The organism is Micromonospora vinacea (genome assembly GCF_015751785.1).
Classification (GTDB): Bacteria; Actinomycetota; Actinomycetes; order Mycobacteriales; family Micromonosporaceae; genus Micromonospora; species Micromonospora vinacea.
Genome location: NZ_JADOTY010000001.1, coordinates 6,269,227 through 6,325,540, shown reverse-complemented (window position 1 = coordinate 6,325,540; position 56,314 = coordinate 6,269,227). Strand labels below are relative to the sequence as shown.

Annotated in this window: 56 protein-coding genes (1 of these 56 cut by a window edge); 37 read left to right on the top strand and 19 right to left on the bottom strand. The window is 70.9% G+C overall.

The features are described from left to right. On the top strand, positions 1–427 hold the 3' end of the coding sequence (locus IW249_RS29575; protein ID WP_196923784.1) for an LLM class flavin-dependent oxidoreductase. 1,853 nt of this gene lie to the left of the window's left edge; the window shows 427 of its 2,280 coding nt (coding positions 1,854–2,280); the start codon falls outside the window, past its left edge; its stop codon occupies positions 425–427. Here IW249_RS29575 and IW249_RS29570 read toward each other — a convergent pair. Then, positions 424–1,134: a DNA alkylation repair protein gene (locus tag IW249_RS29570; RefSeq protein ID WP_196923783.1), complete on the bottom strand. Its 711-nt coding sequence runs from the start codon at positions 1,132–1,134 to the stop codon at positions 424–426. The two genes, IW249_RS29575 and IW249_RS29570, sit on opposite strands and share 4 nt — an antisense overlap. Before the next feature lie 263 nt (positions 1,135–1,397). On the opposite strand from IW249_RS29570, the gene IW249_RS29565 reads away from it, so the two are divergent. From IW249_RS29565 to IW249_RS29555, 3 genes are all read left to right on the top strand, one after another. Further along, on the top strand, positions 1,398–2,099 hold the full coding sequence (locus IW249_RS29565; RefSeq protein WP_196923782.1) for a GAF and ANTAR domain-containing protein: 702 nt from the start codon (positions 1,398–1,400) through the stop codon (positions 2,097–2,099). A 68-nt stretch (positions 2,100–2,167) separates the two neighbouring features. Next, on the top strand, positions 2,168–2,701 hold the full coding sequence (locus tag IW249_RS29560) for a hypothetical protein (RefSeq protein WP_196923781.1): 534 nt from the start codon (positions 2,168–2,170) through the stop codon (positions 2,699–2,701). Between the two features lie 64 nt (positions 2,702–2,765). Continuing rightward, the gene (locus IW249_RS29555; protein WP_196923780.1) at positions 2,766–3,650 is read left to right on the top strand and encodes a pyridoxal-phosphate dependent enzyme; all 885 of its coding nucleotides are present in this window, start codon (positions 2,766–2,768) and stop codon (positions 3,648–3,650) included. 78 nt (positions 3,651–3,728) lie between these two features. On the opposite strand, the gene IW249_RS29550 is transcribed toward IW249_RS29555, so the two are convergent. After that, positions 3,729–4,574 carry an NAD(P)H-binding protein gene (locus IW249_RS29550; protein ID WP_196923779.1) on the bottom strand — a complete coding sequence of 282 codons (846 nt, stop codon included), beginning with the start codon at positions 4,572–4,574 and terminating at the stop codon, positions 3,729–3,731. Between the two features lie 97 nt (positions 4,575–4,671). Here IW249_RS29550 and IW249_RS29545 point away from each other — a divergent pair, with 97 nt between their 5' ends. From IW249_RS29545 to IW249_RS29535, 3 genes are all read left to right on the top strand, one after another. Then, positions 4,672–5,139 carry a MarR family winged helix-turn-helix transcriptional regulator gene (locus IW249_RS29545; RefSeq protein WP_196923778.1) on the top strand — a complete coding sequence of 156 codons (468 nt, stop codon included), beginning with the start codon at positions 4,672–4,674 and terminating at the stop codon, positions 5,137–5,139. 99 nt (positions 5,140–5,238) lie between these two features. Next, entirely contained in the window at positions 5,239–6,429 is a 1,191-nt protein-coding gene (locus IW249_RS29540) for an MFS transporter (protein WP_196923777.1), read from the top strand. 64 nt (positions 6,430–6,493) lie between these two features. Next, positions 6,494–7,123, top strand: a complete 630-nt coding sequence (locus IW249_RS29535) for a VOC family protein (RefSeq protein WP_196923776.1) — start codon at positions 6,494–6,496, stop codon at positions 7,121–7,123. A gap of 174 nt (positions 7,124–7,297) precedes the next feature. Here the strand turns inward: IW249_RS29535 and IW249_RS29530 are convergent, their stop codons facing one another. Continuing rightward, complete coding sequence (locus tag IW249_RS29530) at positions 7,298–8,101, bottom strand: SDR family NAD(P)-dependent oxidoreductase (RefSeq protein WP_196923775.1); 804 nt, start codon at positions 8,099–8,101, stop codon at positions 7,298–7,300. A gap of 137 nt (positions 8,102–8,238) precedes the next feature. On the opposite strand from IW249_RS29530, the gene IW249_RS29525 reads away from it, so the two are divergent. Continuing rightward, complete coding sequence (locus IW249_RS29525; protein WP_196923774.1) at positions 8,239–9,165, top strand: LysR family transcriptional regulator; 927 nt, start codon at positions 8,239–8,241, stop codon at positions 9,163–9,165. Between the two features lie 82 nt (positions 9,166–9,247). On the opposite strand, the gene IW249_RS35090 is transcribed toward IW249_RS29525, so the two are convergent. Further along, complete coding sequence (locus tag IW249_RS35090; protein ID WP_307788749.1) at positions 9,248–9,856, bottom strand: TetR/AcrR family transcriptional regulator; 609 nt, start codon at positions 9,854–9,856, stop codon at positions 9,248–9,250. Positions 9,857–9,971: 115 nt separating this feature from the next. Between IW249_RS35090 and IW249_RS29515 the strand changes: the two genes are divergently transcribed. After that, a complete protein-coding gene (locus IW249_RS29515) occupies positions 9,972–10,982 on the top strand; it encodes an aldo/keto reductase (RefSeq protein ID WP_196923773.1) in 1,011 nt (336 codons plus the stop codon). 16 nt (positions 10,983–10,998) lie between these two features. Here the strand turns inward: IW249_RS29515 and IW249_RS29510 are convergent, their stop codons facing one another. Together IW249_RS29510 and IW249_RS29505 are read right to left on the bottom strand one after the other, a co-directional pair. Next, positions 10,999–11,826: a GNAT family N-acetyltransferase gene (locus IW249_RS29510; protein WP_196923772.1), complete on the bottom strand. Its 828-nt coding sequence runs from the start codon at positions 11,824–11,826 to the stop codon at positions 10,999–11,001. Between the two features lie 7 nt (positions 11,827–11,833). Then, the gene (locus IW249_RS29505; protein WP_196923771.1) at positions 11,834–13,405 is read right to left on the bottom strand and encodes a helix-turn-helix domain-containing protein; all 1,572 of its coding nucleotides are present in this window, start codon (positions 13,403–13,405) and stop codon (positions 11,834–11,836) included. Positions 13,406–13,602: 197 nt separating this feature from the next. On the opposite strand from IW249_RS29505, the gene IW249_RS29500 reads away from it, so the two are divergent. Together IW249_RS29500 and IW249_RS29495 are read left to right on the top strand one after the other, a co-directional pair. Then, positions 13,603–13,863 (top strand): hypothetical protein, encoded by a 261-nt coding sequence (locus tag IW249_RS29500; RefSeq protein WP_196923770.1) that lies wholly within the window; start codon positions 13,603–13,605, stop codon positions 13,861–13,863. A 13-nt stretch (positions 13,864–13,876) separates the two neighbouring features. Next, positions 13,877–15,010: a cupin domain-containing protein gene (locus IW249_RS29495; RefSeq protein ID WP_112588791.1), complete on the top strand. Its 1,134-nt coding sequence runs from the start codon at positions 13,877–13,879 to the stop codon at positions 15,008–15,010. A 48-nt stretch (positions 15,011–15,058) separates the two neighbouring features. Here IW249_RS29495 and IW249_RS29490 read toward each other — a convergent pair whose 3' ends face one another. From IW249_RS29490 to IW249_RS29470, 5 genes are all read right to left on the bottom strand, one after another. Further along, complete coding sequence (locus IW249_RS29490; protein WP_196923769.1) at positions 15,059–16,534, bottom strand: PepSY-associated TM helix domain-containing protein; 1,476 nt, start codon at positions 16,532–16,534, stop codon at positions 15,059–15,061. A gap of 146 nt (positions 16,535–16,680) precedes the next feature. Beyond that, a complete protein-coding gene (locus tag IW249_RS29485) occupies positions 16,681–17,271 on the bottom strand; it encodes a copper resistance CopC family protein (protein ID WP_231392699.1) in 591 nt (196 codons plus the stop codon). Further along, a complete protein-coding gene (locus IW249_RS29480) occupies positions 17,268–18,482 on the bottom strand; it encodes a Dyp-type peroxidase (protein WP_196923768.1) in 1,215 nt (404 codons plus the stop codon). Before IW249_RS29480 ends, IW249_RS29485 begins: the two co-directional genes overlap by 4 nt. A 23-nt stretch (positions 18,483–18,505) precedes the next feature. Continuing rightward, positions 18,506–19,108, bottom strand: a complete 603-nt coding sequence (locus tag IW249_RS29475) for a copper chaperone PCu(A)C (protein ID WP_196923767.1) — start codon at positions 19,106–19,108, stop codon at positions 18,506–18,508. Positions 19,109–19,173: 65 nt separating this feature from the next. Further along, complete coding sequence (locus IW249_RS29470) at positions 19,174–21,111, bottom strand: copper resistance CopC family protein (protein ID WP_196923766.1); 1,938 nt, start codon at positions 21,109–21,111, stop codon at positions 19,174–19,176. Between the two features lie 220 nt (positions 21,112–21,331). On the opposite strand from IW249_RS29470, the gene IW249_RS29465 reads away from it, so the two are divergent. After that, complete coding sequence (locus tag IW249_RS29465; RefSeq protein WP_196923765.1) at positions 21,332–22,318, top strand: zinc-dependent alcohol dehydrogenase family protein; 987 nt, start codon at positions 21,332–21,334, stop codon at positions 22,316–22,318. A 171-nt stretch (positions 22,319–22,489) separates the two neighbouring features. Here the strand turns inward: IW249_RS29465 and IW249_RS29460 are convergent, their stop codons facing one another. Continuing rightward, positions 22,490–23,395 (bottom strand): oxidoreductase, encoded by a 906-nt coding sequence (locus IW249_RS29460; RefSeq protein ID WP_196923764.1) that lies wholly within the window; start codon positions 23,393–23,395, stop codon positions 22,490–22,492. A gap of 131 nt (positions 23,396–23,526) precedes the next feature. Here IW249_RS29460 and IW249_RS29455 point away from each other — a divergent pair, with 131 nt between their 5' ends. Together IW249_RS29455 and IW249_RS29450 are read left to right on the top strand one after the other, a co-directional pair. After that, complete coding sequence (locus IW249_RS29455) at positions 23,527–24,453, top strand: helix-turn-helix transcriptional regulator (RefSeq protein ID WP_196923763.1); 927 nt, start codon at positions 23,527–23,529, stop codon at positions 24,451–24,453. A gap of 86 nt (positions 24,454–24,539) precedes the next feature. Beyond that, positions 24,540–25,067: a GNAT family N-acetyltransferase gene (locus tag IW249_RS29450; protein WP_196923762.1), complete on the top strand. Its 528-nt coding sequence runs from the start codon at positions 24,540–24,542 to the stop codon at positions 25,065–25,067. Between the two features lie 155 nt (positions 25,068–25,222). On the opposite strand, the gene IW249_RS29445 is transcribed toward IW249_RS29450, so the two are convergent. After that, positions 25,223–26,137, bottom strand: a complete 915-nt coding sequence (locus IW249_RS29445) for an AEC family transporter (protein ID WP_196923761.1) — start codon at positions 26,135–26,137, stop codon at positions 25,223–25,225. 382 nt (positions 26,138–26,519) lie between these two features. On the opposite strand from IW249_RS29445, the gene IW249_RS29440 reads away from it, so the two are divergent. Both IW249_RS29440 and IW249_RS29435 read left to right on the top strand, forming a co-directional pair. After that, the gene (locus IW249_RS29440) at positions 26,520–27,518 is read left to right on the top strand and encodes a GNAT family N-acetyltransferase (RefSeq protein WP_196923760.1); all 999 of its coding nucleotides are present in this window, start codon (positions 26,520–26,522) and stop codon (positions 27,516–27,518) included. Between the two features lie 109 nt (positions 27,519–27,627). Continuing rightward, positions 27,628–28,137, top strand: coding sequence for a signal peptidase II (locus IW249_RS29435; protein ID WP_231392698.1), 510 nt, complete (start codon positions 27,628–27,630; stop codon positions 28,135–28,137). Here IW249_RS29435 and IW249_RS29430 read toward each other — a convergent pair. The 4 genes from IW249_RS29430 to IW249_RS29415 are packed head-to-tail and all read right to left on the bottom strand — an operon-like array spanning position 28,126 to position 31,625. Next, positions 28,126–28,728, bottom strand: a complete 603-nt coding sequence (locus IW249_RS29430) for a LutC/YkgG family protein (RefSeq protein ID WP_196923759.1) — start codon at positions 28,726–28,728, stop codon at positions 28,126–28,128. The genes IW249_RS29435 and IW249_RS29430 overlap by 12 nt on opposite strands. Further along, positions 28,725–30,170 carry a LutB/LldF family L-lactate oxidation iron-sulfur protein gene (locus IW249_RS29425; protein ID WP_196923758.1) on the bottom strand — a complete coding sequence of 482 codons (1,446 nt, stop codon included), beginning with the start codon at positions 30,168–30,170 and terminating at the stop codon, positions 28,725–28,727. The genes IW249_RS29430 and IW249_RS29425 overlap by 4 nt, the downstream gene beginning before the upstream one ends. Beyond that, positions 30,167–30,877 (bottom strand): (Fe-S)-binding protein, encoded by a 711-nt coding sequence (locus tag IW249_RS29420; RefSeq protein ID WP_196923757.1) that lies wholly within the window; start codon positions 30,875–30,877, stop codon positions 30,167–30,169. Before IW249_RS29420 ends, IW249_RS29425 begins: the two co-directional genes overlap by 4 nt. Positions 30,878–30,905: 28 nt before the next feature. Further along, positions 30,906–31,625 (bottom strand): GntR family transcriptional regulator, encoded by a 720-nt coding sequence (locus IW249_RS29415; RefSeq protein WP_196923756.1) that lies wholly within the window; start codon positions 31,623–31,625, stop codon positions 30,906–30,908. Positions 31,626–31,749: 124 nt separating this feature from the next. Between IW249_RS29415 and IW249_RS29410 the strand changes: the two genes are divergently transcribed. The 11 genes from IW249_RS29410 to IW249_RS29360 all read left to right on the top strand — a co-directional run bounded on the left by IW249_RS29410 (position 31,750) and on the right by IW249_RS29360 (position 43,177). Beyond that, complete coding sequence (locus IW249_RS29410) at positions 31,750–32,799, top strand: sugar ABC transporter substrate-binding protein (protein WP_196923755.1); 1,050 nt, start codon at positions 31,750–31,752, stop codon at positions 32,797–32,799. Continuing rightward, entirely contained in the window at positions 32,799–33,887 is a 1,089-nt protein-coding gene (locus IW249_RS29405; RefSeq protein WP_196923754.1) for a mandelate racemase/muconate lactonizing enzyme family protein, read from the top strand. The genes IW249_RS29410 and IW249_RS29405 overlap by 1 nt, the downstream gene beginning before the upstream one ends. Next, the gene (locus IW249_RS29400; RefSeq protein WP_196923753.1) at positions 33,884–34,957 is read left to right on the top strand and encodes an ABC transporter permease; all 1,074 of its coding nucleotides are present in this window, start codon (positions 33,884–33,886) and stop codon (positions 34,955–34,957) included. Before IW249_RS29405 ends, IW249_RS29400 begins: the two co-directional genes overlap by 4 nt. Before the next feature lie 5 nt (positions 34,958–34,962). Further along, on the top strand, positions 34,963–35,904 hold the full coding sequence (locus IW249_RS29395; RefSeq protein WP_196923752.1) for an ABC transporter permease: 942 nt from the start codon (positions 34,963–34,965) through the stop codon (positions 35,902–35,904). Further along, complete coding sequence (locus IW249_RS29390) at positions 35,901–37,433, top strand: sugar ABC transporter ATP-binding protein (RefSeq protein WP_196923751.1); 1,533 nt, start codon at positions 35,901–35,903, stop codon at positions 37,431–37,433. The genes IW249_RS29395 and IW249_RS29390 overlap by 4 nt, the downstream gene beginning before the upstream one ends. After that, positions 37,430–38,407: an aldo/keto reductase gene (locus IW249_RS29385; RefSeq protein WP_196923750.1), complete on the top strand. Its 978-nt coding sequence runs from the start codon at positions 37,430–37,432 to the stop codon at positions 38,405–38,407. Before IW249_RS29390 ends, IW249_RS29385 begins: the two co-directional genes overlap by 4 nt. Next, a complete protein-coding gene (locus IW249_RS29380; RefSeq protein ID WP_196923749.1) occupies positions 38,404–39,246 on the top strand; it encodes an amidohydrolase family protein in 843 nt (280 codons plus the stop codon). Before IW249_RS29385 ends, IW249_RS29380 begins: the two co-directional genes overlap by 4 nt. Further along, a complete protein-coding gene (locus IW249_RS29375; RefSeq protein ID WP_196923748.1) occupies positions 39,243–40,082 on the top strand; it encodes a fumarylacetoacetate hydrolase family protein in 840 nt (279 codons plus the stop codon). Before IW249_RS29380 ends, IW249_RS29375 begins: the two co-directional genes overlap by 4 nt. Then, the gene (locus IW249_RS29370) at positions 40,082–41,386 is read left to right on the top strand and encodes an enolase C-terminal domain-like protein (RefSeq protein WP_196923747.1); all 1,305 of its coding nucleotides are present in this window, start codon (positions 40,082–40,084) and stop codon (positions 41,384–41,386) included. The genes IW249_RS29375 and IW249_RS29370 overlap by 1 nt, the downstream gene beginning before the upstream one ends. 81 nt (positions 41,387–41,467) lie before the next feature. After that, positions 41,468–42,256, top strand: a complete 789-nt coding sequence (locus IW249_RS29365) for an SDR family NAD(P)-dependent oxidoreductase (protein WP_196923746.1) — start codon at positions 41,468–41,470, stop codon at positions 42,254–42,256. 12 nt (positions 42,257–42,268) lie between these two features. After that, complete coding sequence (locus IW249_RS29360) at positions 42,269–43,177, top strand: hypothetical protein (protein ID WP_196923745.1); 909 nt, start codon at positions 42,269–42,271, stop codon at positions 43,175–43,177. Positions 43,178–43,345: 168 nt separating this feature from the next. On the opposite strand, the gene IW249_RS29355 is transcribed toward IW249_RS29360, so the two are convergent. Then, positions 43,346–43,615 carry a DUF6959 family protein gene (locus tag IW249_RS29355; protein WP_196923744.1) on the bottom strand — a complete coding sequence of 90 codons (270 nt, stop codon included), beginning with the start codon at positions 43,613–43,615 and terminating at the stop codon, positions 43,346–43,348. A 113-nt stretch (positions 43,616–43,728) separates the two neighbouring features. Between IW249_RS29355 and IW249_RS29350 the strand changes: the two genes are divergently transcribed. Beyond that, positions 43,729–44,727, top strand: coding sequence for an RNA polymerase subunit sigma-70 (locus IW249_RS29350; RefSeq protein WP_196923743.1), 999 nt, complete (start codon positions 43,729–43,731; stop codon positions 44,725–44,727). Positions 44,728–45,016: 289 nt separating this feature from the next. After that, positions 45,017–45,472, top strand: coding sequence for a DUF6069 family protein (locus tag IW249_RS29345; RefSeq protein WP_196923742.1), 456 nt, complete (start codon positions 45,017–45,019; stop codon positions 45,470–45,472). Between the two features lie 56 nt (positions 45,473–45,528). Here the strand turns inward: IW249_RS29345 and IW249_RS29340 are convergent, their stop codons facing one another. Further along, the gene (locus IW249_RS29340; RefSeq protein ID WP_196923741.1) at positions 45,529–46,299 is read right to left on the bottom strand and encodes a FadR/GntR family transcriptional regulator; all 771 of its coding nucleotides are present in this window, start codon (positions 46,297–46,299) and stop codon (positions 45,529–45,531) included. Between the two features lie 135 nt (positions 46,300–46,434). On the opposite strand from IW249_RS29340, the gene IW249_RS29335 reads away from it, so the two are divergent. The 8 genes from IW249_RS29335 (at position 46,435) to IW249_RS29300 (ending at position 56,146) form a co-directional block, all read left to right on the top strand. Beyond that, positions 46,435–47,721 (top strand): ABC transporter substrate-binding protein, encoded by a 1,287-nt coding sequence (locus tag IW249_RS29335; protein ID WP_307788748.1) that lies wholly within the window; start codon positions 46,435–46,437, stop codon positions 47,719–47,721. A gap of 75 nt (positions 47,722–47,796) precedes the next feature. Continuing rightward, entirely contained in the window at positions 47,797–48,750 is a 954-nt protein-coding gene (locus IW249_RS29330) for a carbohydrate ABC transporter permease (protein ID WP_196923740.1), read from the top strand. Beyond that, positions 48,747–49,562 (top strand): carbohydrate ABC transporter permease, encoded by an 816-nt coding sequence (locus IW249_RS29325; RefSeq protein WP_196923739.1) that lies wholly within the window; start codon positions 48,747–48,749, stop codon positions 49,560–49,562. The genes IW249_RS29330 and IW249_RS29325 overlap by 4 nt, the downstream gene beginning before the upstream one ends. Before the next feature lie 7 nt (positions 49,563–49,569). Continuing rightward, a complete protein-coding gene (dgoD, locus tag IW249_RS29320) occupies positions 49,570–50,718 on the top strand; it encodes a galactonate dehydratase (RefSeq protein ID WP_196923738.1) in 1,149 nt (382 codons plus the stop codon). Between the two features lie 32 nt (positions 50,719–50,750). Further along, positions 50,751–51,980 (top strand): D-mannonate dehydratase ManD, encoded by a 1,230-nt coding sequence (gene manD, locus IW249_RS29315; protein WP_196923737.1) that lies wholly within the window; start codon positions 50,751–50,753, stop codon positions 51,978–51,980. Continuing rightward, entirely contained in the window at positions 51,970–52,560 is a 591-nt protein-coding gene (locus tag IW249_RS29310; RefSeq protein ID WP_196923736.1) for a gluconokinase, read from the top strand. Before manD ends, IW249_RS29310 begins: the two co-directional genes overlap by 11 nt. A gap of 56 nt (positions 52,561–52,616) precedes the next feature. Next, positions 52,617–54,323, top strand: a complete 1,707-nt coding sequence (locus IW249_RS29305) for an ABC transporter transmembrane domain-containing protein (protein WP_196923735.1) — start codon at positions 52,617–52,619, stop codon at positions 54,321–54,323. Beyond that, positions 54,320–56,146 carry an ABC transporter ATP-binding protein gene (locus IW249_RS29300; RefSeq protein ID WP_196923734.1) on the top strand — a complete coding sequence of 609 codons (1,827 nt, stop codon included), beginning with the start codon at positions 54,320–54,322 and terminating at the stop codon, positions 56,144–56,146. The genes IW249_RS29305 and IW249_RS29300 overlap by 4 nt, the downstream gene beginning before the upstream one ends. The last annotated feature ends 168 nt before the right edge of the window (positions 56,147–56,314 follow it).

The following is a 56,314-nucleotide window of genomic DNA, read 5'->3' as shown; positions in this document are numbered from 1 at the left end:
CCGGGGGCAAGGGCTTGAGGACACCCGCAGCGGTCTGTTGCACCACGTCACTCCGCAGGCGGCCGACCTCATGGAGAGCATGATCCAATCCGGCGATGTGATGATCATGCAGTTGCGATCCGTCGGCGGGGCGGTCAACGACATCGCCCGCGACGCCACCGCCTACCCGCACCGGAAGCAGAACTTCTCGGTGCTCGCCGCCACTGTCCCGGACCGCCGGCCCCAGCTCGACAAGCTGTGGGCCGAGCTGTACCCGCACCTCGACGGCCTGTATCTCAGCTTCGAGAGCGACACCGATCCGGCTCGACTGCTGGATGCCTGGCCCGAGCCCACCCTCGGCCGGCTGCGCACCATCAAGGCCAGCTACGACCCGGACAACGTCTTCAACCGGAACTTCCCGATCCCACCAGCCGATCCGGTCGCCTAGAGGGCACCGGCCAGGTAGTCACGGCGACGCTGCGGTTCGAACTTCTCGATTGCGTACCGCAGCATCACCCGTGGCATGACCCGGTAGCGGCGGGCGAGGAACTCCTCCTCCGCCGCTCTGTCCCGGTTGCCCACCTCGCGCAGCATCCAGCCCACCGCCTTCCGAACGAGGTCGTGCGGGTCGTGCAGGAGCCGGTCGCCGAGTCGGAAGGTCCACTCGAAGTCACCGGCCCTGATGAAGGCGAAGGTCGCCATGATGGCGATCCGCCGCTCCCACACGAGGCTCGACTCCGCCAACCGGTCCAGGACGCTCCGGTCCCTGTCGATCAGCCAGGGGCCGACGATGTAGGGCGCGGACGAGTCCACCAGGTCCCAGTTGTTGATCCGGTCGGTATTGGCCAGGACGATGTCGAAGACCTGACCTCGTTCCTGCTCGTCGCCCTTGGCGAACTTCCGCACCAGGATGAGCAGCGAGGTCAACCGCTCCTCGTGCGCGCCGTCGATGAGCAGCTTCGCCGTCTCGGCCAGCGAGAGGTCGCGCCAGTACCGGGCGGCCACTGTGCGCTGGTCGGGCACGGAGACACCGAGGGCCCGGTCGCCCTCGCCGTACCCGCCAGGGACCATCTGGAGGAACCGGCTCGACGCCTCGGCTCGACGTGGATCGGCGAGGCTGGCGAGTTCCCGAGACACGTCGACGCTGGTGGCCATGACGCTCCACGTTACCGGGGGCCAGTTGGCGCGGCGGAGGCGTCCGAGCAATGGCCTGCCGCATGCGAACCGACCCGCTTGAGCTGGTCGACGGACACCCGGGCCGTCACGTCCCCAGCAGGGTGTGAGCGGGTGATTCCGGGGGTAGGACCACGACTTGCGGACGACCGCCCTAGGGCGGAACTGCCGGGCATCTGGCGAGGTGCCGGCCGCGCCGGAGGTTTCCCATTCCGGCGGACGCCGATCGAGGAGGGCGTACTGCGATGACGCAGCCGACGATGGATCCCGCCGATGCGTTGGCCGAGCTGGGCCGGGTCAGACTCGATGAGGTCAGCCTCGACGACATGCTCCTCCGGATCGCCGAGCTCGCCAAGGGGAGCATTCCGGGGACGAGGGAGGTGACTGTCACCCTGGTTCGGGGTCGGGTCGGTTGGACCGGGGCGTTCACCGGCGAGTTGGCCCGTGAGCTGGACGAGTGGCAGTACGAGCAGCACCGGGGCCCGTGCCTGGATGCCTCCGCCAGCGGTGACACCATCTCGGTGCCGGACATGGCCACCGAAGAGCGCTGGCCCGTATGGGCCGAGAGGGCTCGCGCCGCCGGTGTGGAGAGTTCCCTCTCCATCGGGCTTCCCATCCAGGGGTCGGCGGTCGGCGCGCTCAACGTCTACAGCGATTCGGCGAACGCGTTCGATCCGTCCTCGATCGCCAGCGCGGAGGGCTTCGCCGCGTACGCGGCGGTCGCACTGGCCAACGCGCACCTGTACGAGAACGCCGCCACGCTCGCCGCACAGATGCAGGAGGCGATGCGGAGTCGGGCCGTGATCGAGCAGGCCAAGGGGATCATCATGGGGAGCCGGCGGTGCTCGTCGGAGGAGGCGTTCTCGCTGCTGTCGAAGATCTCCCAGGACACCAACCGGAAGGTGCGCGAGGTCGCGGAGGCCCTGGTCACCCAGGCGGTGGGCTGAGACTTGGGGCTCTGGGTCTGGCGACGATTCGTGGGTGTGGGTGCCTGGGCCGGGGGTAGGGCTGCATCATGCTGAAGCGAGCGGTGTGGCAGGGACTGGTGGCGGGCCTGGCCGGGGCGGCGGTGATGACGGCCGCCGAGAAGATCGAACAGCGGGTGACCGGTCGGCCCGACTCCTACGTGCCGGCCCGGGTTCTGGCCAGGCTGACCGGCCTTCCGGAATCCTCCGGGCAGCAGCCCCGGTGGCAGAACCTGGCGATGCACTACGGCCAGGGCGCGCTGGTCGGTGTACTGCGCAGCGTCATGGCACAGGCCGGGCTGCGCGGTGCCTGGGCGTCGACGATGTTCACGGCGGCGCGCCTGACAAACGACCAGATCCTGGAGAACGCCACCGGCGTGGGGGCGCCCCCGCCGACCTGGCCCCGCCCCGAACTCGCCATCGACGTGTTGCACAAGTCCATCTACGCGTTCGCCACCGGAGCGGTGGCCGACGCGCTTGCCGCCCGCGACGGGGCGGGTCCCGGGCAGCGGCACGCGGCGCTCCGTCCCGGTCGGCACGCGGACGTCGGCCCGCTGCCCCGGGCAGCCGCCTGTCGGGCATAGCCGCCGCGGAGCCGCCGACGGCGAGGTAGCTGCGTGCGGGGCCGCGAAGTGTTTAGCTGCACGGATGATCACACCCGTTCCCCTCGGTACGTGGCCGACGCCGTTGGAGGCCGCACCCCGGCTCGCCGCCCGGCTCGGGCTGGTCGAGCTCTGGTTCAAGCGTGACGATCTGACCGGCCTCGGCGGGGGCGGCAACAAGATCCGCAAGCTGCGGTACGCCTGCGCGCAGGCGATCGCCGCCGGCGCCACCACGGTCATCACCTCGGGGGCGCCGCAGAGCAACCACGCCCGGCTCACCGCGGCCGCGACCGCGCGGCTCGGTCTCTCCTGCGTGCTGGTGCTCGCCGGTCCGCTCCCGGAGCGGCGGCGAGGCAACCTGCTGCTCGACGGGCTCGCCGGCGCGGAGATCGTCTGGGCCGGAGACCGTCCACTCGCCGAGGTGGTGGCGGTGGAGGCGGAGCGACGATCGGCGTACGTCATTCCGTTCGGCGGCACCTCACCCGCGTCGGTCCAGGGTTACGTGGACTGCGCTCGCGAGCTGCGAGCCCAGCTGCCGACCGTCGACGGGGTCGAGGTCGTGACGGCGCTCGGTTCCGGCGGGACGATGGCCGGTCTGGTGCGGGAGTTGGGCCCGCAGCGGGTGATCGGCGTGGATGTCGGTGCCGTGCCGGACCCCCGGGCGACCGTCGCCGGGTTGCTCGTCGGCGAGGTCGAGCCGGACGCGCTGCGGATCGACGGCACCCAGGTGGGTGCGGGGTACCGCACGCTGACCGACGCCGCCCGGACGGCGCTGGAGGTGACCGCGCGTACGGAGGGGGTCTTCCTGGACCCGACGTACACCGGTCGGGCGATGGCGGCGCTGCTGGCCGGCAGCTTCCCGCGCGGCGACCGGGTCGTCTTCCTGCACAGCGGCGGGCTGCCGGGACTCTTCGGCCACCCCGAGCTGTAGGGGCAGCAGCCGGGCACGCATGGAGGTGCCCCCCGGGCGGGATCACGCCGGAGGGCACCGTGCCGGGCTGTCGACGGATCAGGCGCTGGCGAAGTGCTCGCGGTGATCGCTGGCGAACTCGGCGAAGGTCCGCGGCTGCCGGCCGACGATTCGCTCGACATGGTCGTTGGTGAAGTCGCCCCACCCGGAGCCGTAGGCGACCCGGTACTCGGCGAGGACCTCGGCCGACCACTGGTCGAGGCCGGACTGGAGCAGGCCGTCGCGTGCCTGCTCCGGGCTCTGCGGCACGTAGCGCACCGGCTGGCCGAGCGTGCGGCCGATCTCGTCGGCGGCCTGGTCCAGCGTGATGCTCTCCGGTCCGGTGGGGGTGTAGATCATGCCCTCGTGCCGCTGCGGCGCGGCGAGGATCGCTGCCCCCGCGGCGGCGATGTCCCGGGCGTCGATCAGGCCGACCCGTGCGTCACCGAAGAGCCCGTAGAGGTGCCCACCGGCCTTGGCGCCGAGCAGGTTCTGCATGAAGTGACTCGGCCGCAGGATGGTCCAGGGGATGCCCGACTCCTGTAGTTCCGCGTCGGAGAGCGCGTGCAGGCGGCCGTTGCGGGTGGGCGCGTCGTGCGCGGCGCCGATCGCGGAGAGCCGGACGATGTGCCGCACGCCGGCCTGCCGGGCCGCCCACACCGCGTTCATGCTCTGGCTCGGTGCCAGTGGGCCCATCGGCATCAGCAGCCAGAGCGTCGTCACACCCTCGAACGCAGAGGTCAGTGTGGCGGGGCGGTCCAGGTCGCCGACGACGTACTCGACCCCGTCGAGCCCTGGCGTGCGCGACGCGTCCCGGACGAGGGCCCGGACCGGCTGCTTGCCGGCCAGCTCCCGCAGCACCTCCCGCGACACAGTGCCATTTGCCCCGGTTATCAGAATGGTCATGGTCATCCTCTCGGTCAGGCGGACCGAGGTCGGACCACGGTCGCCGCCAGCGACGATATAGTCCATAAGTTGTACCGTCCAATGATTGGACCAAATTATGAAGCGCAGCACACTGAAGGAGCAGGACCCCGACCTCGGGATCCTGGCCGTGCAGCTCTCCGCGCGTGTCCAGCGGGAGATCTTCCGACGCTCGGCGGAGCAGGGGTTCGACGACGTCCGACCCCGCCACGGCGCCGTCCTCGCTTACCTGGACGCCGAGGGCACCAGACCCGGCGAACTGGCCCGGCTGGCCGGCCGCAACAAGCAGACGATGGGCGCGATCCTCGACGAGTTGGAACGGCTGGGCTACGTCCGGCGTACGCCCGACCCGGCCGACCGCCGGGCGAAGCTGATCGTGCCGACGGATCGGGGCCTCAGCTTCATGGCGGCCTCCGACGGCTTCGTGCACCTGATCGAGCAGAAACTCGCCGACACGCTCGGCCCCGATCGGTACCGCGACTTCCGGGACGCGCTGGCCCGTGGCGTGGCGAGCCTCCCGGCGACCGGCCAGGACACCGAGGGCTGAGCTGGCATGTGCCGTCGCCAACCGGGTACGCCGCCGTGGCCCCGGGGGTCGGCGGAACGCCCAGGCTGACCGCTTTTCACGCAGCCGAGGAGCACCGACATGCCTAACGCGGGGCGGGCCCGACTCACACCGACGGTCTCCCTGGTGCTGCTGGCGTCGATCCTGGTGTCCTTCCTGGCCGCGTCGGCGGCCCCGACCCCGCTCTACGGCCTGTACCAGGAACGCTGGCACTTCTCGCCGGTCACCACGACAGTGGTGTTCGCCGTCTACGCGCTCGCGGTGCTGGCGTCGCTGCTCACGTTCGGCAGGTTGTCCGATCACGTCGGTCGGCGGCCGGTGCTGGCCGTCGCGATCGCGGTGCAGATGCTCGCGCTGGTCGTCTTCATCTTCGCCAACGGCGTCGCGGCCCTGCTGGTCGCCCGCCTCGTGCAGGGACTGGCTGCCGGCGCCGCCACCGGCGCCGTGGGCGCCGCCATGCTCGACATCGACCGTGCCCGGGGCACGCTCGCGAACTCGATCGCCCCCGGCATCGGAACCGGGAGCGGTGCCCTGCTCTCGGCGCTGCTCATCCAGTTCCTACCCGCACCGACGCGACTGGTGTACGTCGTCCTGCTCGTCATCCTGCTGATCCAGGCCGTCGGGGTCGCGCTGATGCCGGAGACGGTCACCCCGATGGCCGGAGCCCGACGCAGCCTGCGACCGGACGTCACGCTGCCCCGCTCGGTGCGCCAGCCGGTCCTGGTCGTCGTCCCGGTGCTCTTCGCGGTCTGGGCGCTGGCCGGGTTCTTCGGCGCGCTCGGCCCGGCGCTCGTCCGCAGTCTCATGAACACGTCGATCGTGGTCGGCGGTCTGGTCCTCTTCGTCTTCGCCGTCTTCGGGTCGATCGCCGTGCTGGTGCAGCGCAACACCGCCGCGCGGACCGTGATTCTGACCGGGATCGCCGCGCTCATCCTGGGGATGATCGTCACGGTGGTGTCGGTCATGGCGCAGTCCGTCCCGGGCTTCTTCGTCGGCCTCGCGCTGGGGGGCGTGGGCTTCGGCAGCGGCTTCCAGGGCAGCCTCAAGACGGTCATGCCGCTGGTCGAGGCGCACCAACGCGCCAGTGTGCTGTCAGTGCTCTATGTCGTCTGCTACGTCGGTTTCGGTCTCCCCACGGTGATCGCCGGCTTCCTCGTGGTCTACGCCGGCGGCCTGCCGCGGACCGCCGACGAGTACTCCGTCGCCGTCATCCTGCTCGCTTTGGCCGCCCTGTTGGGGGTACGCAGGGCCACCAGGATGGCACCGGGTTGAGGCCGGGAAGCCGGAGCCGAGCACTGACGCCAGCAGTGGCGTGATGATCAGAGAGGGAGGGGCGATGAGCCCGAAGGTGGCCCAGGGCGAGGCGAGCGCGACGTCGCGGATCGAGAGCCTCGACGTCAAACTCGAAGTGATCGTCATCCCGGTGTCGGATGTCGACCGGGCGAAGGCGTTCTACGAGCGCCTCGGGTGGCGGCTCGACCAGACCCCGCCCGGCATCGTGCAGTTGACGCCGCACGGCTCCGCGTGCTCCGTGCAGTTCGGTCCCGGGCTCACGTCGGCGGCACCCGGCTCGGCCATGGCGTACCTGATCGTGTCCGACATCGAGGCGGCCCACGACGCGCTCGTCGCCGCCGGTGTCGAGGTCGGCGACGTCTTCCACGTCAGCCCGGACGGCCCGGTCGACGGGCCGGACCCGCAGCGGCGCAGCTACTTCTCGCGCGCCACGCTGCGCGATCCGGACGGCAACACCTGGCTGATGCAGGAGATCACGACCAGGCTCCCTGGACGCATCGAAGGGGGCCTGACGTCCTTCGGCTCCGCGAGCGACCTGGCCGGGGCGCTTCGACGCGCCGCCGCTGCCCACGGCGAACACGAAGAGCGCACCGGCGAGCATGACGAGAACTGGCCCGACTGGTACGCGGAGTACATGGTCAGCGAGCAGTCGGGGGCCAAGCCGCCCGAGTGAGCCGCAACGGCGCGCGCCGGTCACCGGTGATGCCCTCGGTCCGTAACCGGCGTTGGTGGCCGCTGCTCCGGGGTTGGTGGTCCGGCTCGATGCCCCTGCGCGGCAGGGGCCGGCGCACGGCGCGAGCGCCACCGGCGGATGCCGGTGGCGCTCGCAGGTGGCCGTGATCGCATGTCAGCGGGCGAGGCCGCCGTCGGCCATGATCGTCTGACCGGTGACGAAGGCCGCGTCGTCGCTGGTGAGGAACGCGATGGTCCCGACCAGGTCGTCCGGCTGGCCGCTGCGCTTGATCGCCTGGGCCTGGGCGACCGCCGCGAGGGTTTCCGGCGGGTGGACCTCCCGCACGCCCGGGGTAATCGTCAGGGTCGGGCCGACCGCGTTCACGGTGATACCGAAGGGGGCGAGGTCGTTGGCCAGACCCCGGCTGAACCCGATGTTGCCCATCTTGCTCGCCATGTAGTGCGACAGACCAGGAGCCGCGGTGACGATCGAGTTCGAGGTCAGGTTCACGATCCGACCCCAACCACCCTTCTTCATTCCTGGCAGAACGGCCTTGACCATCAGGAACTGCGAGTCGAGGTTGACCGTGAGCACCCGCCGCCACTTGTCGTAGTCGAGCTCCTCAATGTCCCAGAACGGGAAGATACCGGCGTTGTTCACCAGGATGTCCACCCGGCCAAACCGGCGGATGACCTCGGCGCCGACCGCCGCTGTCTGCTCCGGATCGGAGACGTCGGCCGTGAGACCAATCGCCGTGTGGCCACTACTGGTGAGCAGGTCCACCGTCTCTGCCGGGCTCTTCAGGTCGACCGCGACGACCGTCGCGCCGGCATCGGCGAGACGCTTCGCGATGGCCTGACCGATACCCCGGCCTGCACCGGTAACGACAGCCACCCGGCCTTCATGCGTGGCAAAAACAGACATGGTAAGACTCCTTTGTCTTCGACTTCTTGTGCTCCGGTGCCCCGTCTCGGGCACGTATCCACTGCGATCCGGTGTCGTGGCGGAGCGATGACGGTCATGCCATCGACAACAGGAGAGCTGGTCAGAACCTATTCAGGTCCGGCAGACATGGTTGAGATGGTGCGCATCTCTGCAGGAGATAATGTGCGTGTGTGGAACTGCGAAACCTGCGGCACTTCGTCGCCCTCGCTGAGGAACGGAGCTTCACCCGCGCGGCCGCACGAGAGCTGATCGTGCAGTCCGGGCTGTCCACGTCGATCCGGGCGCTGGAGAGGGATGTCGGGGCGCCGCTGTTCGTACGGGGGACCCGGCCGGTGCGGCTGACCGCAGCGGGTGACGCACTCGTCGGAGCGGCTCGGCGCGCACTGGAGGCGGCGGCCGCAGCCCGGCAGGTCGTCCAGGACGTCGAAGGCACACTCTCGGGACGGCTACGAATCGGAACCATCAACAGTGTCGGGCACACCCTGCCCTTCAACGCCTGGCTGGCCGAATTCGCCCACACCTACCCAGGAGTCACCATCGTCGTCACACAGGATGCGACGCTACGGATGCTGGAGATGGTGCGAAGCGGTGAGTTGGACTGCGCGCTGCTCTCGGCCCCGCAGACCAGCGGATTGTCCGCCATCCAGATGATCTCCGATCCAGTGGTGCTGGCCTGCTCCAATGATCATCCGCTGGCGGGTGACAGTACGGTCCGGCTGTCCGACCTGGACGGCGAACGATTCGTGGACACGCCCGTCAACTGGGCGGTCCGGGTGTTGGTCGACGAGGCGTTCCAGGCCGCGAACCTCTCGCGGCGGATCGTCTGTGAGGTCAACGAGTGGACGAGCGTGCTCGACCTGGTCAACGCCGGCGTCGGCGTGTCCCTGGTCCCCGCCGGCTTGGACTTTGGGCACTATCGACGTCAGCTCGGCATCCGGCTGATCCCGCTCGCCGACGTGCGGATGGAGCGCCGCCTGGACTTCGTGTTCCCCACGGGGGAGGCGATCAGCCCCGCCACGCGCCGCTTCGCCGAGTTGCTCAAGCGTCGGTGCCCGCCCGACCCGGGGGAGGGGCCCGCCGGAGGTCAAGGGGACTGACCCACCTCGGGGTCCCCGGAAAGGCGCCCGTAGGGTCCGGTCGATCCGTGGCATGGGCCCCCGGGGCGTCACCGCCGGCCGGTCAGCGCAGTCCGCGGATGAGGTTGTCGACCAGGGTGCGGGCGAAGTCCTCGGTGAGCGGCAGGTCGGCGATGAGGAGCCGGTGGTAGCAGGCGCCCCAGAGTTGGTCGACGACGGATTCGGGATCGATGTCGGCGCGTAGCTGCCCCCGGGCCATGGCCCGGGTGAGGGTTTCGACGGCGAGGGCCCGACGGGGGCCGGAGTAGCGCTCGCGGTAGGCAGCGGCCAGTTCCGGGTCGGTCTGGGCCTGCCCGATGAGCTGGCTGATGACCCGACCGGCGGTGGTGTCCCGCACCAGGTGGACGAAGGCGACGAGCTGGTTGGTCAGGTCGGCGACGATGTCGGCGGTGTCGGGGAAGGCCAGGGTGGGCGCGACGACTGTGAAGTAGCCGTCCAGGGCGAGCGCGCCCTTGGACGGCCACCACTTGTAGATGGTCATCCGGCTGGCTCCGGCGCGGGCCGCGACCTTCTCGATGGTGAAGCCGGCCATGCCCTCGGCCAGCAGGAGTTCACCGGCGGCCGTGAGGATCTCCGCGCGTACCTGGTCGGCGGGGCGACGGCCGCGACCGCGTCGTGCTGGCGTCTGGGCATCCGGCGTGAGCTCGGCCACTGGTCCTCCGGTTATATGGACACGCTGTCTACTTGCTGGTTATATGGACACAGCGTACACAGCGGTGCCCGGACACCACGACGCACCGCGACGACGACCGAAGGAGACGAGCGACATGACGGGTCTACGACGGCGACGGTTGGGTGCCTCCGGGCCGGAGGTGTCGACCATCGGGCTCGGCGCCATGGGCATGTCCGACCTGTACGGGCCGGCCGACGAGGCGGAGAGCGTCGCGACGTTGCATGCGGCGATCGACGCCGGTGTGAACCTGATCGACACCGCGGACTTCTACGGATCGGGTCACAACGAGCTGCTGATCGGCCGGGTGCTGCGCGAGCGTCGCCGCGACGAGGTGGTGCTCAGCGTGAAGTTCGGCGCACGCCGGACACCCGACGGCGGCTTCCAGGCGGCACCGTACGACGTGTCGGCGGCGGCGGTGAAGGACCGGCTGGCGTACTCGCTGCGACGGTTGGGCACCGACCACATCGACATCTACCGGCCGTCGCGGCTGAACCCGCAGGTGCCGATCGAGGAGACCGTGGGCGCGCTGCTCGAGATGCAGCAGGCCGGCTACATCCGGCACATCGGGCTCTCCGAGGTGGGCGCGGACAGCATCCGCAGGGCCGCTGCGGTGGCGCCGATCAGCGACGTCCAGATCGAGTACTCGCTGCTCTCCCGGGGCCCGGAGGCCACCATCCTGCCGGCGCTGCGGGAGTTGGGCATCGGGCTGACCGCCTACGGGGTGCTGTCCCGGGGTCTGCTCAGTGGCCACTGGTCTGCCGACCGTGCGCTGACCGGCACGGACTTCCGGGCGAACAGCCCACGGTTCCAGGGCGAGCACCTGGCCGCGAACCTGCGCCTGGTGGACGCGCTCGGCCGGGTGGCGCAGCGGCTGGGGGCGACGACGAGTCAGGTGGCGATCGCCTGGGTGGCGGCGCAGGGCGAACAGGTCGTGCCGTTGGTCGGGGCGCGGCGACGCGACCGGCTGGCCGAGTCCCTGGCCGCTGTCGATGTGGTGCTCGACCAGGACGCGTTGAACGAGATCGAACGTGCCGTGCCGGCCGGCGCCGCCTCCGGCCAGCGGTACGCGACCGCGATGATGGCCCTGCTCGACAGCGAGAAGTGAACCCCGGCGGGTGGGTTCAGGACGCTGCTCGCCAGACCCAGTTGCGGCGTTCGTAGAGCGGCACCAGCCCAGCCCGGCGCATGTTGTTCAGCGACGGGTTCTGCTGGCCGGGCGCGGGCTTTCCGGTCTCGGCGAACAGCCACCGGCATCCCGCCTCGGCCGCGGCTCGGGCGCGGGCGGCGATCAGCGCCGACTGCGCCCCGAGGCCGCGGTGACCGGAGGCCGTCGCGGCGGCGTTGAGCGACGCGGCGTCGTCGTGCAGGAACAGGTTGCCGCCCGCCACCAGGTCGCCGTCGTCCCAGGCGGCGTACGGTCGCCACGCCGGCCGGCCGACCGTCGCGGCCAGCATGTCGGTGAGCCCACCGGTCGGCATGCCGAACCCGGTGAGCAGCACGTCGGCCCAGCGCCGCGCCTCGGCCGCCGGCACGGGGGCGACGCGAAGGCGGGTCTGCGCCGGGGCGACGTCCTCGGGTCGGGCGGCGAGCTTGATCCAGGTGCTTCCCGGCTCAAGCCCGCGCGCGGCGGCGACCTCGTCGAAGCCCGCGGGCAGCACCGACGGGACAAGCTGGAGCACTGCCTGGTCGACGCCCCGCTCCCGGTAGAAGTCGAGGACGCGATCCAGGACCTGCACGGTGAACGGCTCGGTGGTGCCGAAGCCGAGGGCCTTGCTCCAGTACCCGCCAGAGGGATCGTTGCGCATGGCGAGGGCGACACCGCCGCCGACGCGGGTGGTCGCGATCCCGAGATCGGTGTACGTGGGCCCGGGCGCCTGCGACTCGTAGGAGTACATGAATTCGCACTCCACGGCCTCGGCGAGCGGGGTCAGGTCGGCTGGCGCGGTCATCGGCTGATTATCGTCTGGTCCGTTCCCAGGCCCGCACCAACTGCATCCGATTGTGAATGCCCAGCTTGTGGTATATGGAGCGGAGTTGGGTGTCCACGGTGTGGAAGGAGACGAAGAGGCTCCTGGCCGCCTCCTTCTTCGTGGCGCCGGAGGCGAGCATCTCGGCCACCCGCTCCTCGGCGGGGGTGAGCGCGCCGATGCCCTGGCTCGGCTGCTCGTCGATCGACGGCCGGCGCTGTGGGCGGGCGGCGAGGTCGGCGTAGCGCCGGTCCGCGATCGCCTGGTCACCAGGGGCGCCGATCCGGGCGTAGAGGGCAGCCGCCTCGTGCGCGGCATCGCGCGCCTCCCCGGTTCGCGCCCGGGGGTTGTTCGCGAGGTCGAGCAACGCGTCGGCCAGCGCCGGCCGGGCTGCGGTGGTGCGCAGCTGGTCCACCGCCGACCGGAGGGCGTCCGGGTCGCCGTCGCGCAACCCCCGGCTCTGGTCGGCCAGCGCGTGCCACAGCGGCACCGGCGTACGGGTGGACACCAGCTCGACCAGTTCGGTGACCCGGCGGGCGGCCCGGACGTCGCCTGCGGCCACCGCCGCGCGTACCAGTCGGGGGCCGAAGTGCGGCACGGGCAGGAGCGACCGGACCGACCGGTGCAGGTCGGCGACGACAGTGGTGAGCAGGCCGGCCGGCTCGCTGAAGGCGCTGTCGCGCACCGCCACACAGAACGCGAACGTCCACATCGTACGGTCGGGCCATCGGTCCTCGGCGAGGCTGGCGCGGAGGATGGCGCGCGCGTCGTCGTGTTCGCCACGGCGGTAGCGGACCTCGCCGATCACCGCGACCAACAGGGCACGAACCTCCCTACTGAGGTCCGCCGAGCCGGAGCTGAGCGTCGTGACGGCCAGAGCGGCCGCCTCGGGCAGCTCTCCCACCGCCACCATGCGCAGGCAGTCCAGCGCGGTCAGCCCGGTGAGTGAGACGTCGGGCGCCTGGCGGGTCGCGGCCTGCGCGTCCTGGTGCCGGCCCAGGCCGAGCTGCACGAGGATCCGTTCCGCCCGGATGGACGGGGCGTCGGCGCGTGCCGCCCAGGAGTCCGGGTCCAGGGCCGCCAGCACAGCCTGGGCGCCCGGCAGATCACCGTGCGCGAGCGAGCGGGCGGCTCGGCCGAGGGCGAGGTGGCGAGCGGATGCCTGAGTACCCGAAGCGGCGTGCGCGGTGCCAGCGTCGCGGAGCAGGGCATCGGTGTCCGGATGCCCCGTGCGGGCCGCGATCGTGGCGACCAGCGCGAGCAGGGTGCCGCGGCTGCCGGCGTCCAATCGGAGGTTCAGCGCCTCCCGGAGGCCGGCGAGGGCGATGGTCGGCTGCTCCAGTGCCACGATCTGCGCCAGCCGCCCGAGCAGGTGGGCGCGGTGGCGCTCGCCGTCGCGACTCGTGGCGATCTCCGCCGCCAGGACGTGGAGCGCCTCCATCCCGCGTCCGGCCAGCCGGAGCTGGTCCGCCGTGGCGAACAGCCGATGCCGTCGTTGCTCGGCGTCGGTGGTGAAGCCGTCGGCCGGAAGCGTTCCGGCGTTGAAGGGTGATTCGGACAATGGCGTTCTCCCCGGTTGGTACCAGGCGCGTCGAAATGCCGTCCTGCGACCGAGCCTAGCCATGCCGGCAGGTACGGGCGACTGGATGGACGAACCGGCGGGATTGCGCCGAATGCCCCCGCCGTCCGGGATTTGACCTGCGGTAATGGCGCGATCACGTGATGCGACGTGCGGTGTTCGACGCCGATCATCGAACCATGGCCCAGCTCACCGAACTTCCCGGTCTGCGTCGACTCCGGGTCGTACTGCTGATGTTCGTCCTCTACGCCGGCACCGGGGCCGGCGGTCACGCTCCGGCGTGGACCCGCCTGGTGCTGATGGCGATCGCGGCGGCGGTTCCGGTAGCGATCGCGGTCCAGTACGGCTGGCCCGGAGTGCGTGCCCTGCTGGGGATCACGTCCCGGCTGCGGCTGCGAGGCGGATCCGTTCCCGCACCCAGTCCGATCCAACCCGAGTGAGGAGACAGCGACCATGGCGAACAGCGATCCCGAGCCGCGGCGCGGCGACCAGGGCGCCGCGCCCTTCGCGGGCCGTAACGTCGAGCTCGAGCGGCAGAACCCGGACCTCCTGGTTCCACCGACGACCGACAGTCGGCTGGTTCCCAACCTCAAGTTCTCGTTCTCGCAGGCGCACACCCGGGTGGAGAAGGGCGGCTGGACCCGGGAGGTCACCAGCCGCGACCTTCCGATCGCCAGTCAGTTGTCCGGCGTCCAGTTCGGTCTCGAGCCCGGCGCGTACCGGGAGATCCACTGGCACCAGCAGTCGGAGTGGGCGTACATGCTCAGCGGCAGCTGCCGGATCAGCGCCGTCGACCACGAGGGCCGCAACTTCATCGAGGACGTGAAGGCGGGCGATCTGTGGTTCTTTCCGCAGGGTGTGCCGCACAACATCCAGGCGTTGGAAGACGGCGCGCAGTTCCTGTTGGTCTTCGACGACGGCGCGTTCTCGGAGAACAACACGTTCCTGCTCAGCGACTTCTTCGCCCACACGCCTCGACACGTCCTTGCCAAGAACTTCGGCTGGACGCTGGAACAGATGGAGAACCTGCCCGAGCGGGAGAAGTACATCTTCCAGGGCGACGTCCCGCCGCCCCTGCAACAGGACCGGGTGGTCAGCCCGACCGGCGACATCCCCCGAAGCTTCAAACACCGGATGCTCGCGCAGACCCCACAGCGTTTCCGCGGCGGAACAGTCCGGATCACCGACTCGACCAACTTCGCCGCCTCGGTGACCACCGCCGCGGCCCTGGTGGAGGTCGAGCCGGGAGGGATGCGCGAGCTCCACTGGCATCCCACCACCGACGAGTGGCAGTACTACATCTCCGGCACCGGGCGGATGGGTGTCTTCGCCTCGCAGGCCGCGGCTCGGACGTTCGACTTCCAGGCCGGCGACGTGGGTTACGTCCCGTTCGCGTACGGCCACTACATCGAGAACACCGGCGACGAGCCACTGGTGTTCCTGGAGATGTTCCGCCATCCCCGGTTCGAGGACATCTCGGTGATGCAGTGGATGGCCAACACCCCCCACGAGGTCATCGCCGACACGATCAACGTGCAGAAGTCGATAGTCGACAGCCTGCCGAACACCAAACAGGTGGTCATCTGAGCGAGGCGTCCGGCCGTCCGCCGGAGGACGGACGGCCGGATCGGTGGATCAGCTCCCCGCGGGTGCCGGGGAGGTGGGAGCCGCGGCAGGTCGTCGGCGTCGAGACACCGCACCCACCACCACGTCGATGACGAGGAAGGCGATCACTGTGAGCCCGAACAGGGGCAGCGCCCAGCCGATGGCCACGGTCACCGGTACGCCGATCAGCAGCGCCCAGAGCGGCAGGCCGCGTACGCCGCCTCGGGCTGGCGGGGTGCCGGCGATCGCCCGGCGGTCGGCGCGGGTGGGTCGGCGTTGCCACCACATGCGGTAGCCCCAGAAGATGACGCAGAGCAGGCCGAGGGCGAGCGCGGCGAGCAGGATCTGGTTGACCAGGCCGAAGAGGATTCCCATGTGGGCCTGGATGCCGAGGCCGCTCATTTTGGCCAGCAGCGGCCAGTCGGCGAAGTCGCTGCGGGCGGTGACCGTGTCGGAGGCCGGGTCGACGGCGATGCGGTCCTTCCTGACCGGCCAGGTGTTGTCGACCTGCGTGACGGTCCAGGCGGAGCCCGGCTCCGGCGCGGGGGTGATCTCGACCGGCCCGGAGAGGCCCGCGCCGCGAGCGACAGCCAGGACCCGATCGAAGGCCGCCGACTCGACGACGCCGCCCGCCCCGGCGGCACCGTGCTCATGGCCCCCACCGGTCTCGGCAGGGGCGGGAGGACCGGCGGTGAGGCTGGTGGAGATCTCCGGAGTGCGGGCGTTCAGCGCGTCGAGGCCGGCGGCGAAGTTCGCGCCGGCGTACCGGGACCAGGTCAGGCCGGTGACCGAGAGGAAGAGCAGGCCGACTGTGAGCCAGATGCCCGTGGTGGCATGCCATCCCCGGGTACGGCGGACACCCTTGCCGGTGGACAGGTCCGGCACGAACAGGTGCCGGGCGGCGGCTCGGGCGGCGCTGCGTCGACGCCACCAGAGGATGACCCCGCCGAGCGCCATCACCCACAGCCAGCTCGCGGCCAGCTCGGAATAGTGCTCGCCCACAGTGCCCAGGTGCAGGTGGCGGTGCAGGTCGTCCAGCCAGGTGGTGGCCGGCGTGGACCCGAACCAGGTGGTGAGCTGCCCCTGGGACTCGCCGGTGTACGGGTTGATGTAGACGGTGTGCTGGTTCTCGCCGAGTTCGGGAAGGGAGAACACCACAGTGGTGCTCCGGTCGCCGTCGCCGGGTTGCACTGTGGTGATGCTGCCGTCGGGGTGCGCGTTGCGCGCGGCGCCGATCTGCTCGGCCAGTGGTAGCTGACGGTCACCCGCCTGGGCGACGGTCAGTTGGTCGCCGTAGAGGATCGAGTCGAGTTGCGGGGTTGTGGTGTAGGCCAGGCCGGTCAGTGCGGCGACCACCAGGAACGGGGCGACGAGGATGCCGACGTAGAAGTGCAGCCGCAGCAGCAGCGCGCCGAACGGTGACGTGCGCCGGGCCGGCGGGGCCGGTTTCTCAGCGGTCGTGGCGGGCTCCGGCGTCGGCGTGCCGGACAGTTCGGTGAGAGACATGGTGATCCGATCGGAAGAGTCGGGAAGCACGAAGGTGTCTCCCGTACTGGTCTGGTCGCCCGGTGAGGTGTCGCGTCGGCCCTGACTGGTAGTCGGGGGAGAGACGCCGGTGGTTCCCCGGGAGACGGCAGGTCGGGTCCCCGACGTCAGGGCTGGTCGGGTCGGGCCGCCCGCCGCCACAGCAGCCCAGCCGTCGCCAGAACGAGGAGGGCCAGTGCAGCACCCGCGACGAGGACACCGGCGCTCGGACCGCCACCGGACTTCGCGGCCGCAGCGGATGGGGGCGGCCCCGACGCGCTGACGTTGGCGACCGGCGCGGCGCTGGACGTCGGATCGGCCACAGTGAACGGATACGACCCCTGCACCGGGTGCCCGTCGACGGAGACGACCCGGTAGGCGACCGTGTACGTCCCGTTCGGCAGGGTGTCGGTCACCTGGACCGTGCTCTTCGCTCCGGTGACCACAGGTGCGCCGGTGGGAAGCTTCCGCTTGGCGGCGTCGGTGAGCACGATCGTGGTGAACGCGGGGTCGAGCCGCTGCATGAATTCGAGCGTGACGGCGGTCGGTGCGCTCGGCAGCGTCGCGTCCTGAGCGGGCACTGCCGTCTTGAGCGAGTTGTGCGCCCAGGCCGGGCTGGCCGGGATGAGCACCGCCACGAGGACGGCCAGCACCGCCGCGCCGAGCCGGACAGCGGTGGGCCGGGACGACGGTGCGGTCATGACGGTTGGCGTGGTCATCCCAGCACCTGCTCGCCGATCCACCCGCCCGGTTGACATCCGGGCGGGATGGCGAAGACGGCGGAGCCGATCGGCGTGGTCCATTCGTTGAGCAGGTCCCGGTCGGCCAGCCGGCGCTGAATGGGCAGGAACTGCCGGGCGATGTCGGCCTGGTACGAGGTGAAGATCAATCCGCTGTCGGCGTGACCCTCGGCTGTCGGCACCCCGTCGTAGTTGTAGGGCCGGCGCAGGATCTTCAGCCGGTCGTCGGTGACGTGCGCGCGGGTCAGGTGAGAGAAGTCGGGGATGACGGTGAGGCCGTCGGCGTCGGTGGCGGCGAAGTCGGGTTCGTCGTGTTCGGCGGTGCCGGTGAGCGGGGCGCCGGTGTCGAGCCGCCGCCCGACGGCGAGTTCACGGTCGGTCCGGCCGAGCAGGTCCCAGGTTTCCATGTTCATGCTGATCCGCCGGACCACCACTGTGGTGCTGTCGCGCAGCCACGCCGGGCCGTCCGGGACCCAGAGGGCGGTGTCCATGGGCGCGCCGGGTCGGGGGTTGGCGGTGCCGTCGAGCTGACCGAACAGGTTGCGCTGGGTGTGGCCGCCCGGCTCGACGCCCGGGCTGCGCCGGAAGCCCTGCTGGACCCACCGCACTGTGGCGAACGGTCGGCTGTCCTTGATCAGGACCCGCTGGGCATGGGCGACGGAGATCGCGTCGTCGGCGCAGATCTGCAGCAGCAGGTCACCGCCGGACCAGGCCGGCTGGAGCCGGTCGATGCGGAACGACGGCAGGTCGCTGACCGATGCTGGCCGGCGGTCGTCGACGCCGGCCGCCCGGTAGAGGCCGGGCCCGAAGCCGAAGGTCACTGTCAACCGTGCCGGCAGCAGCCCGAGTTCGGCCTCGGTGTCGGCCAGCGCGGGCCGGCCCTGGGTGAGCCGGGCGGCGTCGTCGGTGAGCAACCGCAACATCCGACCCAGCGCGGCCCGGTCGACGCCGGCCCGCACTGTGAGCGCCACGAACGAGGCGTGCGCCTGCGGTTCGGTGGCCACCCCGGCCTGTCGAGCACCGTGGAACGGCTCGACCAGCCCGCCGACGGTCGCCGCCAGCGTCGTGTCGGCAGCGGTCGCCGACGGCGGCTTGGTCCTCCCCACACGGGTGGCGGCGATCGCGGCGCCGCCGGCCAGGGCCCCGCCGGCCGCCAAGGCTCCGCCGGTGAGAAGGCCACGCCTGCTCACCGGCCGGACGGGTGGCGTCTGCGTCACGACGCCGGGCTCATGCTCATCTCCGGCGTGGCGCTCGTGCCGGTCATCGGCTCGACGTGCCCGGGGGCGTAGCTCTCCTGCGCGCCGGTGAACGGCTTGGCCACGGCGCGGAACTGCTGGGTCCTGCCGTCGGCGAAGGTCAGGGTGAAGGCCAACTCGTCGCCGGCCTGGACGGGCTTGGTGAGGTTCATCAGCATGAGGTGGTCGCCGCCGGGCTCCAGGGCGTGCGTGCCCTTGGCCTTGATCACGATGCCGCCCTGCTTCTGCTGCATGACCATCTTGCCGTCCTTCATGGTCATCTCGTGCAGCTCCATCGGCGACAGGGAGGTCGTCGCACCAGTCACCGTGACATCGCTGTCGCCGTCGTTGACCAGGGTCCCGAAGGCCGCCGTCATGCCCTTGTCGGCCGCCTTCACCCACGGGTCACGAATGCCGAGCACACCAGCGTCCGGGTTGGCCGAGGCCGACGCGGGCGGGCCCGCCTGCGCTGTCGACGGAGAGTCGGACGAGCCGCAACCGGCGACACCCACAGTCAGGATCGCGGCGGCGAGGATGGCGGCCGACCGGCGGCGTGAAGCGTTCGGGCTGGTGGTGCGCATGTGTTCTTCCTCCGATGGTTGCTGCTGGGAGGGTGGTCGGCCGCAGCTCGGAGAAAGTTCCGGACTCAGGAGATGTTGATCGTGAACTCCCCGGTGTGCACCTTGCCGGCGACCTGGAAGTCGAAGAAGGCCCGGTACCGCCCCGAACTCGGCGCGGTCAGCCAGAACTTGACGGTTCCGTCGACCAACTCCGGCTCCGGGTGCACGTGCACGTAGCCGAGGTCGCCCTCACGAACCACGACCAGGTGCCCGTACGCGCCCAGGTACGGCTCCAACTGCGCCGGTCTGGTCGGATCGGCGCTCACCTGGAAGTGCATCGGCGCCGTCACCCCCACCGTCGGGGTGCCGGTCATCGACACCGCGTACGGACCAGCCGTCGCCTGCGCCTGCGCCGGCGGCAGCGCGGTCGGGCTGTGCGCGCCGGGCACGGTGTGGTCGACGCCCAGCACGAGTGGCTGCTGCTTGCCGTCAGCTGTGGTGACGGAGAAGTCGGCGTAGACGCGGTAGCCTCCGGGTCGGGCCAGCGTCAGGGGAACACTCCAGGTGCCGTCGGGTGCCATCGTCGGATGTAGATGCTGGTAGCCGGACAGGTCGCGGCCCACCACGATCATGTGCAACGGCTTGTCGTGGACGACCGCGAAGCGTGTCGCCGCCTGCCGGTCGGTCCCGACGATCCGGAACCGGTAGTCCGCCCGTACGCCAGGCGATTGGGACCGCTCCAGTGGTTGCAGGGCGTACCCACCGGCGCTGACCGTCGTCCCTGTTGCCAGCGCCTGCCCCGTCCCGCCGTCACCCGGATGTGTGTGCGGACCCGTACCGGCCGGGTGTTGGTGCCCGTCGATCGCGGAGCCCACCTGCCCCGAGGCGGGCGGTCCACCGGCTGACGGTCGTGCGTCGCCGGTCGCCGGGCTCTCGTCGGCGGTGGCGATACGAGCCAATCCGAAGCCGGACAGCAGGGCCACCACCAGCCCACCGACGAACAGCGTCAGGTGGGCGTTGCTCAGCCGCGACCCCGGTGTGCCGGCGGCGGCGTCCACGTCGGGCCGCGGTTCGGAGTCGAGAGCGTCCGTCGACGCACCGTCCGTCGTGGCGACGGTCCGTGCGGACGCTACGGTTCTGGGTCGCTGCTTGCCCCCGGCGGCGGGCGCGCCGACACCGCCGCCGGTCCTGGCGCCGACGGTCTTGTTCGTGGAACGGGGACCGGCGCCGCGGCGGGCGGGCGTCGCATGCGAGGTACGGCCCCGGCCGGTGGGTTTGCCGGTGCGAGCAGGTCGGCGACGCCAGCCGACGAACCCGGCCAACCCCACGGCCACCACGATCGCCACCGCCCAGCCGGTCCAGGCCCGTGCTCCGGGGCCGCTCTCACCGGTCGACTCGGCTGGCGGAGCCGCCGCGGCCGTCGGGGTCGACGGGTCGGCGGGCGTGGTCGGCACCGCCGAACCCTGCGCGGACGTCTGGTGCTGCTCGGTGGCGGCCAGCAGCGCCGGGTCCGGCTGGGTCGACGGCGGGGTCCACCCCTGCGGTGCCGCCGTCACCGGTCCGTTGTAGCGGAACGTCATAGTGCCCCGCACGGCGTCGCCGTCGGACGCCATCGACAGGTAGCTCACCGAATACTGGCCCTTGGCGGGCAGATGCGCGACGGCCACGACCGCCGGGAATCCCGTCATGTACTCGCGTGGCTCGAACTGCCCGTTGACCAGGAAGTACTCACGCACCGGCTTGGCGAGCGGCTTCGGTTCCCCGTACGACCAGCCGTTGTCGACCCGGGTGCCGCCGGGGGCGGTGATGGTGAAGTACGCGTTGGCGGCGGCCTTCTCGGTGAAGAACAGCCGCACCGCCGTCACCGGCTCGCGCACCGTGGCGCCCCCCGCCGGTGTGGACTCGGCGAGGGTCCCGTGAGCTGCGGCGGGCTGAGCGGGTGCGAGCAGAGCGACCGCCGAGGCGAGGAGGAGCGCGAGGAGGCCCGAGACCATCCGCCCAGGAATCTGAGGGTGACGACGCATCTGAATATCCTCACTGTGCCGAGACTTTTTACAAGAGGTGACGATCTTTTTCCTCAGACGGCAAAAGCCGATCAGCCGTGACCGGTGGCATCCGGGTGGTCGGCCGGGCCGGCCAAAAGTTCCGGCGGGCGTCCGTGCGGGTCACCGAGGAAGCCACCCCGGCCGGCAATCAGGTCCGATAGCGTCCACGTGACGTCTCGACCACGGAGAGTGTGAATCCATGCGTGCTGCGCTGCTGCGGGAGTTCGACGTTCCGCTGACGATCGAGGAGATCGATCAACCGACTCCCGAGGCGGGGCAGGTGCTGGTGCGGGTCGGCGCCAGCGGGGTCAACCCGCTCGACACGAAGATCCAGGCAGGTAAGGCCGCGCACGCGCGCGTCCAGCTGCCCGCGGTGCTCGGCCTGGACCTTGCCGGTGTCGTTGCGGCGGTCGGCGCGGACGTGACCGGCTTCGAGCCGGGGGACGAGGTGTACGGGCTGTGCGGGGGCGTCGGCGACCTGCAGGGCTCGCTGGCCGAGTACGCCGCCGTGGACGCCCGGTTGCTGGCCCACAAGCCGAGGAGCCTCTCGATGCGGGAGGCCGCCGCGTTGCCACTGGCGGCGATCACCTCCTGGGAAGGGCTGGTCGACCGGGCCGGGGTCCGCGCCGGGCAGAAGGTGCTGGTGCACGGCGGCGCCGGAGGCGTCGGGTACGTGGGTGTGCAACTCGCCCAGGCGCGCGGCGCCGAGGCGTACGCCACCGGGGGGCCGGCGAGCATGCGGGTGATCGAGAGCCTGGGCGCCGTGCCGATCGACTACACAGTGAGCAAGGTCGAGGAGTACGTCGAGAGGTACACCGGCGGCGAGGGGTTCGACATCGTCATGGACAACGTCGGTGGCGCGACGCTCGACGCCTCGTTCGCGGCGGTGCGCACCTACCACGGGCACGTCGTCAGCGCGCTGGGCTGGGGCTCACACTCGCTCGCTCCGCTATCGTTCCGTGGCGCGACGTACTCCGGCGTGTTCACTCTGCTGCCGATGCTCACCGGGCGGGGCCGCGAACACCACGGCACCATCCTGCGCGAGATCGCGGCGCTGGCCGACGCCGGCGCGCTGCGCCCCCGACTGGACGAACGCAGGTTCACGCTCGACACGGTCATGGACGCCCACCACGTGGTCGTCGGCGGCACCGCCGAGGGCAAGGTCGTCGTGGACGTCGCCGGTTGAGCCGACGATGATCAACACCGACGTCGAGCGGTGCGGTGTGACCTCCCAGTAGATGTCGAAGTGGTCAGGCTTTGCTGTTCCGGGGATGGCTGGTGCTGGCCGGCGTCTCCAGGTGCGGCGGCTGATCGCGACGCTGCGGATTGCCACCGGCCAGCCGGTGACCGTCGTAGGTCAGAGGTAGTTGACGCCGGTCAGACCCGCGGCTGCCGCCCACAGCCGCGTGCCGACGGCCGGGTCGGCGGCCTCCTGGCTGAGCCGGGCCTCGGTGACTCTGCCTCGCGTCTCCCAGAGCCCGGACGGGCCGAAGAACTGGCCACCCCGCACACCGGGCTCGGTCGCAGCGCGCAATTGCGGCAGCGCGCCCTGCGCCACCGGCTGGGTTGCCAGCAGGCCGGCCGACGCGATCAGTCGCCCGAATCGGCCACGGTCTTCCCAGGCACGCGGAGTCAGGTTGGTGCGGGTGAGACCCGGGTGGGCCAGGGCGCTTACGATCGGTGTTCCGGCGGCCCGCAGGCGGCGGTCCAATTCGATGCCGAAGATCGTGGTGGCGAGCTTGGACCGGCCGTAGGCGGTGGCCGCCCGATAGCCGTGTTCGAACATCAGGTCATTGAAGTCCAAGTGTGCGTTCTTGTGGGTGATCGAGCTGAGACTGACCACGCGGGCTTCCCGCGCCGCGGCCAGGTTGCCGAGCAGCAGGCCGGTCAGTGCGAAGTGGCCCAACATGTTGGTGGCGAGGTGCAGTTCGAATCCGTCGGCGGAGGTGCGACGTGGGCCAAGCAGCACCACGCCGGCGTTGTTGACCAGCAGGTCGATCGCCGGGTGGTCGCCAGCCAGCTTCGCCGCGAAGGTCCGCACGGAGGAGAGGGAGGCCAGGTCCAGCTCACGTACCTCGACGTCGCCACCGATCCGGCGGGCGGCCTCCTCGCCGGCGGGAGTGTGACGAACGGCGAGCACGACGTGGGCGCCGTGGCTGGCCAGTTCGGTGGCGGTGACCAGGCCGAGGCCCGAGTTCGCGCCGGTCACGACGGCAACCCGGCCGTGCTGGTCGGGGATGTGGTCGGTGGTCCATCCGGTCATCTGCTGCTCCTGGAGGTGTCGGTGCGCTGGCCCATCGACGTTAGGAGCGATCCCGATGGGTTCAGTCGTTCTCGGTTGCCTAGGTCTGAGCGACCTACCTTCGGCGGTCCGGGCCGCTGCACACTTGCGGCATGAACAGCCTTCATCCGTATGCTCGTGAGCTCGGCGACTTCCTACGCGCTCGGCGTAGTCGGCTGCGTCCGCACGACGTCGGCTTGGAGCCGGGCGGCCGGCGCAAGGTCACCGGGCTACGGCGCGAGGAGTTGGCCCTGCTGGCCGGGCTGAGCACTGACTACTACCAGCGGATCGAACAGGGCCGGGAGGTACGCCCGTCCGACGACGTCCTGGACGCGCTTGCCGGCGCGCTCGGCCTCGACCACAAGGAACGCCGGCACCTGTTCACCCTGGCCCACGCTGCCCGCCGGTCGATGCCCGCCCGGGTGAACCGCGACCCGGAGCGGGTGCCGGAGGGCACACGGCGCCTGCTGCGGGTGATGGACACTCCTGCGGTCGTGCTCGGCCGGCATCTCGACCTGCTCGACTGGAACCCGATGGCGAAGGCGCTGCTCGGCGACCCGGACGCCTACCCTGCCGACCGGCTCAACATGCTCCTACTGCTGTTCGACGACACGCTGACCGGCGAGCGTAGCTGCCCGGACTGGGAGCAGCAGGCTCTGGACTACATCGGCATGATGCGCGCCGCCGTCGCCACCGACCCCACCCACCCACGCGCCGCCGCGATCGTTGGTGAGCTGAGCATCCGCAGCGCCCAGTTTCGGCGGCTGTGGGCCCAGCACGACGTACGTGAGTCGGTCAGCGGTACCAAGACCTTCCGGATTCCCGGTATAGGCGACACCGTCCTGGACTGGGACACCTACCCGCTACCGGGAAACCCCGGCTCCGTCATGCTCGTCTTCACCGCCGAGCCGGGCAGCGCCGACGCGGACCGGCTGCAGCTCCTGGCATCGTTGCACGCGACCCGCTCAGCGCTCACCAACGAGCGCCCCTCCCAGACGGTCTGGACCGCCGCCGGCCCCACCCCTAGCGGGACTTCATGATCGGATGCATGCTGAGGGGCCGAGTCCAACCTTGTCGGCCACGAGCCAGCAGGATAAATCGAGACCAGCAGATGGGACCAGAGGGCATGGACACCCCTGTGATGATCCGACAAGCCACGCTTGCAGATGTCGAGGGCATTGTCGAGGTGCACACTCAAGCGCGCACCGCCTACTACATCGCCGGAGGACTCAGCGCCGACGACCTCGCCGACCCGGCGCAGACGCAGCAACGCCATGACGGGTGGGCCCGCGCCATGCACTCACCGGCCCGGGTGGTGAAGTGCGCCGCTCAAGACGGCAAGATCGTCGGCATCCTGAGCATGGGACGCCCAAACTCGCCGACCATGGACGCCCGCACGGTGGGCCAGCTCTACCAGATCCACGTCATACCCAGCCATTGGGGCAACGGCATCGGCGCACGCCTGCACACCAGCTTCGTCGACTACCTCACGGACTCATCCCTGTCGACAGGGCTGCTCGAGGTGTGGGAACGCAACACCCGCGCACAGTCCTTCTACAGCAAACTCGGCTGGAAGCCCGACGGCGACCGCCGGCCCGGTCCAGATGGCAGCGACTACGTCTTCCTGCGCCTCGCCGCACCTGCCGCGCGCTGACCACCGCACTCAGCCATACGGTGGTCTGGACAATGGACAGACACTGAACCGGCTGCGTTTGTCGACGTCAAGCCCCTTCGTGAATGTCCAGAGCTAGCCGCGAGCGCCATGGTCGGCGTGGCTCACCATGATGCTGGACGAATCAGCTGACGGACCTACCCGAGCAGCGCCGCCGCCGCGGCCAGGGTGAACAGCGACAGCGTGGTGGTCACCACCACCGCCCGGTTGGCCACCGCCTCGCCGACGCCGTACTCCTGGCTGAAGATGAACGTGTTCTGCGCTGTCGGCAGGCCCGCGCACAGCACCACGGCGAGCAACTGCGGCGCGGACAGGTCCAAGGCCAGCCCGGCCGCGTACGCGATGACCGGCTGTGCGACGAGCTTCAGCGCGGTGATCACGGCCAGCGCGACCGGCTCGGCCCGCGACGGCACCGTGCGGTGCATCGACGCGCCGAGCGCGACCAGGGCGGCCGGTACCGCGGCGCCCGACAGCAGGGTGAGCGACGCGCCGGCCGTCGACGGGAGATGCAGGCCGGCAGCCGAGAACACGACACCGAGCAGCGACGCCAGGATCACAGGGTTGCGTACCGGCAGGGAGGCGATGCGGCGGACCCGTACTCGCCCGGCCGGGTCGCTGTGCCGGTCCAGGGCGACCAGGATCACGGGCGTCACCACCAGCACCTGAAGCAGCACCACCTCCGCCAGGAACGACACGTTGCCGAGAACCTGCGTGGCGATCGGGATGCCGAGGTTCGCCGAGTTCACGTACCCGGCGGCCATGCCCCAGATCGGCCGTTCGCCGGGCTCGCGACCGAACAGCCAGCTCGCGCCGACCCACCCGAACCCGACGACAGCGGCCGTGCTCACCCCAAAGGCGAGCAGCGAGCGGCCGGCGAACCCGGAAAGCGGCATCCGGGACAGGGCTAGGAACAGTGCGGCCGGCATCGCAAGATGGAACACGAACCGGCCGAGCACCGACGCCACCGCCTCGCCCAGCAGGCCCCAACGACAGGCCGCGTAGCCGACCGCGGTAAGGATCCAGATCGGTGCGAACGCCGACACCAAGCTCATACGGGCGTCACCGGCGGGCGGGCGTCGCGCCGGCTCAGGGACTGGCGGTTCCGTAACACTCCACCGCGCTTTCGCCGGTCTCCAGATACACCGACGCGTTCAAGGTGCGTACCAAGCCGCCGGGCAGCCGGGGTTGTCCACATGTACGTCGATCCGGAAGCCACGCGTCCAGCCTCGCATCCGTCGGGACCGAGAACATGGACCGGCAGTTCACGATCGGTCGGCGGCGCGGTGCGAGCCCGACCTAGGGGGAGCAGGTTGGGAGCAGCGGGGGCGTGTACGTCTTAACATCGAGAGCAGCGGTCCGTAGCGCGGGTGCGGCGGTCGTCGCGATGACCGGGCGTGCGGTCCTCCGCAGCGGTGGCACGGAGAAGGCGGGACAGTGGCGGTCGAGCAGTTCGGTTCATTGGCGCAGGCCGGCGTCACGATGCGGCGCTATGGGGGTGCCGATGACATTGCCGGCGTCCAGGCCGTCCGTGCCGAGGTGCACCGGGCCGACGGCGATCTCTGGCTGCCCGGTCCCGATACCAGCGACGACCCCAACGGCGTACACCCGTTCTGTCTGATCGCCCAAGCCGACTCAGGGCGAACTGTCGGCTTCACCTGGATGGACTGGTGGTCCGAAGTGGCCGACACCCGGGTCTACCTGCTGAGTGGATGTGTGGAACCAGCATGGCGCCGACGGGGCATCGGCAGCGCCATGCTGCGGTGGCAGGAGGCACAAGCCATCGAGTTCGACGGCAGCAGGCCGGTCGGCGGCCGAAGCGTCTTCGGCGCGAACGTGGGCGAGCACCAACCGGGCAATCTGGCACTGCTGACAGCTCACGGCTACCGGGTCGCGTTCACGGCCGTGGAAATGGCCCACGACCTGAACGGTCTACCGGACGGCGACATTCGGCTGCCGGAAGGGCTCACCCAGCGTCCGGTCGAGGCTGCCCACCACCCCCAGATCCACCAGGTGATCGAGGAGTGCTTCGCGGGAACACGCGACGGCTACCGGCCCAGGACCTACGAGGAGTACCTCCGCGACGTCCAGGACATCGACATCTGGTGCGTCGTCTGGGCGGGGAATTACATCGCGGCGGTCGTGGTGAACGAGTTGCAGGCCGACGGCAGCGCCCTGACGCCGTGGGTTGCCGTAGGCGCCGCGTGGCGCCGGCGGGGCGTCGGTCTGGCGGTGATGAGGCGCACGCTCCGCATTTTGGCGGAAGCGGGAGTTTCGACGGCCCGACTCAGCACGGTCGCGGAGAATCCGAACAACAGCGTTCGGTTGTATGAGATGGCGGGATACCGGGTGACCGCTTGGCAACCCCGTTACCGCAAACCAGTCGAGGCGTGCCGGCAGCTTGACCGGGCACTGCCTGCCCCGTTGCGAGAGTGAACCGGTCGGCGCGGGGAAGGCCATGCCAGGGACTGCTACGCGATGCTGGCCGTGCTCGGTGATCAGGCGTCGGTGGTGACGGTCGCCGGTGACCGGTTAGGGTTCCGGGATGTTCCGCGCCGTCGTGTTGATCGCTGCCGTGGTGCTCGCCGCGGATCAGCTCACCAAGTACTGGGCCGAGTCCGCGCTCTCCGGCGGGCAGACCATCACCGTTCTCGGTGACCTGCTGCAACTGCGACTCGTGTACAACCCGGGCGCCGCCTTCTCGATCGGGTCCGCGTACACCTGGATCTTCGCGGTGTTCGCGGCGGCGGCGGTGGTCGCGGTGACGGTCGTGGCGCGGCGGGTCACGTCGCGCGCCTGGGCTGTGGCGTTGGGCCTGGTGCTCGGCGGCGCGGCGACGCACCTGCTGGACCGCCTCTTCCGGGAGCCGGGGTTCGCCCGCGGGCACGTGGTGGACTTCATCGACTACGCCGGGTTCTTCGTCGGCAACGTCGCGGACATCGCCCTGGTGGTCGGCGTGGGCATCGTCATGCTGCTCAACGTGCGCGACATTCCGTTGCGCGCGACGGCGGGCGAGACCCGCACTGACGAGCAGGTGCCGTCGTCAGGCTCCTGAGCCGATCAGGACGACCTCCAGCCGGCGCGGGCCGTGCACTCCCTCGACGCGGTTGAGCTCGATGTCGCTGGTCGCGGACGGGCCGGAGATCCAGGTCTGTGGCGCGCGCGGGTCCAGCCGGGTCAGCGCCTCCGGCAGCAGACCGACGACCTGGTCGGTGCGGACGACGCAGATGTGCCGGTCGGGCACCAGGGTGAGCGCGCGCCGACCCTGTGCAGGGCCGGCGTCGAGGATGATGGTGCCGGTGTCGGCCACCGCCACGGCGCAGCCGGTCAGGACCGCGTCCAGGTCGTCGAGCGCGGCCGGTGACAGCGGGGGCGCGTCGCGGTGCAGCTCTCCGGCGTAGCCGGCCAGCCAGTCGGCGGGGACGTCGGTGGGGACGGCGAGCCGGTCGATCCCACTGAGCAGGCGGGGTAGGGCGTCGATGCCAGTGTGGACGACAGCCCGGTAGTCCTCCAGGCGGTCGACCAGGGCCGCGATCAGGTCGGCGCGGTCGTCGACCCGGCGGTACCGGCGGGGCACCTGCACCGGCGGCGGGCTGTCGGCCAGGGCCGTCCGCAGCCGCGCCAGGATCTCGTCACGTGCGCTCACTGCTTACCCCACCATTCCCGGAAGGTCTGCGGCGCGGGCAGCGGCAGGTCGCGCGACCGGGTCCACGCCGACGCGGGCCAGGGCAGTCGCCGCAGCGTCCGAGCGCCGGTGCGCCGCTCACGGTACGCCCCGAGCGGCCCCGCGCCGGTCCGGGCCAGGCGCAGGGCGGCCGCCCAGCGCCGGGGGCTGCGCATCACCCAGGCCAGGACGCGCATGGCGGCCCGTTCGGCCGGCGGGTGCGGTGCCTGCTGGCGGAGGTGGACCAGGATCTCTGGAATGTTGATCTTCACGGGGCACACGTCGTAGCAGGCGCCGCAGAGGGTCGACGCGTACGGCAGCGAGGCATTGTCAGCCACGCCGGTGAGCTGCGGCGACAGGATCGCCCCGATCGGCCCCGGATACACCGAGCCGTACGCGTGCCCGCCGGCCCGCTCGTACACCGGGCAGACGTTGAGGCACGCGGAGCAGCGGATGCAGGACAGCGCCGGCCGCCCGACCGGGTCGGCGAGCACCGCGGAGCGGCCATTGTCGACGAGCACGATGTGCACGTCCTGCGGGCCGTCGCCGGGGGTGACGCCGGTCCACATCGAGGTGTACGGGTTCATCCGCTCGCCGGTCGAGGATCGGGGCAGCAGTTGCAGGAAGACCTCCAGGTCGGTGAAGGTCGGCAGCAGCTTCTCGACGCCGACGACGCTGATCAGCGTCTCGGGGAGGGTGAGGCACATGCGGCCGTTGCCCTCGGACTCGACCACCACGAGCGTGCCGGTGTCGGCGACGGCGAAGTTGGCGCCGGAGACGGCGACCCGGGCCGAGAGGAAACGCCGTCGCAGGTGGGCGCGGGCCGCCTCGGCCAGCGCGGCCGGTTCGTCGCTCAGGTCGGCCGGCGCGTCGGCCATGCGACGCTGGAAGATCTCCCGGATCTGGGCCCGGTTGTAGTGGATCGCCGGCACCAGGATGTGCGAGGGGGTGTCGTCGCCGAGCTGCACGATCAGTTCCGCCAGGTCGGTCTCGTACGCGGCGATCCCGGCGGCCTCCAGCGCCTCGTTGAGCTCGATCTCCTGGGTCGCCATCGACTTGACCTTCACGACCTCGTCGGCCCCGGCGGCCCGGGTCAACGCGACAACGATCCGGCACGCCTCGGCCGCGTCGCGGGCCCAGTGCACTGTGGCGCCGGCGGCGGTGGCGGACGCCTCGAACTGCTCCAGGAGCTCCGGCAGGCGACGTTGGACGTCCGCCTTGATCGCCGAGCCGGCGTCCCGCAGGGCTTCCCAGTCGGGTACCTCGTCGACGACCCGGGCTCGCTTGGCGCGGATGGTGCGGGTGGCCCGGTGCAGGTTGGCCCGGAGTTGCGTGTCGGCGACGGCCGGCTTGGCGGCGGTGGGGAACGGCAGCGGCGTGCGGATCCGCCCGCTCCCGGTGGCGGGTGCGACCGGATGGCTCATGAGGCGGCTCCCGTCTCGGCGAGAATCTCGGCGTAGTGCACGGCCCGTACGCCAGAGCGGTGGCGGTCGAGGCCGCCGCCGATGTGCGCCAGGCAGGAGTTGTCGGCCGCGGCGAGCACCCGCGCGCCGGTGTCGCGGACCCGGGCGCACTTGTCGGTGAGCATCGCGGTGGAGACGTCCGGGTTCTTCAGGGCGAACGTGCCGCCGAAACCGCAGCACTCCTCGGCGTCGGCCAGCTCGACCAGCTTGATCCCGCGTACCTGGCGCAGCAGGGTCAGCGGCCGGTCGCCGAGGCGCAGCATCCGCAGGCCGTGGCAGGTGGGGTGGTAGGTGACCGTCTCCGGGAACTCGGCGCCGACGTCGGTGACGCCGAGGACGTCGACGAGCAGTTCGGACAGCTCGTACGTGCGGGCGGCCACCGAGGTGGCGGGCGGGTGCAGGCGCGGGTACTGGTCGCGGATCATCGCGGTGCACGACCCGGACGGCGCGACGATGGCGTCGTAGGAGTCGAAGACGTCGACGTAGTTGCGCACCATCGGCATGGCCTCGGCCCGGTAACCAGTGTTGGCGTGCATCTGCCCGCAACAGGTCTGGTCGGCCGGAAAGTCGACGGTGTGGCCGAGTCGCCGCAGGATGCGGGTGACAGCGATGCCGGTGGCCGGGAACGCGAGGTCGTTGACGCAGGTGATGAAGAGGGCGATCCGCATGGCGGCTCCTCGGATCTGTGGGGGTGGGTCACGCCGAGTCGCGCGGTGTTCCGGGGGTGGGGAGCTGGTCGAAGGCGGGCAGGTGGCGCTCCCGGGCGGCGCTGAGGTGGGCGCGCATCGCCTGGGTGGCGGCTGCCGCGTCGCCCGCGACGATGGCGGCGGCGATGCGCTGGTGCTCGGTGTTGGTGTCGGGCGCGCCGGCGACCGGGAAGTACAGCCGGTGCAGGTGCAGGTGTGAGTGCAGCCGCGTGATGGTGTCCCGCAGCAGGGGGCTGCCGGAGACCTCGGCGATCAGGTCGTGGAACTTCGCGTCCAGCGCGGTGAAGGCGGCGTGTCGGCGATAGCCGTCGCCGGCCTCCACGTCGATGCTCGCCGCCGCCTCGATGCTGATCCGTTGGCGCGCTTCGGCGGAGGCGTGCGTGGCGGCCCGTCCGGCGGTGGCGCCCTCCAGCAGTTGGCGGACGTCGAACAGGTCGTCGAACTCGGCGCGGCTCAGCAGCGGTGTGGTGGTGTAGCCGGAGAGCGGGCGTTTACGGACCAGGCCGTCGGCCTCCAGCCGGGCGAGGGCCTCGCGGACCGGGGTGGGGGAGACGTCCAGCTCCCGGGCGAGCGCGTCGATGTTGACCCGTTCGCCGGGGGGAAGGATGTGGTCCATGACGAGCGTCTTTATCGACTCGTAGACGTCCTCGGTGAGGGTGAGTCGACGGGCGGGACGGAGTCGACCCTCGCGAGGTTCCTGCTGGGCCATCTCGTCTCCTCAGCAACCCCTTGACTGTGCCGGTGTGAGCGAGTACACACTAGCAAAGCAACATCCTATAGGAAATAGGTTCCTCCGCCACCGTCTCGCCACCACCACCCCCGAGGAGACGAACATGTCGCGCAGAATGCTGTCCCGAATCGGCTCCGGCCTGACCGTCGTGGCCCTCGCCACGACCACTGTGGCCTGCACGAAGAAGAGCGACACCGCCGACGCCGAAGCCGGTGGCCGGGAACCGGCGCAGGTCAAGGTCGCGCTCGTGCCCGGCGGCTCGCACCCGTACTTCCAGCCCTGGAAGGACGCCGGGGCCAAGGCCAAGACGGAGCTGGCTCTCGGCGACGTCACCTTCAACGAGACCGCGGGCTGGGACCAGACCAAGCAGAACGACGTGCTCAAGTCCCTGGCAGCGCAGGGCTACAACGCCTTCGGCGTCTTCGGCGTCTCACCGGACAACATCAACTCCACCTTCGAGGACCTCAAGCGGCAGGGCTTCCCCGTCGGCTCGCTGGCCTCCTGCCCGGCCGGGGCCAACAAGGCCGACTTCTGCCTCTCCACGGACGTGGAGGTCGCCGCCTACAAGGGCGCCAAGGCCGCCATCGACGCGATGGGCGGTCAGGGCAACCTGGTGCACCTGACCGGGAACAAGGTCGACTCCAACACCCAGCGCCGGATCGCGGGCGTGGAGAAGGCGGTCGCCGAAACCGGTGGCAAGGTAACACTGCTCCAGAGCGTCACCGACATCGACAAGGATCTGCAGAGCGCGCAGAGGGCAGTGGCCGACCTCCTCGCCGCGAAGGGCCGCCAGATCCAGGCGATCGTGAACACCGCCTACAACCCGGCGGTCGCCTCGGCCGAGGGCGTCCGCCAGTCGAAGCTGCCCATCAAGGTCATCGCCATCGACGACGACCCGACGGTCCTCGACGGGCTGCGCGGCGGCTCGGTGGCCGCCACCGTCCTGCAGAACCCGGTCGGTCAGGCCCAGGTCGGCTCGTACGCCCTGATGAAGCTCAGCGGCGGCTGCACCATGGCCGAACCCGGAGTGACAATCGACTCGGGCTCGTTCGTGGTGACCACTGACAACCTGGACGGCTACGAGGCCGACCGCACCTCCGCCACCGAGGCGCTGCGGAAGAAGTTCGACGGCGACCTGCTCAAGTGCAGCTGATGTCGACCATCACCAGGGCCGAGGCGTACCTCGTCGACATTCCCGTCGAGACCGTCCGCACCGACGCGGTACAGGCGTTCCTCAAGCAGGAGACGCTCTTCGTCGAGGTGCGCACGGCCGACGGCGGGCACGGCACGGGGTACGCGTACACGATCGGGACCGGCGGCACGGCGGTGCTCGCACTGCTGCGCGACTACCTGCTGCCGCACCTGGTCGGCCGAGATGCCGCCCGGGTGGAGGCGGTCTGGAGGGACCTGCACGCCGCCACCCGCGCCACAGCGGTCGGAGCCATCACCTCGTTGGCGCTCGCCGCGATCGACACCGCGCTGTGGGACCTGCGCGCCCGTGCCGCCGGCCTGCCGCTGTGGGTGCTCGCCGGCGGCGCGAAGGACCGCATCCCGTTGTACGACACCGAGGGTGGCTGGCTGCACCTCACCGAGGACGAGCTGGTCGCCGGCGCGAAGGCGTCCCAGGCGGCCGGCTGGCCCGGCGTCAAGCTGAAGGTCGGCAAGCCCAACCCGGCCGAGGACGCCGCTCGCATCGGCGCGGTCCGGGCGGCCCTCGGCGACGACTTCGACGTGATGGTCGACGCCAATCAGTCGCTGACCGCCGCCGAGGCGATCCGCCGGGCCCGGCTGCTCGAACCGCACCAGCTCGCCTGGTTCGAGGAGCCGCTGCCCGCCGATGACGTCGCCGGGCACGAGCTGCTGGCCCGCGCCACGAGCATCCCGGTGGCGGTGGGGGAGTCGATGTACTCGATCGGCCAGTTCGCCGAGTACCTACGCCGGCAGGCGGCCGGCGTCGTCCAGGTCGACGTCGCGCGCATCGGTGGCATCACCCCGTGGCTGAAGGTGGCCCACCTGGCCGAGGCGTGCAACGTGGTGGTCTGCCCGCACTTCCTGATGGAACTGCACGTGAGCCTCTGCGCGGCCGTGCCGAACAGCCGCTACGTCGAGCACATCCCGCAACTGCGCGCGATCACCCGGACCGAGATCGCGATCGTCGACGGCCACGCGCTCGCCCCCGCCGAGCCGGGCCTCGGCATCGACTGGGACCGCGACGCGATCGAGGACAGGAGGGTGGCGTGAAGACGGAAACAGCGCCGGAGGCGCCGGCGGTGCCTCCGGCCGCGGAGCCAAGGCCGCCGGCCAGGGCCCTGCCGGTCTGGGCGAACCCCCGGCTCGGGCTGCTCATCGTCATCGCCGTGCTGGTCGTCCTCTTCTCGTCGCTCACCCCCGCGTTCCTCGACCCCCGCCTCACCCTGGCACCGCTACAGGCCGACATCAGCGTGTACGTCGTGGTCGGTCTCGCCCAGCTCGCCGTGCTCTCGCTCGGGCACATGAACATGGCAGTGGGCCGGATGGCCGCGCTGTCCACCTTCGCGATGGGCCTGGCGTACGACCGGCTCGGCGTCCCACTGCTGGTCGGACTGCTCGTGGGTCTCGCCGTCGGGGCGGGCATCGGCGCGCTCGCCGGCCTGCTCATCGCCAAGACCGGTGTGAACTCCTTCGTGGTCACCCTCGCGCTCGACTTCGGGCTGCTGGGCCTGGTCACGATCCTCTACACCTGGGCGACCGGCGGGGTGTCGTTCGCGGTGCAGCCGAGTGGGCTGTCCGCCCTGCGCTTCGACACCTTCGCCGACTACTGCATGGGTGAGGTCTGCGGGCCCCGGATCCCGCTGGTCGTGCCGATCGCGGTCGCCGCGGCGCTCGGTGTCGGGTTGCTGTTCCGGCACGCCCGGCTGGGCCGGGAGATCCTGATGACCGGCTCCAACACGGTCGCCGCCGAGCTGTCCGGCATCCCCACGCACCGCCGGGTCGTCGCCGCGCACGCGTTGAGCGGGCTGCTCGCCGCACTGGCCGGGTTCCTGCTCGCCGCCAACAACGGCGCCTTCTCCGCCAACATCGGGGAGTCGTTCCTGCTGCCGTCGTTCCTGGCCCCGGTGCTCGGTGGGACGCTGCTCGCCGGTGGTGCGGTCAGCGTCCTCGGCACCGCGCTCGGCGCGACCCTCACCCAGGTCATCTACAAGGGCCTCAACCTGCTCCAGTTCTCCCTGGAGGAGCTGAAGCTCTACATCGGACTCGTGCTGCTCGCGGCGCTGTCGCTGGACCGGCTACGGGCCGTGCTCGCCGAGCGAAGGGCGGTGTCATCATCATGAGGAGCGTGATCCGGACCAACGAGTTCACCCTCGCGGTGATCGCGGCGCTCGGGTTCGCGGCACTCGCTGTCGCCACCGACTTCAACCTGCTCACCGCCGGCACCCTGGACGCCTTCCTGCGTTTCCTCGCCCTGCCGATCGTCATCGGCCTGGCCCAGATGGTGGTGCTCGCCGTCGGTCAGATGAACCTCTCGGTGGGCGTGCTCACCGGCTTCTGTGCGGTGGCCTCGGGCTGGCTGATGGTCGACGCCGGGCTGCCCGCCCCGGTCGCGGTGCTCGCCGCGCTGGCCCTCGGCGCCGTCGTCGGACTGGTCAACGGCCTGTTGGTGATCTTCACCCGGATCAACGGGTTCATCGTCACCCTCGCCACCATGACGATCCTCGAAGGGCTGCGGTACGGGGTGAACGGCACCGGCACCTATCAGGGCTACTCGCCCGGCCTGCGCGAGTTCGGGCAGGCGTCAGTGGCCGGCGTACCAGTGGTCTTCCTGCTGGCGGTCGCGGTCGCCGTCGCGGTCGCCCTCTTCTTCCGACGCACAGTGCCCGGACGGCACCTGCTCGCCTCCGGCGGCAACCCGTTCGCCGCCCGGCTGTCGGGCATCTCCAACGACCGGGCGCTGGTGCTGGCCCACACCCTGTCGGGGCTGCTGGCCGGCTTCGCCGCGGTGATCGTGGTGGCCGCCTTCGGCTCGGTGAACGCCTCGATCGGCGACGACCTGCTGCTGCCCAGCTTCGCCGCGCCGATCATCGGCGGGGTGGCCCTGGCCGGCGGCATGATCAGCGTGACCGGCACGGTGCTCGCCGCCTTCCTCGTTCGGCTGGTCGACGTCAGCCAGTCGCAGTTCGACATCAACCGACGGTGGGTGGACCTCATCATCGGCGCGGTCGTCCTCGGCGCGGTGCTGCTCGGTCAGTTCCGCGACAAGCTCTCCGGAGGTCCACGATGAGCGTCGTGCTGTCCGCCGAGAAACTGGTCAAGACGTTCCCAGGAGTACGCGCCCTGGACGAGGCGACGCTGACCCTGACCGCCGGCAGCGTGCACGCGCTGCTCGGCGAGAACGGCGCCGGCAAGAGCACCCTGATCAAGATCCTGACCGGGGTGTACCGACCGGACGGTGGGCAGTTGCGGCTGCCCGGGCCCGACGGCGAGCTGCGCGCGGTGCAGCTGGGCAACCCGCAGGACGCCCAGCGGGCCGGCATCGGTGTCGTGCACCAGGAGCGGAACCTGATCCCGGCGTTCAGCGTCGCCGAGAACATCTGCCTGCAACACCTGCCCCGCCGCGCCGGCCTGCTCGACCGGGCGGCGCTGCGTACCGAGGCCCGTCGTTGCCTCGACCTGCTCGACCTTGACCTGGACCCCGACCTGCCGGTGTCGCGGCTGTCGGTGGCCCAGCTGCAACTGGTGGAGATCGCCAAGGCGTTGTCGGCGGACTCGACAGTGCTGCTGCTCGACGAACCGACCGCGTCGCTGACCAACGACGAGGCCGACCGGCTCTACGGCATCGTGCGTCGGCTGTCCGAGCGGGGTCATGCCACCGTGCTGGTCAGCCACAAGCTGGAGGAGGTCTTCGCGGTCGCCGACACGGTGACAGTGCTGCGCGACGGGCGCAGCGTCGCCGAGGCGGAACCCCTCGCCGACCACACCCGCGAGGAGATCGTCGACCTGATGGTCGGCCGGGCGTACCAGCAGGTGCACCTCGCCGCCCGGACCGTCGCGGCGGACGTCGAACCGGCGCTGGCCCTCGATGCCGTCGCCACCACCGCCGGCCACCACGACGTCAGCCTCGCCGTCCGCCCCGGTGAGATCGTCGGCCTGTACGGGTTGGTCGGTGCGGGCCGCAGCGAGCTGGCCAAGGCGCTGCTCGGTCTCGACCGGATCACCGCGGGGGAGGTGCGGGTACACGGCCGTCCGGCTCAGATCCGGGACGTGGGCGATGCCCTGCACCGGTACCGGATCGGCTACGTCACCGAGAACCGCAAGGAGGAGGGCCTCTTCCTCGACCAGACCGTGGCCCGCAACACGGCGGTGACGGTGTGGCGCAAGTTGGCCCGGCTGGGACTGGTCCGCGACCGCTCCGAGCGGCTGCTGGTCGACGAGTACGCCGATCGGCTGGGCATCCGACTCGCCTCGCCCGACCAGCACGCCGGTCAGCTCTCCGGCGGCAACCAGCAGAAGGTCAGCCTGGCCAAGTGGCTGGCGGCCGACTGCGACGTGCTCATCATCGACGAGCCCACCGTCGGCATCGACGTGCGCACCAAAGCCGCCTTCCACGAGTTGATCGCCGGCCTGGCCGCGCGCGGAATGGCCATCCTGCTGATCTCGTCGGACCTGCCGGAGATGGTCACCCTCGCCGACCGGATCGCGGTGATGCGGGAGTTCGCCATTGTTGGTGAACTGGACAACGACCACGACTACGACCGGATGAGTCAGTCGGTGATCCGGTTCATCCATGACGGGCAGGGGGTCGTCGCGTGAAGGCCACCGAACCAGTGACCCTGGGGCGTACCGACGTGGCGGTGACCCGGCTCGGGCTGGGGCTCGCCCCGATCGGTGGAATGTTCGACGCCGTTGGTGACGAGGTGGCCCACGCCACCGTCGAGGCGGCCTGGGATCTCGGGCTCCGATATTTCGACACTGCCCCGCTCTACGGCTGCGGCCTCTCCGAGCGGCGCGCCGGGGCGGTCCTCGCCGACAAGCCGCGCGACGCGTTCACCCTCTCCACCAAGGTGGGCCGGCTGCTCGTCCCCGACGGTGGTGACCGGCAGGAGTTCTGGGCCGAGCCGGCCGACCTCACGCCGCAGTTCGACTTCTCCGCCTCCGGAGTACGTCGTTCCCACACGGAGAGCCTGGCCCGGTTGGGGCTGGACCGGATCGACATCGCGCACATCCACGACCCCGACGACCACCTCGCCGAGGCGGTCGCCGGGGCGTACCCGGCGTTGGCCCAGTTGCGGGAGGCCGGCGAGATCGGCGCGGTCAGCGCCGGGATGAACCAGGCCCCGGCGCTGGTCGAGCTGGCCCACGCGGGCGACTTCGACTGCTTCATGCTCGCCGGCCGGTACACGCTGCTCGACCAGTCCGGCCTCCACGAGCTGCTGCCGCTGGCTCATGCGAAGGGGATCGCGATCATCGCCGCCGGCGTCTACAACTCGGGCCTGCTTGCCGACCCGACACCGGGCGCCCACTACGACTACGCCCCGGCCGCGCAGGGGCTGCTCGACCGGGCCACCGCGATCCGGTCGGTGTGCGAGCGGCACGGCGTGCCACTGCGGGCCGCGGCGATCCAGTTTCCGCTCGGGCACCCGGCCGTCGCCAGCGTGGTGGTCGGCGCCCGGGACCCGGAGCAGATCGCCGACAACGTGGCGATGTTCGAGTGGGACGTGCCCGGCGCCCTCTGGGCCGATCTCAAGGCCGAGGGTCTGCTGCCGAGCGAGGTGCCGACGCCGTGATCATCGACGCGCACCACCACCTGTGGACCGCCGACTACCAGTGGCTGGCCGCACCGGGTCTGGAGGCGATCCGGCGCGACTACACCATCGCCGACCTCGTACCCCAGCTGAACGAGGCCGGGGTGACAGCCACCGTGCTGGTCGAGGCGGGCCGCTGCGACGCCGAGGAGACCGCCGAGTTCCTGGCAAACGCCGCGATCACGCCCCGGATCGCCGGCGTGGTCGGCTGGACGTCGCTCACCGACCCGGCGATCGCCGCCACCCTCGCCGGCTACCGCGAGCTGCCCGGCGCGACGAAGCTGGTCGGGCTCCGCGACCAGGTGCAGGGCGTCGCCGACCCCGGGCACCTGGCCCGCTCCGACGTCCGTGCCGCCCTCGCGGCGATCGGGGCCGCCGGCCTCACCTTCGACCTGGTCGTCCACGTCGGACAGCTGACCGGCTGCGCCGAGGCCGCGCGGGCCACGCCGGGCACCACCTTCGTCCTCGACCACCTGGGCAAGCCGAGGATCGCCGCCGCCGGCCTCGCCGAGTGGCGCACGGCGGTACGCGACCTGGCCGGCTGCGACAACGTCGTCGCGAAGCTCTCCGGGCTGCTCACCGAGGCCGGCCCCGGGTGGCGGGTGGCCGACATCCGGCCGTACGTCGACATCGCGCTGGAGCTGTTCGGACCGCACCGGCTGATGGCCGGCTCGGACTGGCCCGTCTGCGACCTCGTCGCCTCGTACGCCGAGGCGTGGACGGCGATCGACGCCAGCCTGGGGGAGCTGTCGGCCACCGAGCGGGCAGACGTCCTGGCCGGCACGGCAATTCGTACCTATGCACTGGAGGTTGGTTCGTGAGACTCATGCGTGTCGGGCCCGTGGGGCGGGAACGTCCCGTTCTGTACGTCGATGGGCGGCACTTCGACCTCTCGCCGCTCACCGCCGACATCGACGGCGAGTTCCTCGCCGGCGACGGCGTCCGGCGGGTCCGCGAGGCCACCGACCTGCCCGAGATCGACGTCACCGGTCAGCGGGTCGGCGCACCGATCGCCCGGCCCGGCGTGGTGCTCTGCGTGGGGCAGAACTACGCGGCGCACGCCGCCGAGTCGGGCGCGGCGCCACCGACCGATCCGATCATCTTCTACAAGGCGCCCAACACCGTCATCGGCCCGTACGACGAGGTCCTGATCCCGCGCGGATCGACGAAGACCGACTGGGAGGTGGAGTTGGCGGTGGTGATCGGCCGGACGGCCCGCTACCTCGCCTCACCGGCCGACGCCCTCGGGCACATCGCCGGGTACGTGCTGTCCAACGACGTCTCCGAACGGGACTTCCAACTCGCGGTCTCCGGCGGCCAGTGGTCGAAGGGCAAGTCCTGCGAGACGTTCCAACCGCTCGGCCCGTGGCTGGTCACCGCCGACGAGATCGGCGACCCGCAGGCACTGCGGCTGCGCTCCTGGGTCAACGGCGAGCCCCGCCAGGACTCCAGCACCAAAGACATGATCTTCGACGTGGCGTACCTGATCTGGCACCTGTCCCAGTACACGGTCCTGGACCCGGGCGACGTCATCAACACCGGCACCCCGCAGGGGGTGGCGCTCTCCGGCCGGTTCCCGTACCTGGCCGTCGGCGACGTGATGGAGGTCGAGATCGACGGCCTCGGCCGGCAGCGCAACACGCTCCGGGACGCCTGATGGCGGTGATCACCTCGGTCGACACGTACGACGTCCGGTTCCCGACCTCGCGGGACCTCGACGGCTCCGACGCGATGAACCCCGACCCCGACTACTCGGCCGCGTACCTGGTGTTGAGCACCGACGACGGCCCGGACGGGCACGGATTCACCTTCACCATCGGGCGGGGCAACGACGTCTGCCGGGCGGCCATCGACGCGCTGGTGCCGTACGTGGTCGGCCTCGACCCGGACACCGTGGACCTCGGTGCGTTCGCCCGCTCGCTCACCCAGGACTCGCAGCTGCGCTGGCTCGGCCCGGAGAAGGGCGTGATGCACCTGGCTGCCGCAGCGGTCATCAACGCGATGTGGGACCTGGTCGCCAAGAGAGCGGGCAAGCCGGTCTGGCGCTACCTGGCCGACCTCAGCCCCGAGCAGATCGTCGACCTGGTCGACTGGCGATACCTCACCGACGCCCTCACTCCCGACGAGGCGTTGGAGATCCTGCGCGCCGCCGAGCCGGGCCGGGCCGACCGGATCGCCCGGCTGACCGAGCGGGGCTACCCCGCGTACACCACGTCACCCGGCTGGCTCGGCTACTCCGACGACAAGGTGGTCCGGCTGGCCCGGCAGGCCGTGGCCGACGGGTTCACGCAGATCAAGCTGAAGGTGGGCGCGGACGCCGCCGACGACGTGCGCCGCCTGAAGATCGCCCGCGAGGCGGTCGGCCCGCAGATCCGGATCGCGCTCGACGCCAACCAGCGCTGGGACGTCGCCGAGGCGGTCGAGCGGATGCGGGAGCTGGCGCCGTACGACCCGTGGTGGATCGAGGAGCCGACCAGCCCCGACGACGTGCTCGCCCACGCGGCGATCCGTTCCGCCCTGGCCACCAGCGCACCCGACGGCGGGCCGATCCGGGTCGCCACCGGCGAGCACGTCGCGAACCGGGTCGTGTTCAAACAGCTGCTCCAGGCCGACGCCGTCGACGTCGTGCAGATCGACGCGTGCCGGGTGGCGGGCGTGAACGAGAACGTCGCCATCCTGCTGCTGGCCGTGAAGTACGGGGTGCCGGTATGCCCGCACGCCGGGGGAGTCGGCCTGTGCGAGCTGGTGCAACACCTGTCGATGTTCGACTTCGTGGCGGTGTCCGGTTCGATGCGACACCGGGTCGTCGAGTACGTCGACCACCTGCACGAGCACTTCGTCGACCCGGTGGTGATCAAGGACGGGCACTACGTGGTGCCCAGCGCCCCGGGGTTCTCCGCCGCGATGCGTCCGGAGAGCCTCGCCAACTACGCGTACCCGGACGGGCCGGCATGGGTCTGACGAACCTCGACACGCACTACCGCACGGCCTCGTCGACGGCGGTGCGTCACCTCAGCGGACCACTCGGAAGGGGAAAGCAGCATGCGGTGTGACGGCCTCGTGGCGGTGGTGACCGGAGGCGGGTCGGGGATCGGGCTTGCCTGCGTGCGGGCGTTCGCCGCCGCCGGTGCCCGGGTGGGTGTCCTGGACCTGGAACTGGCCGGGTTGCCGGAGGATCCCGGCGTACTCGGCGTCCGGGCGGACGTGGCCGAACGGTCCAGCCTCAGCGCGGCCGTCGCCTCGGTCGCGGAGGCGTTCGGCGGCATCGACATCCTGGTGAACAACGCCGGCATCTCGGCCGTGGGCACCGTGGAGGAGGACGACGACGAGCAGTGGAGCCGGGTACTCGACGTCAACGTCTCCGGCGTGGCCCGAACCAGCGCCGTCGCCCTGCCGTACCTGCGCCGGTCGTCGTCCGCCGCGATCGTCAACATCTCCTCGATCGCGGCGACCGTCGGCCTGCCCAAACGCGCCCTGTACTCGGCGTCGAAGGGCGCCGTGCACGCCCTCACCCTCGCCATGGCCGCCGACCTGGTGACCGAGGGTGTCCGGGTCAACTGTGTCGCCCCCGGCACCGTCGACACGCCCTGGGTGGCCCGCCTGCTCGCCGGCGCGGCCGACCCGACCGCCGAGAAGCGGCAGTTGGCCGCCCGGCAGCCGACCGGCCGCCTGGTGACCGCCGACGAGGTGGCCGCCGCCGTCGTCTACCTCGCCTCGCCCGCGACCGGGTCGGTGACCGGTTCGTCGCTGCCGGTGGACGGCGGCATGTCCGGCCTGCGCCTACCCGCCCGGGTCCCGCCCGCGGTCGATACTGCCGAACCGGGCGCGTGACATGATTGCGCCATGGGGAAACAGCAGGACGTCGGCGAGGCCGACAGTCACAGCGAGTCCGGCACCACCGCCCACCGTCCGATCGGTGGCAGCGCTGACGCTCGGCTCGCGCTCGCTCAGGACCCCACAACGCCACAAATGACCCTTATCGACCTGGCGTCCGATCCGTCGGCCCTGGTCCGCAAGGCGGTCGCCGCACGGGCCGACGCACCCGCCCAGGCCCTGCGACCGCTCACCCGCGACCATGATCGTCAGGTCCGGGAGGCCGTGGCGCGAAACCCCTCCACCTCGATCGCCAACCTCATGCGCCTGGTCAAGGATGCCGACCGGTGGGTCCGCTGGGCGGTCGCCGGCAACCCGGCCTGTGACGAGTCGATCCGCCAGGTCATGTCGCAGACCTCGGACAAGGAGCTTCGCGGCCTTCTCGCGGAGAGTCGTGAGCTGGAGCCGGAGTTGGCCGCCAAGCTGATCGACGACGTGTCACCCGAGGTACGGGAACGACTCGCCACGCACACCCACGACCCCGACGTGATCACCGCCCTGCTGGCCGATCGCACCGCACGCGTACGCAAGGGGGTTGCCCGCAACCCGCGGACCACCGCCGAGCAGCGCAGCGCGCTCGCCGCGGACCCGGTCGTCGACGTCCGTGCCGCGCTGGTGCGGGCCGTCGAGCTGAACGAGGCGGACCTGGCCCTGCTGGTCGACGACCGCGCGGTGCAGGTCCGACTGGCGATGGCGACGTCCGAGTTCGTTCCGCCGCACATCCGGCAGGCGCTCGCCCGCGACGCCGACGAGATGGTGGCCAGCGCGGCACGGGACTACCGCCCCGGCGCCGGCAACGCCTCCGCCGTGCGGGCGCCCCGCATCGCGCACCGGCCCTCCGGCGCCGGCGCGGGCCGATCGGGCGGCACCGCCCAGTAGGACCACGCTCGCGCGTCACCGCTCCGCCGAGCGGCGGATGCGCCCGCGAGCGTGATGACTCACACGCATCATGATGCCTGTGAGTCATCACGCTGGTCGCGGGGCGTCCGCCCCACGACGACCGACTGTGCGGGTTGGTGAGGCCAGCTGCCGTCGGTGGCTGTCGGATCAGTACGGCCGCCGGATCCCTCGCTCCGAAAGCGTCGCTTGGTAGAAGCTGAGCAGGCCCTCCACCTCTCGGACGGCGTGGTCCAAGTCGTCGAGAGCGCCGCGGTGGTCGCGGTCTTGGCGCAGTAGGCGGGCCGCGTCCGCCAGCTGCGTCAACAGGGCAGCGAACGTGTCGCCCTGCACGTGGATTCCGGGAAACGCCCTGCCTGGCAGCTGCACGACGGCACAGTTCGTACCACGGGACAGCACCTGCGCCTGCTCCTCGTTCATCTGAGCATGATCCCAGCACCGCCTCACCACCTCGATCAGATCCGAGTGATGAGTTGTCGCGTCCGCGCCCGTCATACCTACGACAGGACATGACGAGGCGGAAGGATGACGTGATGAGTGCGGACACGCGGCTGGAGGAGCTGGGCGTGAGCGGTCTGGGCGAGGTCGACGAGCCGGAGTTCTCGGGGCTGGCGCAACGGCACCGGCGGGAACTGCACGTGCACTGCTACCGGATGCTCGGGTCGTTCGAGGACGCCGAGGACACCGTGCAGGAGACGTTCCTGCGGGCCTGGCGGCGGCGGGAGACGTTCGAGGGGCGGTCGACGTTCCGGGCCTGGCTGTACCGGATCGCCACCAACGCCTGCCTGGACCTGCTCGCCAAGCGCCGCCCGGAGCCGGCGAGCGGTGGCGAGGTGCTGTGGTTGCAGCCCTACCCGGATCGGCTGCTCGACGAGCTGCCCGCGGGCGACGCGGACGAGCCGGAGACCGTCGCCGTCGCGCGGGAGACGATCGAGCTGGCGTACCTGGTCGCGGTCCAGCACCTCGCGCCGCGTCCGCGGGCCGTGCTGATCCTGCGGGACGTGCTCGGCTGGCCGGCGAAGGACGTCGCGGAGCTGCTCGGGGACTCGGTCAACTCGGTCAACAGCGCCCTGCAGCGGGCTCGCGCCGGCATGCGGGAGCACCTGCCCGCCGAGCGGCAGGACTGGACCGGCGGCGAGGAGGACGCCGGCACGCGCGAGCTGGTGCGCCGCTTCACCGACGCCAGCGTGGCCACGAACGTCGACGTGCTCGCCGGCATGCTGCGGGACGACGTCCGCTACTCGATGCCGCCCACGCCGGGCCTGTACGTCGGCCGCGACGCTGTGGTGAACAGCTGGGTCGAGGATGGCTTCGATGGCATGACGGGCCTGCGCGCGGTCCCCACCTCGGTGAACCGCCAGCCCGCCGTCGCCTTCTACCACTGGCGCAAGCAGGAGGGCGCGTACCTGCCGTTGACGATCGACGTCCTGCGCATCACCGGCGGCAAAATCACCGAGGTCTTCATCTTCCACGACGACCAGTTCCCGCGGCTCGGGCTGCCGGAGCGCCTGCCGGCGGACGGCACGGAGTAGTCCGGTGTGGACGCTCACGCTGCGCGGTGGCGCGCGTGCCGCGGTGGTTCCGGCGGAGTGGTACGACGCGTTTGGAGTGGTCACCCGTGGGCGGGTGCAGCTGGAGCTGCGCGACGGGGAGCCCGGGCCGGTCCTCGGACGCGATGCCGGGTTCTGGCTGCGCGGCACCGGTGTCCGCGCGTTGCGCAACCCCGGCCGTCGCACGGCGAGAGTGCGTGTCTTCACGCCCGGGGCCGTCACACGCCAGTCAACACATCCGGTACGCCAGCCTCACGATGAGGGAGACGCCATGAACAGCACGAAGGACACCGAGATCGTCGCCGGCCCGGCATCGGGCCGACGGGGCTCCATCCACCGATTCCGCGGACTCGCCGGCACCGGCGTGATCGCCACGCTCGCGGCGAGCATGTCCACCACCGTCGCCGCGGCGCTGGCCCGGGTCGCCGGCGTCGATTTCGAGATCCCCGATGGTGGCGAGACGATTCCGTTGTCCGGGGTCGCCGTGGTGACCGGCTTCTTCTCGGTCGTGGGCGTGGTCATCGCCGTGGCTCTTCTCCGGTGGAGTGCTCGGCCCGCCGACCGGTTCGTCTGGACCGCGGTGGCGCTGACCGCGCTCTCGCTGGTTCCGGCCCTCATCTCCGGGGCGAACGCGGCCACCATCGCCGCTCTCCTCGGGCTGCACCTCGTCGCCGCAGCGGTGATGATCCCCGTCCTGGCACGGAGCCTGCGTACCAGGACCGACTGACGGATGACGACAGGAGGGCCGGCCCGACGGGCCGGCCCTCCTGGGGACTACGGGACCTACTCGGCTTTGCTTCGGTCGGGTAGAGCGGTCTGCTCCCACAGCGACTTCATCTCGTCGAAGGCCTGCTCCATCAGCTGCACCATCGCCTGCCGGGCCCGCTCACCGTCGCGCCGCTGGATCGCCTGGGCGACGTCGGCGTGCATCTGGAGGGCCTGCTCATGCGGGTGGTGCGGCATGAGGTGGTGCTTGTGCCGGCCGGTGAGCACCTCCGCGACCAGTTCCTGGAGACGGACGAACATCTCGTTGCCGGAGGCGAGCAGGACGCGCCGGTGAAACTCGATGTCGAGGTGCAGGAACCGCTCCTCGTCGCCGGCTTCGCCGGCGGCCCACATCTTCGCCGCCAGCCCGACGAGGTCGCTCGCCTCGTCACGGCCGATCCGGCTGGCGGCCAGGTAGGCCGCGTGCGGCTCGACGGCGGTGCGCAGCTCGGTGATCGAGCGGAGCTGGGCCATCCGGCCGGCCGAGGCGAGACGCCAGCGGATCACCTGCGGGTCGAACACGTTCCACGCGCTCGCCGGTCGGATCATCACACCTACCCGTCGGCGCGCCTCGATGAATCCGATCGAGGCCAGCACCCGTAGCACCTCGCGGACGACCGAGCGGGACACGGCGTACCGGTCGACCAGCTCGTCGATGTTGAGGACCGATCCGGGTGGCAGCTCACCGCCGCAGATGGCGGTGCCGAGGTGTTCGAGGACGCGCGCGTGCAGCCCGGATTCGGCGGGGGAGGCCGGAACGGCTGCAACCTCTGTTGAGGACGGTTCCACTCAAAGATCATATCATTTGCATCTACCTCTTGAAGTAGTCAGCTTTTTCGGCCTAGCATCCCGATGTTAAGCGGATGTAACGCCGAGGTAGCGGCTCTCTCGGGGGCGGCGGCCACGACAGAAGGAGAGACAAGCGTGCGACGTCGACCGATAATCGGCACTTCTCTGGCTGTGGTCGTCGCCATGAGCCTGGCCGCCTGCGGCGGCGATGGCGGCGGCGAGGACTCGAAGACCGTCCGCGTGACACTGGTCAACCACGTGTGGACAGAGAACATCAAGAAGGTCCTGCCGGAGTTCGAGAAGCAGTCCGGCCTCACCGTCGAAGTCACCCAGCTCGGTGAGGACCAGCTCTCCGACCAGTACAACGTCAAGCTGAACGCCGGGTCCGACGACCTCGACGTGATGATGTACCGGCCCCTGCAGGAGGGGAAGCTGTTCGCCAAGAACAAGTACCTCGCCGACCTGAGCGAGAGGGTCAAGTCCGACAGCGCCTTCGAGATCGGCGACTTCCAGGCCGGGCCGATGCAGGCGACGACCTATGAGGACAACATTGTCGGGCTGCCGATCATCACCGAGCAGGAGGTTCTGTACTACCGCAAGGACCTGCTGACGAAGTCCGGCTTCACCGCGCCGCCCAAGACCCTCGACGAGCTCAAGGCGCAGGCCGCGAAGATCGAGGCCGACAACCCGGGCGTCGCCGGCTTCGTCGCTCGTACCGGCAAGGCCGCCGCCGTCACGCAGTTCTCCAGCTTCCTCTTCAGTTTCGGCGGCGACTTCGTGGACGCCAGCGGAAAGGCCACTGTCAACACCGAGCAGGCCAAGCAGGCGTACGCCTACTACGGCGGGCTGCTCAGGGACCACGGCCCGGAGAACATCAGCACCGACATGAGCTGGTCGGAGGCGATGGCGATCTTCACGCAGGGCAAGGCCGCCTTCTACACCGAGGCCAACTCGCTCTACAAGAACGCCACCGACCCGACCAAGTCCAAGGTCGTCGACTCCGTCGGCTTCGCCGCCTTCCCGGCCGGCCCGGCCGGATCGAAGCCGTACAACATCCCGTCCTGGGCGCTCGGTGTGAACGACAGCTCGGAGAACAAGGACAACGCCTGGAAGTTCATCCAGTGGGCCGCCGGCAAGGAGCAGGCGCTGGCGCAGCAGACGGCCGGCGTACCCGGTGCCCGCACCTCGGTCTGGGCCAACCCGGCGAGCACCGCGACCCTGCCGAAGGACCTCGCCGAGGCCAACACGGTCAGCACCGCCAACGGGGTCGGGCACGACCGTCCGCTGGTGGTCAAGGTGGCCCAGGCACGGGAGATCGTCGGCCAGCCGATCGTGGACGCGATCACCGGCAAGGACGCGGCCAGCTCGGCGGACACGGCGAACGCGGCGTTCCAGAAGTTCCTCGACGACGAGGCGAAGTAACCCACGCGCCGGGCGGCGGGGCCGACCGGCTCCGCCGCCTCGCCGGGACCTGACCCCTCCAACCCGGAGATCTCAATGTCAGCCGTTCTCACCCCCCGTACCGATTCGCCCGAGGCCCCCGCGGCGTCAGTGGATACGACGTCGGCCTGGTCGCGTTGGGCCAACGACCACCGCAAGTGGCTCTTCGCGGCACCCGCCATGGCGTTCGTCGCCGTGCTGATCATCTTTCCGGTGGCGTGGACCGGCTACCTGAGCCTGACCGACGCCGAGGGTTCGGTGCGTGCCGAATCCGAGTTCATCGGCTTCCAGAACTACCTCGACGTGCTCACCGACACCGACCGGTTCTGGCCGGCGGTCTGGCGGACGGTCCTCTTCACCGGCGTCGTGTTGTTCTTCGAGGTCATTCTCGGCATGGCGATCGCCCTGCTGCTGTGGCGGCCCTTCCGCGGTGAGAAGTGGGTCCGGGTCGCGATCCTCCTGCCGCTGGTGGCCACGCCGGTGGCGGTCGGCATGATGTGGCGCCTGATCTTCGACCCCAACATCGGGATGGCGAACCAACTGCTCGGCTGGATCGGGATCGGCCCCCAACCCTGGCTGGCCGGGCAGCACTCGGCCCTGCCGACGACGATGTTCATCGACATCTGGCAGTGGACGCCGATGGTCGTGCTGATCCTGCTCGCCGGGCTCACCTCGCTCTCCGACGAGCCCCAGGAGGCGGCCCGGATCGACGGTGCCAGTAGCTGGCAGCGGTTCCGGCACGTCACCCTCCCGCTGCTGATGCCCACGGTGATCGTCGCCGTCCTGCTGCGTGGCATCGACGCGTTGAAGACGTTCGACATCCTCTACGCCACCAAGGGGCGCGGCGGCGGGTCCTTCCACGAGGTCGAGACCCTCAACGTGTACGCGTACGGCCTCAGCTTCGACTACAACGACTACGGCGTCTCGTCGACAGTCCTCATCATCTTCTTCCTGATCATCATCGGGGTGATGTGGGCCCTCACCTATCGCAAGAAGGGGCTGGGCCGATGAAGCCGAGCAAGCCGTACCGGGTGTTCCGCAACTCGGCTCTCGTCGTCGTGGTGTTCGCGCTGATGGCGCCCCTGCTCTGGATGATCGCCGCGTCGTTCAAGACCAACGTGGACATCTACGACACGGCCAAGGCGTTCGCCTTCTCGCCCAGCCTGAAGAACTACGAGACCGTCCTCCAGCAGGCGAACTATCTGGAGTTCATCGGCAACAGCCTCTGGGTGGCGTTCGCTGCCACCACGCTGTCGCTCCTGCTCGGGGTGCCGGCGGCGTATTCGATGAGCCGGTTCAGCATGAAGAAGTCCGCGCTCGTCGTGCTCATGGCCCGGGTGATCCCTGGTGTCTCACTGTTGGTGCCCTGGTACTACGTCTTCTCGAACCTGAAGATGGTCGGCGGCTTCACAGTGCTGATCCTGAGCCACATGTTCGTGTCGCTGCCGCTGATCGTCTACATCATGATGGGTTACTTCGACGGCCTGCCGACCGAGTTGGAAGAGGCCGCGCTGGTCGACGGGCTGACCCACATCGGCGCGTTCCGGCGGATCACCCTGCCGCTGTCGGTGCCCGGCGTCGCGACCGCCGGCATCCTCTCGTTCATCTTCTCCTGGAACAACTTCATGTTCGCCCTGGTGCTCTCCGGCTCCGACACGAAGACGCTCCCCGTCGCGATCTTCGACTTCGTCGGCTACGCCAGCATCGACTGGGGCGGCCTGATGGCCGCCGCGACGGTGGTCACTCTGCCGATCATGCTGATCGCCCTGTTCGTGCAGAAGTACGTCGTCTCCGGCCTCACCGCCGGTGCCACGAAGGGCTGACCGGGTCATGACGACTATCGCAACTGTGGAGACCTTCCTGGTCGCGCCGCGCTGGCTGTTCGTCCGGATCGAGACGGAGTCCGGCGTCGTGGGTTGGGGCGAGGCGACCTGCGAGGGCCGGTCCGAGACGGTGCGCACGGCCGTCCACCAGCTCAGCGAGGTGCTCATCGGTCGGGACGCGCTGCGCATCGAGGACCACTGGCAGGTGATGACCAAGGGGTCCTTCTACCGGGGCGGCCCGATCCTGGCCAGCGCGGTCTCCGGTCTGGACCAGGCGCTCTGGGACATCACCGGCAAGCACTACGGCGCCCCCGTGCACCAACTCCTCGGCGGGCCGGTCCGGGACCGGATCCGGGTCTACGGCTGGATCGGCGGTGACGAGCCCGCCGAGATCCGCGACCAGGTCAGCGCCCGGATCGAGGCGGGCCTGACCGCGGTGAAGATGAACGCGTCCGGGCGGATGGGCGCACTCGCCTCGGTCGCCGACCTCGACGCGGTGGTGCAGCGGGTGGCCGTCGCCCGCGAGGTCCTCGGCGACGACCGCGACGTCGCTGTCGACTTCCACGGCCGGTTCACCCTCGCCAACGTCCGGCGGGTCGCCCCGCTGCTGGAGCCGTACCGGCCGTTCTTCCTGGAAGAACCGGTGGTGCCGGAGAACTCGCACCTCATCGGTGAGGTCGTCCGCTGCACCACCACCCCCATCTCGACCGGGGAGCGGCTCTACAGCCGGCAGGAGTTCCTGCCCGTGTTGCAGGCTGGCATCGCAGTGGCCCAGCCGGACCTCGCGCACGCCGGCGGGATCACCGAGGTACGCAAGATCGCCACGCTGGCCGAGGTGTACGACGTGCAACTCGCCCCGCACTGCCCGCTCGGGCCGATCGCCCTCGCCGCCTGCCTCCAGGTCGGCTTCGCCACACCCAACTTCCTGATCCAGGAGCAGAGCATCGGCATCCACTACAACCAGGGCGCCGAGGTGCTCGACTACTGCCTCGACCAGACCCCGCTGACCTTCGTCGACGGGTACGTGCAGCGGTCGACCGCGCCCGGTCTCGGCATCGAGATCGACGAACACGCGGTGCGGACCGCGGACAAGCGCGGGCACGCCTGGCGCAGCCCGACCTGGCGGCACCCCGACGGCTCCTACGCGGAGTGGTGAGACCCCCGACCGGCAAGAACGAAAGGCACCCCGTGAAGATCGTCGCAGCAGACGTCATCGTGTCCAGCCCCGACCGGAACTTCGTCACCCTGAAGATCACCACCGACGAGGGCATCACCGGCCTGGGCGACGCCACGCTCAACGGCCGTGAGCTCTCCGTCGCCTCGTACCTGCGCGACCACGTCGCCCCACTGCTGATGGGTCGGGACCCGCACCGGATCGAGGACACCTGGCAGTTCCTGTACCGGTCGGCGTACTGGCGGCGCGGCCCGGTCACCATGGCGGCCATCGCCGCGGTGGACGTCGCCCTCTGGGACATCAAGGCCAAGGCCGCCGGCATGCCGCTGTACCAACTGCTGGGCGGCGCGTCCCGCACCGGCATCATGGCGTACGGGCACGCGTCGGGGCGGGACCTCCCCGAACTGTTCGACTCGATCCGCCGCCACCTCGACGAGGGCTTCCGGTCGATCCGGGTGCAGACCTCGGTGCCGGGGATCAACGCGGTCTACGGGGTGGCCGCGCAGCCCAGCGCCACCGGCCAGCGCTACGACTACGAGCCCGCGCAGCGCACCCCGTTGCCCGCCGAGGAGGACTGGGACACCCGCGCGTACCTGCGCCACCTCCCGTCGGTCTTCGAGGCGGTGCGCAACGAGTTCGGCCCGGAGCTGCCGCTGCTGCACGACGGTCACCACCGGATGACCCCGATCCAGGCCGCCAAGCTCGGCAAGGCCCTCGAACCGTACGACCTGTTCTGGCTGGAGGACTGCACCCCGGCCGAGAACCAGGAGGCGTTGCGGCTGGTTCGCCAGCACACCACCACCCCGCTGGCCATCGGTGAGGTCTTCAACACGGTCTGGGACTACCAGACGCTGATCCGGGAGCAGTTGATCGACTACGTCCGGTCCGCTGTCACCCACACCGGCGGCATCACCGCCATGCGCAAGCTGCTCGACTTCGCCGCCCAGTACCAGATCAAGTCGGGCATCCACGGACCCACCGACATCTCCCCGGTGGGCATGGCCGCGGCGCTGCACCTGGACCTGGCCATCCACAACTTCGGAATCCAGGAGTACATGAAGCACACCCCGCTGGCCAACGAGGTGTTCCGGCAGTCGTTCACCTTCACCGACGGCTACCTGCACCCCGGCGACCAACCGGGGCTCGGGGTGGAGCTCGACGAGGAGGCGGCGGCCCGGTTCCCGTACGAGCCGGCGTACCTGCCGTTCAACCGGCTCCAGGACGGCACGGTTCATGACTGGTGAGCGGCGCGGCGCGCGGCCTACCCGGCACGTCGTGGTGATGGGCGTCTCCGGGGCCGGCAAGACCACTGTGGCGCGCGGGATCGGCGCGGCGACCGGGCTGACGTTCGCCGAGGCGGACGAGTTCCACTCCCCGCAGAACGTGGCACGGATGCGCTCCGGCGTACCGCTGGACGACACCAGCCGGCGGCCCTGGCTGCGGGACGTCGCCGGGTGGATCGCCGATCGCGCCGCGGAGGGCCGCTCGACGGTGCTGGCCTGCTCGGCCTTGAAGCGGTCGTACCGGGACGTGCTCCGCCAGGGACCGCTCCGGGTGGACTTCGTGCACCTGGACGGGCCGGCGGAGGTGATCCGAGCCCGGTTGGCCCGGCGTGAGGGGCACTACATGCCGGCCAGTCTGCTGGAGTCGCAGCTGGCCACGCTGGAACCGGCCGAGCCGGACGAGTCGGTGCTCGTCCTCGATGTCTCGTTGGCCCCGGACGCCCTGGTCGCGGCGGCCGTCGAGGGTCTCGGCCTGCCCCGTTCGGCCCCGGCGGGGGAGCACGAAGACCGCGCATCCCACTCCGCTTCGGGGGCATGTTAGGTTAGCCTGCCCTAATCGTAAGTGGAGTCCGTCGCCGTGCCCTCATCGATCCGAGCATGACAGTCGCCGAGACCACCGGCGGTGTGGTGCTCCGTCGCGCGCTGCGTCGACAACGCGCCCGGGTGGCCGCCGGCATCGCGCTGCTCTGCACCCACCAGGCCACCGAAGCTCTCGTCCCGGTGGCCATCGGCGTGATCATCGACCGCGCGGTGGCCACCGGGGACGTCCGCGCTCTGCTGCTCTCGCTGGCCGGCCTGGCCGCCCTGTTCACAGTGCTCGCCTTCGCCTACCGGGCCGGCGCCCGACTGGCGTGCGCCGCCGTCGAACACGAGGCGCACACCACCCGGGTCGAGATCGTCCGCAGCGCCCTCGACCCGCGCGGACGCCGGTCGGGGATGCGCGAGGGCGAACTGCTGTCCGTGACGGCCTCCGACGCCGAGCTGTCCGCACTCGTCGTGCGGGTCGCCGGACTCACCGCCGCGGCGCTCACCGCAATCGTCGTCGCCGCCGTCGCGCTGCTCGTCGTCGACGTCCCGCTCGGCCTCGGGGTGCTCGTCGGCGTACCAGTGCTGGTCGTCGCCCTCCAGCGGATGGCGCCGCTGCTCACCCGGCGCAGCACGTCGCAGCAGGAGGCGCTCGCCGCCACGACCGCCCTCGCCGTCGACCTCGTCACCGGCCTGCGGGTGCTGCGCGGCATCGGCGCACAGGACCACGCAGCCCGCCGGTACGCGGGAGCCAGCCGCCACGCGCTCGACGTCACCCTGCGCGCCGCCACCACCAAGGGCCTGCACCTCGGGCTCACCACCACCGTCAACGGTCTCTTCCTCGCGACTGTCGCCGGAGCCGCCGGCTGGCTCGCGCTGCAGGGCCGGCTCACCATCGGCGAACTCGTCGCCGTGGTCGGGCTGGCCCAGTTCATCGCCGAGCCGGTGCAGACGCTCGGGTACTGCGTCCAGTTGTTCGCCATGGCCCGAGCCTCCGCGGGGCGGGTCGCCCGGGTCCTCGGCGCCGCGCCGGTCGTCCAGCCAGGTGACGCCGGGCCGCCCGCCCCGAGCCCGTCCCGGCTCGCCCTCGACGGGGTCTCGTACGCGGGCCTCGACGACATCAGCCTGCGCGTCCACGCCGGTGAGATCCTGGGCGTGCTCGCCTACGACCCGAGCGAGGCCGAGGCGCTGGTCACGCTGCTGGCCGGCCGGGTGCCCCGCGCCGACCACCGGGGGACGGTCCGCGTCGACGACGTGCCCGCCGACGAGCTGCACATCGACGCCGCGCGCGCCGTGGTCCTGGTCGAGCAGCACGACGTGGCGCTGTTCGAGGGGACACTGCGCGCCAACCTCAGCGCCGGCGCCCCCGTCGACGACGAGGTGCTGCGGGCCGCAGTGCGGGCCGCTGCGGCGGAGGACGTGCTCGCCGCCCACCCGCACGGGTTGGACCGTCTGCTCACCGAACGCGGGGCGAACCTCTCCGGCGGGCAGCGGCAACGGATCGGGCTGGCGAGGGCGCTCGTCGCCGACCCGCCGGTGCTGGTGCTGCACAACCCCACCACTGCTGTCGACGCGGTGACCGAGGGGTTGCTCGCCACCAGGCTCGCCGAGGCTCGCGGGGCGGGCACCCGCGGCACGGTGCTGATCACCACCAGCCCGGCGCTGCTGCGGATCACCGACCGGGTCACGGTGATCGATCGGGGACGGATCGTCGCCGAGGGGCCGCACGAGCGGCTGCTCGCCAGCGACGCCCGCTACCGGGAGGAGACCCTGCGATGACGTCCGAGCCGATCACCCGGCACCTGCTGCCGACGGCCACCGGCCGGCAGACCTGGGCCGCCCTCCGTACCGAGCTGGCCCTCCTGCCGGGGCTCAGCGCCATCGCCGGCACGTTGCTGGTCGCCGCCGCCGCGACCGGGCTGGTCGCCCCCTGGGTCCTCGGCCGTCTCGTCGACGACGTCATCGCCGGGACCGACACGCCTCGGGTGATCGCCTGGGCCGCCGTGATCGCGGGCGCCGCCGTACTCGCGGGGCTCCTCACCGCTGTCGGAGCGGCGGTCGCGGCGCGTCTCGGCGAGACCGTGCTGGCCCGACTTCGGGAGCGGGTCCTCGACCGGGCCCTGCACCTGCCCTCGGCCACCCTGGAGCGGGCCGGGACCGGGGACCTGGTGGCCCGTGCCGGCGACGACGTGGCGGTGGTGACGAACGTGATCGCCACCAGCGGCCCCGCCTTCCTCGGCGCGCTGCTGTCCGTCGTGCTCACCGCGGCGGGGCTCTTCGCCCTCGACTGGCGGCTCGGCATCGCCGGGTTGGTCGCGGCCCCGGCGTACGCGGTGGCGCTGCGCTGGTACCTCAAGCGTTCGGTGCCGTACTACGCCCGGGAGCGGGTGGCGACGGGCGAGCGCGCGCAGGCGACGGCCGAGGCGCTGCGGGGCGCGGCGACGGTGCGCGCCTACCGGATGGAGGACGCCCACGTCGCCCGGATCGCGGAGCGCTCCGGCGTCGCCCGCGACCTGTCGCTGGAGATCTTCGGTCTCTACACCCGCTTCGGGCTGCGCATCAACCGCTCCGAGTTCGTGGGGCTCGCCGCCGTACTGCTCGCCGGCTTCCTGCTGGTACGTGGCGACCTGGCCACCGTCGGCGCCGCCACCACTGCCGCGCTCTACTTCCACCGCCTCTTCAACCCGATCGGCCTGCTGCTGTTCGAGTCGGACTCGGTGTTGCAGGCCGGGGCCAGCCTGGCCCGACTCGTCGGCGTCACCACCCTGCCGGACACCGCGGCCCCCGCCGGCACCGAGCCCACCCGCCACGATCGGGGCGTACCGGCGGCACTGGAGGTGACAGTCGCCCAGCATCGCTACGACGACGGGCCGGTGGTCCTGCGGGACATCGCCCTGCGTCTCGCACCGGGGGAGCGCGTCGCCCTGGTCGGCGCGAGCGGCGCGGGCAAGAGCACCCTCGCCGGCATCATCGCCGGCATCATCGCGCCCACCCACGGTGCGGTGACCCTGCGCGGCGTACCGCTGGAACAACTCGACGAGCACCGCCTCCGTCGCGAGATCGCCCTGATCAGCCAGGAGGTGCACGTTTTCGCCGGACCGCTCGCCGACGACCTGCGCCTGGCCGACCCGGACGCCACCGACGCCGAGATCGCCACCGCCCTCGACCTCGTCGGTGCCACCGAGTGGGTGCGGACCCTGCCGGACGGTCTCGCCACCGCCGTGGGGGAGGGTGGGCGGCAGCTCACCTCGGCCCAGGCCCAGCAGCTCGCGCTGGCCCGCCTCATCCTCGCCGATCCGGCCGTCGCGGTCCTCGACGAGGCCACCGCCGAGGCGGGCAGTGCGGGCGCGCGCGGCCTCGACCGCGCCGCAGTGGCGGCCACCGAGGGCCGCACCACGCTGATCGTCGCCCACCGACTCAGCCAGGCGGCCACCGCGGACCGCATCGTCGTCCTCGACCGGGGGCGCGTCGCCGAGCACGGCACGCACGCCGAGCTGCTCACGGCCGGAGGCGGGTACAGCCAACTGTGGCGCTCGTGGAGCATGCCCGACCTGGTGGTCCCGAGGGAACGCGAGAGCGCGGACCAGCCCGTCCCGAGCTGAACGGACCCCGGTTCCCGTCACCTCGGACATCCGCGAGATCAGTCGAACGGGGGAACCCCGGGAACTTTTCCGGACCGGCCGGCGACCACCAGAGTGCGCGGCCGACCGGCGGCGTTCCGACGACGGCATCTCGGCATGAAGGAGCGCCCGTGGCACACAGGACGGTGG

Coding starts and splice junctions, on each gene's coding strand:
- IW249_RS29570 (WP_196923783.1), bottom strand. CDS start 1,134: ATGGCCACCAGCGTCGACGTGTCTCGGGAACTCGCCAGCCTCGCCGAT.
- IW249_RS29565 (WP_196923782.1), top strand. CDS start 1,398: ATGACGCAGCCGACGATGGATCCCGCCGATGCGTTGGCCGAGCTGGGC.
- IW249_RS29560 (WP_196923781.1), top strand. CDS start 2,168: ATGCTGAAGCGAGCGGTGTGGCAGGGACTGGTGGCGGGCCTGGCCGGG.
- IW249_RS29555 (WP_196923780.1), top strand. CDS start 2,766: ATGATCACACCCGTTCCCCTCGGTACGTGGCCGACGCCGTTGGAGGCC.
- IW249_RS29550 (WP_196923779.1), bottom strand. CDS start 4,574: ATGACCATTCTGATAACCGGGGCAAATGGCACTGTGTCGCGGGAGGTG.
- IW249_RS29545 (WP_196923778.1), top strand. CDS start 4,672: ATGAAGCGCAGCACACTGAAGGAGCAGGACCCCGACCTCGGGATCCTG.
- IW249_RS29540 (WP_196923777.1), top strand. CDS start 5,239: ATGCCTAACGCGGGGCGGGCCCGACTCACACCGACGGTCTCCCTGGTG.
- IW249_RS29535 (WP_196923776.1), top strand. CDS start 6,494: ATGAGCCCGAAGGTGGCCCAGGGCGAGGCGAGCGCGACGTCGCGGATC.
- IW249_RS29515 (WP_196923773.1), top strand. CDS start 9,972: ATGACGGGTCTACGACGGCGACGGTTGGGTGCCTCCGGGCCGGAGGTG.
- IW249_RS29510 (WP_196923772.1), bottom strand. CDS start 11,826: ATGACCGCGCCAGCCGACCTGACCCCGCTCGCCGAGGCCGTGGAGTGC.
- IW249_RS29500 (WP_196923770.1), top strand. CDS start 13,603: ATGGCCCAGCTCACCGAACTTCCCGGTCTGCGTCGACTCCGGGTCGTA.
- IW249_RS29495 (WP_112588791.1), top strand. CDS start 13,877: ATGGCGAACAGCGATCCCGAGCCGCGGCGCGGCGACCAGGGCGCCGCG.
- IW249_RS29490 (WP_196923769.1), bottom strand. CDS start 16,534: ATGTCTCTCACCGAACTGTCCGGCACGCCGACGCCGGAGCCCGCCACG.
- IW249_RS29485 (WP_231392699.1), bottom strand. CDS start 17,271: ATGACCACGCCAACCGTCATGACCGCACCGTCGTCCCGGCCCACCGCT.
- IW249_RS29475 (WP_196923767.1), bottom strand. CDS start 19,108: ATGCGCACCACCAGCCCGAACGCTTCACGCCGCCGGTCGGCCGCCATC.
- IW249_RS29470 (WP_196923766.1), bottom strand. CDS start 21,111: ATGCGTCGTCACCCTCAGATTCCTGGGCGGATGGTCTCGGGCCTCCTC.
- IW249_RS29465 (WP_196923765.1), top strand. CDS start 21,332: ATGCGTGCTGCGCTGCTGCGGGAGTTCGACGTTCCGCTGACGATCGAG.
- IW249_RS29460 (WP_196923764.1), bottom strand. CDS start 23,395: ATGACCGGATGGACCACCGACCACATCCCCGACCAGCACGGCCGGGTT.
- IW249_RS29455 (WP_196923763.1), top strand. CDS start 23,527: ATGAACAGCCTTCATCCGTATGCTCGTGAGCTCGGCGACTTCCTACGC.
- IW249_RS29450 (WP_196923762.1), top strand. CDS start 24,540: ATGGACACCCCTGTGATGATCCGACAAGCCACGCTTGCAGATGTCGAG.
- IW249_RS29445 (WP_196923761.1), bottom strand. CDS start 26,137: ATGAGCTTGGTGTCGGCGTTCGCACCGATCTGGATCCTTACCGCGGTC.
- IW249_RS29435 (WP_231392698.1), top strand. CDS start 27,628: ATGTTCCGCGCCGTCGTGTTGATCGCTGCCGTGGTGCTCGCCGCGGAT.
- IW249_RS29425 (WP_196923758.1), bottom strand. CDS start 30,170: ATGAGCCATCCGGTCGCACCCGCCACCGGGAGCGGGCGGATCCGCACG.
- IW249_RS29420 (WP_196923757.1), bottom strand. CDS start 30,877: ATGCGGATCGCCCTCTTCATCACCTGCGTCAACGACCTCGCGTTCCCG.
- IW249_RS29415 (WP_196923756.1), bottom strand. CDS start 31,625: ATGGCCCAGCAGGAACCTCGCGAGGGTCGACTCCGTCCCGCCCGTCGA.
- IW249_RS29410 (WP_196923755.1), top strand. CDS start 31,750: ATGTCGCGCAGAATGCTGTCCCGAATCGGCTCCGGCCTGACCGTCGTG.
- IW249_RS29405 (WP_196923754.1), top strand. CDS start 32,799: ATGTCGACCATCACCAGGGCCGAGGCGTACCTCGTCGACATTCCCGTC.
- IW249_RS29390 (WP_196923751.1), top strand. CDS start 35,901: ATGAGCGTCGTGCTGTCCGCCGAGAAACTGGTCAAGACGTTCCCAGGA.
- IW249_RS29370 (WP_196923747.1), top strand. CDS start 40,082: ATGGCGGTGATCACCTCGGTCGACACGTACGACGTCCGGTTCCCGACC.
- IW249_RS29365 (WP_196923746.1), top strand. CDS start 41,468: ATGCGGTGTGACGGCCTCGTGGCGGTGGTGACCGGAGGCGGGTCGGGG.
- IW249_RS29360 (WP_196923745.1), top strand. CDS start 42,269: ATGGGGAAACAGCAGGACGTCGGCGAGGCCGACAGTCACAGCGAGTCC.
- IW249_RS29355 (WP_196923744.1), bottom strand. CDS start 43,615: ATGAACGAGGAGCAGGCGCAGGTGCTGTCCCGTGGTACGAACTGTGCC.
- IW249_RS29350 (WP_196923743.1), top strand. CDS start 43,729: ATGAGTGCGGACACGCGGCTGGAGGAGCTGGGCGTGAGCGGTCTGGGC.
- IW249_RS29345 (WP_196923742.1), top strand. CDS start 45,017: ATGAACAGCACGAAGGACACCGAGATCGTCGCCGGCCCGGCATCGGGC.
- IW249_RS29330 (WP_196923740.1), top strand. CDS start 47,797: ATGTCAGCCGTTCTCACCCCCCGTACCGATTCGCCCGAGGCCCCCGCG.
- IW249_RS29325 (WP_196923739.1), top strand. CDS start 48,747: ATGAAGCCGAGCAAGCCGTACCGGGTGTTCCGCAACTCGGCTCTCGTC.
- dgoD (WP_196923738.1), top strand. CDS start 49,570: ATGACGACTATCGCAACTGTGGAGACCTTCCTGGTCGCGCCGCGCTGG.
- IW249_RS29310 (WP_196923736.1), top strand. CDS start 51,970: ATGACTGGTGAGCGGCGCGGCGCGCGGCCTACCCGGCACGTCGTGGTG.
- IW249_RS29305 (WP_196923735.1), top strand. CDS start 52,617: ATGACAGTCGCCGAGACCACCGGCGGTGTGGTGCTCCGTCGCGCGCTG.
- IW249_RS29300 (WP_196923734.1), top strand. CDS start 54,320: ATGACGTCCGAGCCGATCACCCGGCACCTGCTGCCGACGGCCACCGGC.